Below are 55,543 nucleotides of genomic sequence, written 5' to 3'. Positions count from 1 at the left end.
CCTTGTTGTCTTTCTCGGCCAGAACCTCGCTTTGCAAGGCGGCTCCTCGGGGCAGACTGCATGCCGCCAACGCGGCAAACATCATGATTCCGAGGATAACCCTGATTTTGCGCGTCACTCTCCGACTCCCCGGTCCCTCTGGCATTGCATCGGTTCCTACCCCGGTCCGACCGTGCTAGACAATCGGAATCTGCCCTCGAACGTCAGGCACCACCCTATGTTGGCCGAAATATGCCACGATGAATCCATGCTGATCACCGGTTCTACCGGCCGCATCGGCACGCTGCTGCGCAAGGCTTGGCAGGGCCCGGCAGGCCCGCGCCCGCTATGGTTGGCGCGTCGCGGCCCAGCGGATATCCTGTGGTCGCCGGGGGAGGCGCTGCCATCCGTGCTGCCCCGCTGCGACACTGTGATTGCCCTTTGGGGCCAAATTTCAGGCACATCCGAGGATCTTGCCGCCAATGTGACCCTCGTGCATCACGGCGCGAGCTTGGCCCGGGCCTGCGGTGCCCGGCGGATGCTGCATCTCTCCTCCGCTGCGGTCTACGGCCCAGGCACAGCCCTGACCGAGGATACGCCCCCCCGCCCCGCCAACGCCTATGGCTATGCCAAGCTGGCGATGGAAGAGGCGGTGCGCGCGCTGCCCTCGGACGAGACGCGCCATTGCTGCTTGCGACTGGCCAATGTCGTGGGGGCCGACAGCCTCGCCCCGGCCCTGCGCGCGGGCAAGGGCCCTGTGCGGCTTGACCGCTTCGCCGATGGCACCGGCCCCCTGCGCAGCTATATCGCGCCCGGTGACCTTGCACAGGTGCTCTACGCCTTGGCTCAGCTGCCGCCAGACCGTTTGCCCACGCGGCTTAATGTGACCGCGCCAGTGCCCGTGACCATGGAAAGCCTTGTGCGCGCTGCCGACCGGCCCCTCATCTGGCAAGAGGCCCCGGAAAACGCCGTGCAGGCCGTTACCCTTGATGGCAGCTCTCTTGCCGGTTTGCTTCCCTTTCTGTATCTGAAAGACACAGCACGCGCGATGCTCGACGATTGGCACAGCTTGGAGATGGCAGCATGAATCCGGCTAAACGGGCCTTTGACGTGGGATTAGCCCTGCTGTTGATCGTGCTGCTGTCACCGGTCATGCTTGTGATCGCTTTGCTGATTGCGGTCTGCGACGGACGGCCCGTGTTCTATCTCTCGGAACGGATGAAGACGCCCGACACCGCGTTTTGCCTCTGGAAATTCCGCACGATGCGCGTGGTGGAAAACGATGCAGGCGTCTCCAGCGGCTATAAACAGCACCGCGTAACCCCTCTTGGACGCCGCCTGCGCGCCACCCGTCTCGATGAACTGCCGCAATTGCTCAACGTCTTGCGCGGCGACATGAGCTTTGTCGGCCCCCGCCCGCCGCTGCGCTGCTATGTCGAAAGCTGCCCTGAAATCTACGCCCGCGTGCTGGAAAAACGCCCCGGCGTTACGGGGCTCGCCACTCTTGTTTATCACCGCACCGAAGAAAAGCTGCTCTTGGCCTGCAGCTGCCACGAAAGCGGCGAGAGCACCTATGTCACCCGCTGCATCCCGCGCAAGGCCCGCCTCGACCTGATCTGGGCCCGCCACCAAAGCCTTTGTTACGATATCCGACTGATTTACCAAACTGTGATTCGTGTGTTCTCACGACGGCGAAGCTACCGCGTTAAGCGGGGCTGACCCCAAGAGCCACCCAACATCTTTTGCACATTTTTTGATCCAATCGGCTAAAACTTGCTCAGAAGTAGCGCATCTCTTTTCAAATCGCGATGAATCGGCATTCCTTAAGCCGCCGTGAATGCCTACAAACAGTTTGATTTCAATGTGCTTGATATCAGGGGATCGTGCCGTGCTTTACAAAACCGTCACCTCACTGAAACAGGGCCAGAAACAGGCGTTTTTCCTGACGCTAGACATGCTGATTGTCGTGCTGTCTTACGGCTTCTCTATGGTTCTGTTTCTGGGGCCCTCTGCCCTGTCGAGCAATCTCAGCGCCGCCTCCAACGATCTCTTTGCGATGATGTGCATCGCAGCCGCGCTCGCCACCTATTTCGGCCTGCACAAGGTCAAGCTGAAATCCTACGAAATGCAGGGCATGCTCAGCTCTGGCTGGGTGGCGCTGGCCATCACCGCCAGCGGGCTTGCGTTTTCCGCCTTAGACCCAGACGTCACACCCCCCGCCACGGTCTATATCGTCTGTGGCATGATGTTTCTTATCCTGTCCGTCACCTCTCGACTGGCGCTGCGCATCGCGCTTCTTCGAATCTACCGCAACGGCAACCGGCGCCTGCGCGTGCTGATCTATGGCGCTGGCCAGACTGGCCAACAGCTGGCCACGGCCCTTGCCACCGATGATGCCGTGTTGCCCATGGCCTTTGTGGATGACGAACCGCGCCTGCAATCCCTGACCATCGCCGGGCTCAAAGTGCATAAATCCGAGGATTTGCCCGAACTGGTCAAACGCTATGACATTCAGCGCGTGATCCTCGCCATGCCCAGCGCCCCGCCCGCCAAACGCACCCTGCTGACGCGGCGCATTGCCGAACATGGGGTCGAGGTGCACGCCCTGCCCTCCTTTGCCGACCTGATCTCGAACGACGCCCATAGCCTCTATCAAAGCCGCCCGGTCGATCTGAACGAGCTTCTTGGTCGTGACGGCCTGGCAGACAAACTGCCGGGGTCGCGCGACAGCTACAAAGGGCGCTGCATCCTTGTCACGGGCGCAGGCGGCTCTATCGGCTCAGAACTGTGCCGCCAACTTATCGCCTATGAGCCTGCGCATCTCATCCTTCTTGACCACGCCGAACACGCCCTGTTCGAAATCGAGCGCGAATTGCGCAGCCTTGCACCTTTGATGCGGATTTCCCCCGTTCTGGGCTCGGTCTGCGAAAAATCCCTCGTCAACGTGCTCATGCAATCGCGCAAGGTGGAAATCGTGCTGCACGCCGCCGCCTATAAACATGTGCCCATGGTCGAATCAAACGCCATCGAGGGGATGCGCAACAACGTCATCGGCACGCGCACCGTGGCACAGGCAGCGCGGGACGCAGGCGTTGAACGCTTCATCCTCGTCTCCACCGACAAGGCTGTGCGCCCGGTCAGTGTGATGGGCGCATCCAAGCGCTTTGCCGAAATGATCGTGCAGGATCTCGCCACCCGCACCAGCACCACACGCTTTTCCATGGTTCGGTTTGGCAATGTGCTGGGCTCGTCCGGCTCTGTCATCCCGCTTTTTGCCGAACAGATCGCGCGCGGTGGGCCGGTCACGCTGACCCATGCCGATGTCACCCGCTATTTCATGACCATCCCCGAGGCCGCGCGCCTCGTGCTCTTGGCCGGCTCTTTTGCCCGAGGCGGCGATGTCTTCGTGCTCGATATGGGCAAACCCATCGCCGTGCGCGATGTGGCCCGCAAGATGATCGAAGGCTCCGGCCTGACGGTGTGTGATGCTGACAACCCCGATGGCGACATCGAGATCGAGATCACCGGTCTGCGCCCCGGCGAAAAGCTCTACGAGGAACTGCTGATCGGCTCTGACATGCTGACCACACCCCACCCCAAGATCTTGCGCGCCCAAGAGGGGCATCTGTCGGAAATCGAACTTGCCAAGGCGCTGAAATCCCTGTCCGAAGCGATCGAGACCCGCGATGTCGCCCTCTTGCGCAGCGTGTTGGCGCAATGGATCGAACAGATCGAAGACCGCCCCGACGCCACGGTCAATCAATAAGCCTCAGCCCGCCAAATCGCCAAACTTCCGGTCGAGATAATCCAGAAGCGGCCCCGCCGTCGGGGCCGCGCCACAGGCCCGCGCAATCACCTCTGCTGGCTCGAATAGCCCGCCATGCCGCTGCACCGCGCCGCGCAACCATGTCGTCGCTTCGGCCAACTCCCCCCGCGCCAATTGCGCGCCAAGCCCCGGCACCGCGGCTTGCAACGCCTCAAAAAGACACCCGGCATAAAGATTGCCAAGGCTATAGGTCGGGAAATAGCCAAACAGCCCCACCGACCAATGCACATCCTGCAATACGCCATGCGACGCGCAATCCACCGCATATCCGAAATCGGCGGCAAAGCGGTCATTCCACGCCGCCTCAAGATCGGCCACGCTCAGATCCCCCGCGATCAAGGCCCGCTCCAGATCATAGCGCAACATGACATGCAGATTGTATTGCACCTCATCTGCCTCGGTCCGGATATAGCCACGATGCACCCGGTTCACGGCGCGATAGAATGTCTCTTCATCGGCAATGCCAAAATCGCCGAACCCATCGCGCATCCGCCCATAAAGCCAGCCACAGAATGCCCGGCTGCGCCCCAATTGGTTCTCATAAATCCGGCTCTGGCTTTCATGCACCCCCATCGACACACCCTGCCCAAGAGGTGTCAGGCGATAGGCCGGATCAATGCCCTGCTCATAGCAGGCATGCCCCACCTCGTGGATGGTGGAATAAAAACAGTTGAACGGGTCCGCCTCGCTTACCCGCGTGGTGATGCGCACATCGTCGCCACTGCCCGAACTGAACGGATGCACCGCCAGATCCAGCCGCCCCCGGCTTAGATCATAGCCAAACACCTGCGCCAGATCCTGCGACAGCGCCAATTGCACGTCGCGGTCAAACCGCCCTTCCAGCTTAGGCCATTCCACCGCCAGCGCCGCGCCGCGCAGCGCCACCAACCGGGGCCGCATCTCGGCAAACATCGCATCAAGCTTGGCCGCGCTCATCCCCGGCTCGTAATCCTCAAGCAGCGCATCATAAAGCGTGCCGCCCGCCGACAACGCCGCCGCTTCCTCGCGCTTGAGCCGCACCACCTCGGCCAGCACAGGCGCAAAGGCGGCATAGTCATCCGCCGCCCGCGCCTCGGCCCATTGCCCCTGTGCCCGGCTTGTCAGCCGCGCCAGCGCCACGGCCAGATCCCCCGGCACCTTGACCGCCCGCTCATAATCGCGCCGGATATGGCGCAACTGCGCCCGCGCCACAGGCTCGGTCGCCTGCCCCTCTGCCTCTGCCAGCACATCGCCCCGCGCCGGGTCCACCCGCCGCGCATGCAATACCGCCTGCATCGCACCTGATTCCTCGGCCCGCTGATCGGCGGCCCCGCGCGGCATCATGGTTTCCTGATCCCAGCCCAGCCGCCCGGCCACCTGCGCCAGCGCCTGCGTTTCGCGCTCGCGCGCCATCAGATCGTCATAGGCGCTCATGCTCAGGTTCCCCGAATGGATGTGGCGCGCGGATACTGGCTCAGGAACCGCGCCCGCAGGATCAACACCCAAAGGATGACCGCCACGAATTGATGCGCAATCGCCAAGTGCCACGGCGCGATATAAAGCACCGTCATGATGCCCAAAGCGATCTGGAACAAAAGCACGGCAAAGACAGCGTTGAACGCGCCCCGCGTGCGCTCATGCGCGCTCTTGCGCCCGCGCAACCAAACCACCACGGCAAAGGCGAGCAACAGATAGCCGCTCATCCGGTGAATGAACTGCACCGTCCCGGCGTTCTCAAAGAGGTTCCGCCACCAGGGCTGCAATTCCATCATATCAGGCGGCAAAAAGCCCCCCGCCATCAGTGGCCAATCGGTATAGCTGCGCCCGGCATCAATCCCCGCCACCAGCGCCCCCAGCAGGATTTGCAGGAATGCGAAATGCATCAGCCCCGTCGACAGGCTATAGAGCTTCGCCTCACGCCCCCGCCGCGCCTGCATCAACTCGCGCTCCTCGCGCCCAAGCAGAAAGACGAACCACGCGATGACGCCAAGGATGACAAAGGCCAGCCCCAGATGCGTTGCCAACCGGTAAGAGGCCACCGCCACCATCTCGCCCGTCAGACCAGAGGATACCATCCACCAGCCGATGGCCCCCTGCGTGCCGCCCAGCGCACCCAATAGCAGCAAACGCCCGCTCCACCCATTCGGGATCTGCCGCGCGATGAGAAAGCCGAAAAAGCCCAAGGCCCAGACCAGCCCGATCAAACGGCCCAATTGCCGGTGCCCCCATTCCCACCAATAGATGAATTGAAACTCCGCTAGGGTCATGCCCTTGTTGACCAACTCATATTGCGGAATGGCGCGGTATTTGTCGAATTCCTCCATCCAATGCGCCTCGGACATCGGCGGCAGCGCGCCCGTCACCGGCTTCCATTCGGTGATGCTAAGGCCGCTGTCAGTCAGCCGCGTCAACCCCCCCACCGCGATCATCACAACAACCAGCGCAAAAAGCACCATCAGCCAGACCCGGATCGCCCCCCGCGCGCCCCGACGGCCCGCGTCGATCATGCCGCCCTGCGGCACGGGCTTTACCGCCTCGGCCTGACCCACCTCTTCGAAAATGCTGCGTTTTCCGCTCATCCCTCAGCCTCTTTTCCCTTGGCACCAGGCAACACTAGGGCTCAGCCCACCGTGCTTCAACCGCGCGCCTTCCAGCGGACCATCTGCCGCATCACACCGTGCAGGGTCTGCACATCGGCGCGCGTCATCGGCATCCGGCTCCACATATTGCGCAGGTTGGTTTTCATACTCTCGACCTTGTGCTCGGGAAAGAAAAAACCGGCCTCCTCCAGCCGCTCCTCATAATGCGCGGCCAGCGCCTCAACCTCGACCTGCGCGGCCCAGTCGGTCTTGGCCAGATCAACCCGCTCAGGCACCACCTGCCCCGCCGCGCGCTGCCATTCATAGGCCATCAAAAGCACGCATTGCCCCAGATTAAGGCTGGCAAACTCCGGGTTCACCGGCACATTGATGATCGCATTGGCGCGGGCGATATCGTCGTTTTCCAACCCGGCGCGCTCGGGGCCAAAAAGCACCGCCACTTTTTCCCCAGCCGCAATTTTTTCCGCCGCCACCACCATGGCGCGCTCGGGGCTCAATACCGGCTTGGTCAGCCCCCGCGCCCGCGCCGTCGTGGCCAGCACATAGGTGCAATCCCCCACCGCTGCGGCCGTATCCGCAACCAACAGCGCCTCATCCAAAAGCCGCCCCGCCCCGCTTGCCATGGCATCGGCCTTGGGGTTGGGCCACCCATCGCGCGGCGCAACAAGCCGCATCCGGTCCAGACCGAAATTCCACATCGCCCGCGCCGCCGCCCCGATATTCTCGCCCATCTGCGGACGCACGAGCACAAAGGCGGGTTGGGGTCGGTCGCTCGGCATAGGCACTCTCACTCCGGTGTCATGCAAGGGGGCCCGCCACCGGCAAGCCCCCTCTTTCATCGTTCTTCAAATACTCATCTCGCACCGCGCCCCAAGGGGGCACCGGATCGGATCACTCGGCCGCCTTGGTCGCAACCTCGCCGCCCGCATCGCCATTGGTCCCATTGCCTTCGGCTTTGGGGGCACGCTTGGCGCGTGGCTTGCGCGGGCGCTTGGCGGCAGCTTCCGGGGCCGGAGCCTCGGGCGCCGGGGCATCTGTCCCGCTTGCCTCTGGCACCGGGGCCTCCGCGCGCGGCTCTGGGGCAACAGCCCCAGCACCTGCATCGCCTGCGCGATCCTGTCCACGCCGCGGACCGCGGTCCGCCGAATGCGCCCGGCGGCGCGACGGTTCGGGCTGCGGCTTGCTTTCGGGCGTCTCGACCAGACCGATGTCGCGCTCGTCATAGCTGCCGATCACATCAGGCTGCGCTTGGGCTGCGGGATCCTGCGACACGGGCTGTTCGCCCTCGTCGCTCTCACGCCCACCTGACCGCTCGGGGCGGTCGCGGTCGCGATCCTGTTGACGATCACGGTTGAAGCGCTCTTGCTCCTCGCGCCGCGCGTCCTGTTCCTTCTGCGCCTCGCTCAGCAGGCGCAGGTAATGTTCTGCATGCTGCTGGAAATTCTCGGTCGCAACCCGGTCACCCGCCAATTGCGCATCGCGCGCCAACTGGTTGTATTTCTCAATGATCTGCTGCGGTGTGCCGCGCACCTTGCCCTCTGGGCCGGAGCTGTCAAACACGCGATTGACAACGTTCCCGACGGTTCGATTGCGGTTCGGCTTGTTCCGCTGACGTGACTTCGATGATCTCATATGGTGCTGTCCAGCCCTGATGCTCAAAATGTTCGCTTGACCCGATGGGCGCCCCTTGCGCCGAATGAAACCGGATCGGACATGTTCTGGCTTGGTGTCAAGCGGGACCGCCCGATTGGGCATCCTCCGTCGTGACTGCTCCCCAATAAGCACGCGCCGCCCGACCATACAAGAGCAAAGCGGAAAATTTCCGCAAATCTCGCCAATTATGGCTCATTTCTGCGTGAGGTCCCCGGCCAAACCCCGCAGACCACCCGGTCGCGCCCTTCCAGATCGGGCCGGATCGTCACCGCGTCGAATCCCGCCGCACACAGCAGATCGGCCACCGCCGGCCCCTGTTTCCACCCGATTTCAACCATCAGACGCCCACCGGGGCTCAGATGCGCCCCCGCCCCCGCCGCAATCGCCCGATAGGCGGTCAGCCCATCCGCCTCATCGGTCAGCGCCCCGCGCGGATCGTGCTCGCGTACTTCGGGCATCAACCCCGCCATTTCCGCCGCCGCGATATAGGGCGGGTTCGACACGATCAGATCAAACACCCCGGCCACCCGCGCAAACCAATCCGAACGGCTCAGCGTCAAGCGACCCGCCACCCCATGCCGCGCCGCGTTGCGCGTGGCCACGTCAAGGGCGGCATCGGACACATCCGTGGCCACGCCCCGCGCGTCCGGCCATTCCGCCAAAAGCGTCACCGCCAGAATGCCACTGCCCGTGCCAAGATCAAGCAAAGTCAATGGCTTGGGTCCAGCAAGCGCCTCGGCGATCAGGCATTCCGTTTCCGGGCGTGGATCAAGAACATCCGCTGTAACCTCGAACTCCCGCCCCCAGAACACCCGCCGCCCAAGGATCTTGGCCACAGGTTCGCGCGCCGCCCTCCGGGCAATCATGGCCTCGAACCGCGCCAAGGCCGCCGCGTCCAGATCCTCCCCCAGATGCAGCGTCAGACGGTCACGGGCCAGGCCCACCGCGCCCGCCAAAAGCGCCCGCGCATCGCCCGCAGCCCCCTCGATCCCCTCGGCCTCCAGCCGTCGCACGGCGCTTACCAGGGCGTCGCGCAGGATCACGACATCTCAGCCAGCAGGCTGGCCTGTGCATCCGCTGTCAGCGCGTCGATCACCTCGTCCAGATCACCGCCAAGAACCTGCTCCAGCTTGTAAAGCGTCAGGTTGATGCGGTGATCGGTCATCCGCCCTTGGGGGAAATTATAGGTGCGAATCCGCTCTGACCGATCGCCGCTGCCCACCTGCGCCGCCCGATTGGCAGAGCGTTCGCTGTCCACGCGATTGCGCTCCAGATCGTAAAGCCGGGTCTTCAACACCTGCATCGCGATCTCGCGGTTGCGATGCTGCGATTTCTCGGAACTCGTGACCACGATGCCGGTGGGCAAATGCGTGATCCGCACCGCCGAATCGGTCGTGTTCACATGCTGCCCACCCGCGCCAGACGACCGCATCGTGTCGATCCGCAGGTCGTTGGCGTTGATCTGAATATCCACATCTTCCGCCTCGGGCAGCACCGCCACTGTCGCGGCAGAGGTATGAATACGCCCGCCGCTCTCGGTCTCGGGCACGCGCTGCACGCGGTGCACCCCCGATTCGAACTTGAGCCGGGCAAAAACGCCCTCACCGCCAATCCGCACCACCAATTCGCGGATACCGCCCAATTCGCTCTGCTGTTCCTCGATCACCTCAAAGGACCAGCCGCGCGCCTCGGCATAGCGCTGATACATCCGCATCAGGTCCGCCCCAAAGAGCGCCGCCTCCTCGCCCCCCGTGCCGGGCCGGATTTCGAGGATGGCAGGCCGCGCATCCGCCTCGTCGCGGGGCAAGAGCGCCAGTTGCAACCGCTGCTCCATCTCGGGCAACCGCGCCTCCAGCACCGCCACCTCTTCGCGCGCCAGATCGCGCATCTCGGGATCGGCCAGCATCGCCCGCGCACCGTCCAGATCGTTCACGGCCAGACGATAGGCCCGGATCTCTTCAACCACGGGCCGCAATTCGGAATATTCGCGGCCAAGGCGGGCAATATCGCCACCGCCCTGCATCATCTGCGCCTCGACATAGTCAAAGCGCTCCACGATCTGTTGCAATCTGTCCAAGGGTATCATGGGAATGATCCTCTGTCCCATCCTTGTGACTTGGTCAAGAGGTCTCACCTGTGCTAGAATTACGCCATGAAAGCGCTCCTGCCTCTTCTTCTGATCTGCGCCACCCCGGCGCTCGCCGATGCCACCATCGGGCGCAAAACGGTTGAATGCTACTGCACCGACAAAAGCGGCGCGCGCGTCGAGATGGGCGAGACGATCTGCCTTCATGTGGATGGCAATATGTTCATGGCGCAGTGCCAGATGTCGCTCAACGTGCCGATGTGGCGCAAGATCACGGATGGATGCCTATCCTCCCGCCTGCCCCAATCGCTGCAACCAGCCGTCGATTCGGGCGGCGTTGACGCCCAGATCTGACTTGCCAAAGCGCAGACGCCCGTAAATCTCCAACTGCGCGCCGCTCTGCCGCACCGTCGTATAATCCGGAAAGCCAAAGACCCGCGAGCGCGTGACATAGGTGATCATGCCCTGCGCCACATCCCCCGCCAACACTTGGGTGCGCGGCGTGGCGCGGATGATTGCATCAAGCGCCGCCAAATCGCCGCTGACCACCCGCACGGCCCCGCCGTCCAGATCACCGGGGGAAACGCTCTGCGGCATCCCGTGCCAGTGCTTTGGATCGGTCGGCGCAAGCCGCACATAGGCCGCGCCCGCGACCAGCGCCAAAAGCACCAGACCAAAGACGAGCTTCATCGCACCCCCTCAGCCAGCCTCACCCGGCCCGCGCCCCGTCCACGGTCTCGGCCAGTGCCTCGGCCCGCGCGGCGATCTCGGCCAAGGTCTCGACCACCTCATTGGGCACCACCGGCACCTCGATCCGCTGCGCCTCGGGCGCGGGTGCCGTGCGCATCTGGTCCAGCTCCGCCTCTTTCTCCGCCAACCGGTCCTCGGCCTCGCGCAGCTTGTCCTGCAAACCTGCGGTCTTGTCCGCCAGCATCAGACCCGCCATGAGCAACATGCGCGGCTCAGGAATGCGCCCGATCTGCGCCGCCAACACGGCGGCCTCCTCATCCAGCATCTTAGCTGCGGCATAGAGGTAATGCTCTTCGCCCGCCTGACAGGCCACCTCGAAATTGCGGCCCCCGATCTCGATTTGCACCTCAGGCATCCGATGTCTCCGTTTTCTCGTTCTGCGCCGCCGCCGGTTCCGCCTCGGCAATCACCTGCCCCAAGGCCGCCAGCACCGCCTCGACCTCGCCCCGATCCGCACCCCGCGCGGCGCGCAGCCCCTCCAACTCGGCCATCATCGCCTTGTTGATCAGATGCGGCTCAGACACGCCCGCCACCTGCGCCTCGCGCAGCGTCTGATTGTTGTCGCGCAGCTGTTGATTGGCCTTGCGCAGCGCTTGCAGATCCGCATCAAGCTTGCGCAGGCTCTCAGACCGCGCGCCTTCCGCCGCCTCTAGCTTGGCATGCAGCACCTTGATCCGCTCTTGCAACTGCGCATTGGCCAGTTGCTCCTCGCCAAGCTGCTCGCGCAACCGGGCCAGCTCTTCGGGATCTGCTCCCGCGTCCGGCGCGGCACCTGTCGCAGCCACGGGCCGCCCCTCCAGCCCCTGCGCGATGCGGTCCAGCGCCGCCGTAATCCGTGCCTGTAACTCGTTTATCTGGCTCATCCTCGAGGGTCCTCGCTTGCTTGCCCGCGTGCCCCACGAATCGCACACCGGGCGGGTTTTGATCAAGTCTAATGAAAGGATCGGCGAAATGCGCCCCCAAACCCGCTCAATGCACCGCTTGCGCCGCCTCGTGCTTGAACTTCTGGACCGGGCTGGTATTCAACGCCCAGATAGACCCGTCAGACACCGCCCCATTCAAAGGATGCACGCCCCGTGGACATCGCCGCCCTCCGCTCCGCCAACCCCGATCATTGGAAAAAGGCCACCGCCATCCGCGCGCTGACCCTCGACGCCGTCGCCGCTGCCAATTCCGGCCATTCCGGCATGCCGATGGGCATGGCCGATGTCGCAACCGTGCTCTATGAAAAGCACCTGAAATTCGACCCCACCAATCCCAATTGGCCCGACCGTGACCGCTTTATCCTCTCGGCGGGGCATGGCTCGATGTTGCTCTATTCCCTGCTGCATCTGACCGGCTATGCCGATATGACGCTCGATGAAATCCGCAATTTCCGCCAATGGGGGGCCAAAACCGCAGGCCATCCCGAATATGGCCACGCCACCGGCATCGAGACCACGACCGGCCCGCTCGGTCAGGGCATTTCCAACGCCGTGGGCTTTGCCATGGCCGAAGAAATGCTGCGCGCCCGCTTTGGCGCGAAGCTGATGGATCACTTTACCTATGTCATCGCCGGTGACGGCTGCCTCATGGAGGGTGTCAGCCAAGAGGCCATCGGCCTTGCCGGTCGGCACCAGCTGTCGCGCCTCATCGTGCTGTGGGACAACAACAACATCACCATCGACGGCACCGTCGATCTTGCCGACCGCACCGATCAGGTCGCGCGCTTCCGCGCCTCCGGCTGGCATGTGCTGGAAATCGACGGGCATGACCCGGCGGCGATTGACGCAGCCTTGACCGAGGCCAAGACCACCGCAGAGCCTACGATGATCGCCTGCAAAACCCATATCGCCCTTGGTCACGCCGCGCAGGACACCTCCAAGGGGCATGGCGCGCTGACCAACCCAGACCAGCTTGCCGCCGCCAAAGAGGCCTATGGCTGGCCCTATGGCCCGTTTGAGATCCCCGCTGATGTCAAATCCGCATGGGAGGCCATCGGCCACCGTGGGGCCACCACCTATGCCGCATGGGCCAAGCGTCTGGCAGACACCTCGCCCGCGCGTCAGGCCGAGATTGCGCGCATCTTCAACCGCGACATGCCGGTGAAACTGGGCGCGCGCATCCGCGCCCTGAAAAAGCAGATCAGCGCCGAGGCCCCCAAAGTGGCCACCCGTCAAAGCTCTGAAATGGTGCTCGAGGTCGTGAACCCGATCCTTCAGGAAACCGTCGGCGGCTCTGCCGATCTCTCTGGCTCCAACAACACCCGCTCGGGCGATATGTCCGTGTTCGACGTGGACAACCGCAAGGGCCGCTACATTCATTGGGGCATCCGCGAACATGGCATGGCCGCCGCGATGAACGGCATGGCGCTGCATGGCGGCATCCGCCCCTATGGCGGCACCTTCATGTGCTTTACCGATTACGCCCGCCCCGCCATGCGTCTGGCCGCGCTGATGAAAATCCCCACCGTGTTCGTCATGACCCATGACAGCATCGGTCTGGGCGAGGATGGCCCGACCCACCAGCCCGTTGAGCATCTGGCGATCAGCCGCGCCACCCCCAACACCTGGGTCTTCCGCCCCTGCGATACGGTCGAGACCGCCGAAGCGTGGGAACTGGCGCTCACCTCCAAGGAAACGCCGTCGGTCCTGTCGCTTACCCGCCAAGGCCTGCCGACCCTGCGCCGCGAGCATAAGGCCAAGAACCTGACCGCCCAAGGCGCCTATGTGCTGGCCGATGCAACGGGCAAGCGTCAGGCGATCCTGATGGCCACCGGATCAGAGGTCGAGATTGCCATGAAGGCGCGCGACCTCTTGGAAGCCGAGGGTATCGGCACGCGCGTGGTCTCCATGCCCTGCTGGGAACTCTTCGAGGAACAAGACGACAGCTATCGCCGCCGCGTCCTGCCCGCAGGCCCGGTGCGCGTCGCCATCGAGGCCGCGATCCGCTTTGGCTGGGACCGCTGGCTCTACGGCGAGCGCGGCCGCCGCGAAAAGGGCGGCTTTGTCGGCATGCATGATTTCGGGGCATCCGCCCCTGCCCCCACACTCTACAAGGAATTCGGCATCACCGCCGAGGCCGTGGCGGACAAGGTCAAATCCCTGCTCTGAGCCGAGGGGATCGAACCCAACGACGAAGCCCGGATGCCCAGCATCCGGGCTTTCTCTTTTGGCAACGAGATACAGCGCTGTCCCTGAGCCCCGCGCGGAACAAGGCGCGGCACGCGCCGCCGCGCGGATCGCTGGGCCGTCCCGCGGCCTAGCGATTTTGAGAGGGGGCGCTATGCTGTGGGAGCACACGGACTTGGCGAGATAAAGTGGCGACCATGCCGTTGCTTCGCTAGTCCCCGGCCCAGCGCCCCGCGCACCTCTTCCACCACATCCCCCAACTTGCGCGCCCCCGCGCACAGCCCCTACACTCCCGCATCATGCCCAGCCTCTGCCGCGATTGCCTGACCCGATTCGACACCGCCCGCCGCTGCCCCGCTTGCGGCAGCCCCCGCATCGTGGCCCATCCCGAGCTTTTCGACCTCTCCATCGCCCATATGGATTGCGATGCCTTCTACGCCTCCGTCGAAAAACGCGACAACCCGGATCTTGCCGACAAGCCGCTCATCATCGGCGGCGGGCGGCGCGGCGTGGTCTCGACCGCCTGCTATATCGCCCGCATCAAGGGCGTGCGCTCTGCCATGCCGATGTTTCAGGCGCTCAAACTCTGCCCCGAGGCGGTGGTGATCAAACCCCGCATGCAGGTCTATGCCGAGGTCTCGCGCGCCATCCGCGCCATGATGCTCGATCTCACCCCCGCCGTGGAACCGCTCTCGCTTGACGAGGCGTTTCTCGATCTCACCGGCACCGCGCAATTGCATGGCGCACCGCCCGCCGTCGTGCTGGCCCAACTTATCAAACGGATGCGCGACGAGTTGGGCCTGACCGGTTCCATCGGCCTCAGCCATAACAAGTTTCTGGCCAAAATCGCCTCGGACCTCGACAAACCGCATGGCTTTGCGGTGATCGGCGCAGGCGAGACCGCCGATTTCCTGCGTGACCGCCCCGTCAGCCTGATCTGGGGCGTGGGCCAATCAACCCTCAAGGCGCTGAATGACGCAGGCATCCGCAGCTTTGCCGATCTCCTGCGATGGGACCGCCGCGATCTGCACGCACGCTTTGGCTCGATGGGCGACCGGCTCTGGCATCTGGCGCGCGGCCAGGACCGCCGCCGCGTCTCGGCCAATGCGCCGGTCAAATCCATCTCGAACGAGACAACCTTTTACGAGGACACGCGCGACCGCGACCTGCTTGATGGCCATATCTGGCGGCTGGCGGAAAAGGTGGCCGACCGCGCCAAGGCCCGCGCCCTCGCAGGCCGCGTCGTCACGCTCAAACTCAAGCGGGCCGATCACACGCTTCTCACCCGCCGCCATGCCCTGCGCGACGCAACCCAGCTTGCCGATACACTCTACCGCACCGCACGCGCGCTGATGGATCAGGTGCCCGACGGGGCCGCTTATCGGCTCATCGGCGTCGGGCTGTCAGACCTCGTGGAAGAGACCGCCGCCGACCGCTCCGGCGACTTACTCGATCCCCAAGCCACCCGCCGCGCCGGGGCCGAACGCGCCACCGATGCCATCCGCGCCAAATTCGGCCCAGATGCAATCGTCAAAGGGCGGGCGTTGCGATAGGCGGCGGGTGCCGATGCTTGCGATACGCGCATTAGCCGCGCGGCACCACAGGTGCCTGCCCTCTACTCCGCCGCCAAGGGCCGCGCCTCCGCGCGCCCGATCTCGGCGATCTCGCGGATCACGCCCGACAGCAGCGTCCGGAACGCTTCGAAATTGCCATTGGGCCGAATAAGCCGCTCATTCATATAAAGCGCGCGGTCAATCTCTACCTGCACCGCATGCCGCCCGCGCGCAGGGCGACCATAGGCCTGCGTGATATAGGCCCCGGCAAAAGGCGTGTTGCGCGTCACCACCAGACCCGCGCGGGCAAAGGCCGCCTCGATCCGCTCGACCACCGCGCCATCCGCCGCCGCCCCGAACCGATCCCCCAAAACGATCTCGGGCCGCCGCACGCCCCGCCGCGCCACCGCGTCCATCGCCTCATGCGGCATCGAATGACAATCAATCAGGATCGACTGCCCGAACATCAGATGCGCTTGATCCAACTGCCCTTGCAGCGCCGTGTGATAGGGCCGCCAATAGCTCTCGATCCGGTGCTCGGCCTCGGCCATGCTCAGCTTGCCCGCATAGATCGCCTGCCCATTCGCCACCACACGTGGAATGACCCCAAGACCAGAGGCCACACGCGGATTATGCCCCTGCCGCGCCACGCCCTCGATCAACGCCGGGTCCAATTCATCAGCGCTGCGGTTCAGATCGACATAGGCACGCGGTGCCCCCGCCTTGATCAAAGGTGCCCCATAGAGCGGGGCGCTGTCGAACAACTGATCGACAAAAGCATCCTCGGACGAGCGCACCGAATGCTCATTCAGCGTGGTGCGCCGCAGGAAGGTCCAGGGGTAATCCCGCCCACTATGGGGCGAGGCGAACACCACCGCCGTGGTGCGCCGTTCGGGATGCGTGAGGTGATAAGCGACCTTGGGCATTGATGTTCCTCTCTCAGGCGATAATAGACTGAAATTGAGCTTCTAAAAGCCCTTGATCCCCTCTCCGACTCCTTTTATAGACCACCGAACCGGCGCGGATTTCCGCGCCCCTCTTTTTGGGGCAGGCGATCGGCTGGCATTCATGGGCGATTAGCTCAGTGGTAGAGCACTTCGTTGACATCGAAGGGGTCACAAGTTCGAACCTTGTATCGCCCACCATGAATTCACTGTCCCGCCCACCGGGACGCCCGCAACCCCAGGCGCTGGCCCGCGCCGCGACAACCGAGGAGACGACCATGAAGGTTCGTAATTCGCTCCGCTCGCTCAAGAACCGGCATCGGGATTGCCGCGTCGTGCGCCGCAAAGGCCGCGTCTACGTGATCAACAAGACCCAGCCGCGTTTCAAAGCCCGTCAGGGCTGAGCCGCGATCAGCCTTTCGGCTGAAGGATCAAAACCCCGCCCAACCGGCGGGGTTTTTCTTTGGAGGATGGCTCTTTGCCTAGCTTGCCTCGCGAAACAAGCCGCGCTGTGCCCGTCCGCCGGGTGGGCGCAGCAACAGACGTGATTGGCACTTTATGCCTGAGAAGTCTTTCGCGTTTTCAATGAGATGGGCCGTTGCAAAAGCGCCCGCCCGTCACGCCAGAGGCGTGCCGAGAGAAAGCGGCGCACCTACGGTGCGACGGGGCGGACGGGCGCTGCGCGGCGGTGCCTGCGGCACTTTGATTCCGCGCAAAGAATATTTGGCGCAGAGGACACGCCCCTTGCGCCTGCCCTCTCAATCCCTCAGCAACTCGTTGATCCCGGTCTTGGAACGCGTCTGCGCGTCCACCCGCTTGACGATCACAGCACAGTATAGGTTGATGCCGTTCTTCGACGGCATGCTTCCTGCGACCACCACCGAATAGGGCGGCACTTCGCCATACATGACCTCGCCGGTCTCGCGGTCGACGATCTTGGTGGATTTCCCGATGAAAACCCCCATCCCCAGAACCGAACCCTCGCGCACGATACAGCCCTCGACCACCTCGGACCGCGCACCGATAAAGCAATTGTCCTCGATGATCGTCGGCCCCGCCTGCATCGGCTCCAATACGCCGCCAATGCCAACACCGCCGGAAAGATGCACGTTCTTACCAATCTGCGCGCAAGATCCCACCGTGGCCCAGGTATCCACCATCGTGCCACTGTCCACATAGGCCCCAAGATTGACAAAGGACGGCATCAAAACGACGCCCGGCGCGATATAGGCCGATTTGCGCACAACACAGTTGGGCACGGCCCGAAACCCAGCCTCACGCCACTCGGCATCGCCCCAGCCCTTGAACTTGCTGTCCACCTTGTCCCACCAGCCCGCGCCCTGCGGCCCGCCAGCGTGGATTTCCATATCCTTGATGCGGAACCCCAATAGCACCGCCTTCTTGGCCCATTGGTTCACATGCCATTGGCCATCCGCCTGCCGCTCCGCCACCCGCAAGCTACCGCTATCAAGCGCTGCCAGCGTGGCCTCGATCGCCTCGCGGGTCTCTCCGCCTGTTGCAGAGGTGATCGTGTCGCGCGCCTCCCAGGCGGCTTCGATTGCGGATTCTAGGGCTGCGTTTGACATGGGGCCTCCGGTTGCAATTGTCCCTCGCGGCTATAGCCAAATGCGCGCGCGCATACAATGCAAGAGACCCGCCCCGTCGTGCCATGGTTGGGGCGGCCCCAAGGCCACCCCTAGCGCCGCCTCAGGCGGCAAGATCCAGCTTGACCAGCGTCTGGTTCAACAGAACATAAGCAATCTCGCCAAAGGTCACCGGCCCGGTAAAGCCCGCCGTCAGCTTGCCCTCCATATCACCGTAAACGTAGTTGAGAATGCAGTTGCACGAATAGCTGCCCTCGCCTGCGGACCCGACCTGCGTGGCAAAGGTCTTGGCATAATCCTCTTGCGCGGCCGCCAGACGATATTCCACACCCGGAAAGACCGGCGCGTAAAAGGCCACTTCGCCCGCATCCGGATCAACCGACTGGAACGACACATTGATCAGCGCGCCCGCATAATTGGCCACCAGCGGCAATTTGGTGTCGATACCCTTGTCCGTGACATAGCGGGCAAACCCAATCTCTTGGCCGTTCACGATGGCTTTATGCGCCGAAAATCCCGCCTCAGGAAACGAGAACACAAGCTCGGCATCGTCGCCCTGCTTAAAGATATTCACGATATCAAGGCTCGGTCGCATCCCCTCAGGCACGGAAACATGCAAAAGAACGGCCCCGTCCTCGTGCTTGGCACCCTGCGCGCCGTCAAAAACAGAGGGCGTCACTTTACCAATCTCGTCCAGATGCACACCACTGATCCAGCCCAACAGCGGCTGATCAAACAGATCGGCATAGCCTGCACCATCCTCGGCGAACCGGGCATGCGCCTCGGAAAACGCCGGAATGATCACCAGAGTAACGCCACCGGCCTCATAGCCTTGCGCCAAGCTGGCAAGGTCCGCCGTGGCCAGATACCGTGCAGTGGCGTGGCTTCCCTCTGGAAAGGTGGTGCAGAACAGGTGCTCTCGATCCACCTTGCCCCCGGTTTCCGTCATGAAATAGACGGTGCTGCCGCCGATCCAATTGCCCTTGGGCAAAGTGCTCAACAACTCTGGCGCACCGGCAATCGACATGACCGCTCCGGCCTCGATCCGTTCTGCCGCCTCTTGGGGGGTTAGAAATTCGTTCTTCATGGGGTTTCCTTCGCAATAGGTCAGAGTTTTGCCAGCTCAGCGGCGGCATCAGAATTTTTGGCGACAAACGCACGCAATTCTGCAACGAGACCGCTTAGCTTTGCGGGCTCTGTGCGCGCCTGCACACGAAGACGATTCAAAACAATGCGGGTGGCCAGCGATGCGGCAGCCAGGTCCGTGGTCCCTTTTATGGCCCGGGTCAGGTCAGTTTCCGAAAGTATCACTTAGTGCCCTCCTTATCCGATGATCGACACAGGAGAGCGCTGCAAAAACTGCGCCAAATTGCACGGCGCACAGGTCGTCAGGGCCGCAATTCACCCCCAACAAAGGACAGCGTGGCAGGTCTTACACCACCACGCGCAAGGGCAGGATCACTCAACCGCCCCGGATCAATTCATCCTCATCATCCGATGCCGACAGGCCCAGCGCATCCAGCCCGTTTTCCAGATGATCCGACAAATGCGGCGTCCCAAGCAGGTAATCGGCACAGGGCGTGGTTGCCTCTTCATAGGCGGTGCGCTTGGCCTCAGCCAATTCCTCGGCCTCGAAACTGCCGCGCCCGATCCACATGACCGCCACCAGACTTGCCTGTTCTTCTTCGCTCAGCCGGTCGATAAACGCACGCAACTCGCCCTCGGCGCGCTCCAATTCGCGCGCCATCAGCACCACCTGCGCAATCTTGTGTACCGTGATGTCCAGCATTCTCCCGCCCTCCTGTCGCACCTATCCTAGCACAGGAATGACGGTCACACAGCCACCCGTCCTTGATCTTACGCAAACAGACGGTAATAGGCCCAATCCGGCAAAAACCGTGACAAACGAAAGAGATAGCTGAACAACCGTGGAAAATGCCGCTGAAATGCCGCCTCATCACACATCAATTCGAACATCTCTTGCGCCGCCGCCTCGGGCGTCATGATAAAGGGCATGCGAAAGGCGTTCTTATCCGTCAACCGCGTCTTGATGAAACCGGGATTGGCCAGTTGCACCCGCACCCCCGTCCGCCACAGATCAGCGCGCATCGATTCCGCCAGGGACATGATCCCCGCCTTGGACGCGGCATAGCCAATCGCCCCCGGCAAGCCACGAAACCCGGAAAGAGAGCCGGTCAGCACCACATGGCCCGCGTCCCGCGCCACCATATCGGGCAAGACCGCGCCAATCACCCGCACCGCACCGGTGAAATTCACATCCGCCATGGCAACCGCTTCCTCGGGCTTCCACTCGGTCGCGGGCATCGGCCAATAGACCCCGGCCAGCCACACCAACCCGTCAACCGGCCCCACCGCGCGCGCCGCCTCTGCCACGCTGGCACTGTCGCTCACATCGACCGGCACCGCACTGGCCCGCCCCGGCAGGCTGGCAACAACCTCCTGCAACCGCTCGGCACTCCGGGCCGACACGATCACCTCTGCCCCGGCAGCGCTGATCTTCTGCGCCAATGCCGCACCCAGACCCTCGCTCGCGCCCACAAGCCAATAGCGTTTGCCGCGCCAATCCATCATGCCTCGACCCGCCGCATGACCGCCACCAATTCCGCCACCTTGATCCCGAACTTGCGGAATTGGCTGCGATTGACCACCACGCCGTTAGGGGCCAGATACATCCAGTCGGTCACGCTCAACACATGGCCGCCCGCTTCTTTCGGCAGGCGGATGCGATAGCAAAGCCGCGCCGCAGCCCCCATCTGCTGCCCCGTTCCGGTGCCCACCAAATCGTCGGCTTCGGCCCGGATTGATCCGTCATTGCCCAACTCAAGCTGCCATTCGCGGTCCTGCGCATTGCCGCTGTCATACTCGAAATGCTCCCGCATCACGCCGCGATTGCCCTGCCAACTGGCCTCGAAATCGCCAGTAAACCGCGACGCAACCCGCCCCAGAGGTCCGTAAATCACCCCCTCGCATTTGATTGCACCGTTCAGATGCTCGCGCAGATCGAATTGCGGCCCTTGGCCTGCGTAATCCTGCGGCACCTGCGCGCCAAAGCCCGCAAACCGCTCCTTAAGCAGCACAAGCACCAGCATCGCGACCGCCCCCAACAGGGTCCATCCCAAAGCGTCCATCAGATCAGCTCCTTTCCTCAATCGGTGTTCGGGCCAAGAGCGCAATGGCCAAAAGTTTCAAGACACAGGGCACAGCCCCGTAAAGTAGGCTCAGCAAAGTCAGCGCCGCCGCATCATTATTCTGCCCGGCAGCAAAGCCGCCCGCCTCAAGCAGCGGCAACAGCGCCACTGCCGCCAGCGCCAGCGTGAATTTCGACACGAACGACCAGAGGCCAAACCCCTCCGCCGCCCCCGGCGACACCTGCGCCATCCGCCGTGCGAACAGCGCCGGCAAAAGCGTCATATCCGCCCCCATCGCCGCGCCAGAGGCAACGCAGATCAGCCCAAAGGCCCAAAGATCGCCCGCCCCCAGCAAAATCGCCCCGGCAAAGGCAGCAATCGACAGCATCATTCCCGCCAAAAGCATCCGCTTGGCCCCAAAACGCTCGGCCAAGGCGCCCCAAACCGGGGCCGCCGCCGCCGCCGACAGGAAAAAGAGCAACAGAAATGCCCCCTCCCATCCTGGTGCCTGCAACCGGCTCTCTACGAAAAATAAAAACAGCGTAGAACTCACAGCCACAGGGGCTGCGTTGACCATCGCCACCATCAGCAACCGCCGCGCCACAGCATCGCGCAGCACCGGGCCAAAGCCGGTTCCCGGCACCCCTCCGCGATCCTGCCATTGCCCGACCATCGCCAACGCCGCCAGCCCCGACAAAATCGCAAAGCTGAGAGCAAAGCCGCCAAACCCGCCCAACACCACCGGTGCCACCGCCGCCGCGCATATCCCCAACAAAGCGCCGGTTTCCCGCCACCGCGCCAGCCGCAAATGCCCCTGCCCCGGCAAGGCCGCTGCCGTCGCCACACCCTGCGCGTAAAAGCAGATGGTCAGATAGCTGAAGGCCGAAAACACCAGCACCAGCATCGCCGCAAACCACCAAAGCGGCGCAATCGGCGGCACAACGGCAAATAGCCCCAGCATCGCCGCCGCCATCACCGCCACCGCAATCCAAATGCTCACCGCACGATGCGCGCGCAAGCGCTCGGCCAAACGCCCCAGCGCCGGGTCCTGCACCACATCAATCAGCCGCAGCGCAAACAGCACCGCCCCCAAAGCCCCGAGCGATACGCCGTATTCATCCACATAGAATTTCGGCGCATGGATATAGAGCGGCAATCCCGCCGCCGCCAAAAGCGCCCCAAAGAGCGCATAGCCCGGCAGGCGCGGCGCTGCCTGCGCCACGCTCCCCGCCAGAACCGCGCTCATCGGCTCACCTCATCGGCGGGCGGCACCGGACGGCTCTGAAACCGCGCCCCCTTCCACCAAAGCTTGAGCGCCTGCCAATGGATCAGGCCCAGCACCCGCCGCGATCCAAAAGGACGCCGCAGCATGGCACGCACCAGCCCGCCCGTGGTCAGCGGCTTGCGCCCCCCCACCAGCGTGGCAATCACACCGCCATGGCCGCCGCTGAAATCAATCCAGATCCCAACCCGATCCTCCCGCAGATCAAAGCGGAATTCATAACCGCCCTCGATCTTCAGAAAGGGCGAAACATAGAAAATCTTGCGCGCACGGATACGGTCCTCTGCGGTGATCGGCCCCATATCGTCGCGATGACACAGATAGGAATGGCGATCGCCATAGGTATTCGTCACCTCGGCAATGATCACCAGCACCTGACCCGCCGCATCACGGCAAATCCAGAAACTCACCGGGTTGAACACATGCCCCAACATACGCGGCTGCGCCAAAAGCTCGATCCGCGCGGGCGGGGCAATCTGCCGCTCGGCCAGCACCGCGCGCACCCACGCCGCCCCGCGCCCCTGTCCCGGCACGCCGCCATGATCCTTGTCCCAGACCGAGGCCAACCCGCCCCGATTGCGCCCAAAAAGACGCGGCGCGCTTACCTCTGACTCGGCATCCAACAGCACATAGTCAATCCCATAGCGAAAGGCGTTTTCAATCCCGCCCTTGCGCCCATGCCAGGTATGGCCCGCGATATGATCGACCCGGCTCACGCCGCCGCCACGGCCTGCGGCAGCGACGCACAGAGCGCCTCAGCCACTTCCAACCCGCTCGACAGCCCATCTTCATGAAACCCGTGTCGCATCCACGCACCGCAAAACCATGTATTCCGCCGCCCGTTGCCCGCCCGAACCCGGGATTGCGCCGCGACCGCCTCCAGATCATAGACCGGATGGCGCAGCGTCACCTGATCATAGATCAAGTCGTCCCGAATGGGCCGTGTAGTGTTCAGCGTCACGAAATGCGGATCATTCTCGGGGATCGGTTGCAGGCTGTTCATCCAGTAGGTCAGATCAATCTGCCCCACCCGCTTCACTTTTGCCTCGGTGTAATTCCACGACGACCAGACCGCCCGCCGACGCGGCATCACGCTGGTGTCGGCATGCAGCACGATGTCATTGGGCTGATAGGCAATCGCCCCCAGATCACCGCGCTCGATCTCATCCGCATCCGACAAGAGCCGCAACGCGTCATCGCTGTGCGCGGCAATGACCACCTCGTCGAACCGCTCCCACGCGCCGCCCTCGGCCCGCACCTCAACGCCCTCGGCCAGACGCCGAATACCCGCCACCGGCGCACCCAACCGGATCTCGGCCCCTTTTGCGCGCAGCGATTGTTCCAACCGGCGCACATAGGCCACCGATCCGCCAACAACCGTATACCATTGATGTTGCTCACTATATCCAAGCAACCCATGCTGCTTGAAGAATGTCACCAGCGCCTGCGCCGGAAATTGCAACACCTGCTCTACCGGCATCGACCAGATCGCCCCGGAAAATGGCGTCAGGTAATAGTCGCGAAACGCCCGGCCCAGCTTCATCTTGTCAATCAGACCGGCCATCGTCAAACCCGGCTCGCTGCACGCCTCCAGCGCCCCGGCATTGAACCGGAAAATATCACGCAACATCATCCAATGCGCCGGGTTCGCCAGATTGCGCCGCTGCGCAAAATACGCCCCCGATCCTTGCAGACCATATTCCAACGCGCCCCCCCGGAAGGACGCGCCAAAGCTCATCGTGCTCGGGGTCACGGCCACATCCAACCGCTCAAAAAGCGCGCTTAGATGCGGATAGGTCGCATAGTTGAACACGATAAAGCCGGTATCAACTGGCTGATCTCCGCGCTGTCCCGCCAGGATCGTTCGCGCATGCCCCCCCAAACGGGGCTCTGCCTCAAACAGCACCACCCGGTGCCTGTCCGCCAGACGCTCTGCCGCCCCCATTCCCGATATGCCTGCGCCGATCACGGCAATTGTCTTGCGCGCGGTTGCGCTGGTCTCGAAGGGCATTGGGCGTGTCACCTGTCATTTTCTTATTACAATCCTGTTTACGGACCGGCACCGCAAACGGATTAGATTGTTTTTGTCTGCCCTTCGCGTTTTTTTCGCGCGCCCGGTGATCCACCATGACCTGCGTCGCGTAACTCGTCTATGTTGAATGATGCAACCCTCCTCTGTGACCCAGCCCCCTCGCCGGTGCCTGTCGCCCGTGCTATGAGGCGCGTGACAACGGGCAAACGGGCGGGACCGGCACAGGTGACTACGGCACGAGAGACTGAGAATACCGATTGGGTGGCCTGTATCGCGGCCATTCGCGATCACGGGGACGAGGCGGCCTTTGCCCGGCTTTTTGCCCATTTCGCCCCAAGGGTGAAGGCGTTTCTGATGCGCTCCGGCGCAGATGCGACGCTGGCCGAGGAATGCACCCAAGAGGTCATGTCGACCCTTTGGCAAAAGGCGCATCTCTTTGATCCGACCCGCGCCTCTGCCGCAACTTGGATTTTCACCATCGCGCGGAACCGCAAAATTGATGCGCTGCGCAAGCAAAGACGACCCGAACCCGAGGATTTGCCTTGGGGCCAAGACCCAGAACCCGATCAGGCCGACGTGCTCGCCCTGCAACAGGAAAGCGACCAACTGGGGCGCGCGATTGCTGCCCTGCCCGCGAAACAAAGGGAATTGATCGAAAAGGCTTATTTCGGCGATCTCAGCCATTCCGAGATTGCCGCCGATACCGGCCTGCCGCTTGGAACGATCAAATCTCGCATCAGACTGGCGCTCGACCGACTGCGCCACGCAATGAAGTAAAGTGTATGCCATGACCAGAAATCAGATCACCCACCACCTGACCGACGCCCTCCTGATGGCCTATTCGGCAGGCAGCCTGCCCGAGGCGTTCAATCTCACGGTGGCCACCCATCTGTCGATGTGCGACGAGTGTCGTGCGCGCGCGGCGGCCTTTGATGCCGTGGGCGGCGCGATGATTGAAGAGACGCAAACAGCCGAGATGGCACAGGATAGTCTTGCCGCGACAATGGCACTCATCCGCGCCGGCAAACCGCAGCGCGAGGCACCGGCCCAGCGCACAGGGATTTTTCCCGCGCCGCTGCGCGATTACGTCGGCGGCGATCTGGCTGCGGTCCGCTGGCGGCCTGTCGGCATGGGTGTGAAACAGGCGATCCTGCCCACCTCTCGCGCGGCAACCGCCCGATTGCTCTATATCCCCGCAGGTGCGGCCGTGCCCGACCACGGGCATCGCGGCACCGAACTGACACTTGTGCTGCAAGGGGCGTTCTGCGATCAGGTCGCGCGCTTCGGCCCCGGTGACATCGAGGTCGCCAATGAGGATCTCGATCACACCCCCGTCGCCGAAATCGGCGCTGACTGCATCTGCTTGGCCGCCACCGACGCGCCCCTGCGCTTCCGCGCCCTGATGCCGCGCATCGCACAACCCTTCCTGCGGATTTGACCCTGCGCCTGTCGCCCCTCCCCGTTCCAATCGGGCGCGGGGCCACAGGTGACAGGTCAGACCATCTCGCCCACACCGACGGGCGCGCGTCTCAGCCGATCTCAACCACCCGCGTCTCAACGCGCGATGACTTTTCAAGTGTGCGATGCACCGGGCATTTATCCGCGATCTCGCGCAGCTTCTCGCGTTGCGCCGCGCTCAGATCCCCTTCCAGCCGGATCACCCGCGTAAAGACATCCACCTTGGCCTCGCCCCGCGCATCCGCATCCTGCGCATGCACCTTGTCATGGCAAACATCGACACTCACATGATCCAGCAGCCAGCCCTTGCGCCGCGCATACATCCGGATCGTCATCGAGGTACAAGACCCAAGCCCCGCCGCCAGAAACCCGTAAGGCGACATGCCCCGATCCGTGCCGCCATAGGCCACCGGCTCATCGGCCAGCACATGATGCGCGGGGCCTGCGTTGACATCCTGCAAGAACCCGTCTGCATCTGCCTCACTCACCCGCACCACGCCTTCGGGGGCTCCGGGCGGCGGCGCGGGCACGCGCATGTCCAGATAGCGCGGCACCCAGGCAGCAATCACATCCGCCGCATATTCGGCATCCCCCGCACGGGAAATCAGATGATCCGCCCCATCCAGCGTGACAAAACTCTTGGGATGCTTCGCCGCCCGGAAAATCTCTGAGGCATTCTCGATCCCCACGACCGCATCCCGTGGCGCGTGCAACACCAACAGTGCCTTGCGTAGTCCCGTGATCTTTGGGCCAAGCACCTCTGCCCGCACATCCTCGACAAAGCCGCGCCCAATGCGAATACCGCGCCCGCCCAGCCGCACCTCAGCCACACCCTCAGCCTCGATCCGCTCCAAGGCATCCCCGAAATTCTGCGTCACATGGCCCGGATCATAGGGCGCGCCAATCGTCACAACCGCCCGCGCGCTCTTGATCCGCCCCGCAGCGGCCAGAACCGCCGCACCGCCCAGACTGTGCCCGATCAGCACATTCACCGCCATGCCGCGCTCTGCCAAGGCCTCTGCCGCCCGCTCCAGATCCACAACATTCGACGTAAAAGACGTGTTCTCGAACTCGCCCCCCGAATGCCCCAGACCCGTGAAATCAAACCGCAACACCGCGATTCCCGACCCCGCCAGCCGTGCCGCAATCCGCCGCGCGGCCGGGATATCCTTGGAACAGGTGAAACAATGCGCAAAAAGCGCCGTCGCCAGATGTGGCCCTTCCGGCAGGTCAAGCCGCGCCACAAGATCATGGCCTGCATGGCCGGGAAACGTCAGGCGTTCGGTGGGCATGTCACATCCTCTGCGTGCTACCTCGCCAGACTATGTACCCGAACTACGGATCGCCACCCCGCCACGCCCAATTTCACGCGAAGGTGAGACATTGTGGTATTTGCCTAAAACCCGGCCTATTCTGCCGCCCGCCCCCAACCCTTCCTTAACCGGCGCGCGCGATCCTCCGATGCACAGAGGAGGGTGGGACCATGCGTAGGCAGATCGAATCGGCGGGCGATGTGCGGCGCTTCGCAGCGCTGATCTGCCTTGGCGTGCTGATTGTCGACACTCTGCTGCGGGATCTTGCCCTGCTTCCCGGCGCGCTCACGGCCGTGATGATCGCGGCCCCCCTCGCCTATGCCATGGGCCAGCGTCTCCGGGCAAATCAGCGGCACGCGCAGGCTCTCGAACATGCGCTGCACCACGATTCTCTCACCGGCGTACGAAGCCGCGCCAGCCTGCGTGCCGGCGTGCCGGGCGACACCGCGCGCCCCTGCGCCGTGATCGTGGCCGATATCGACCATTTCAAACGCTTCAATGATTGCCATGGTCATGCGGCGGGCGATCTCGCCCTGCGCCACTTTGCGCAGCTTCTGCGGGAAAATTGCCGCGCGGGCGATCTAGTGGCACGCTTGGGCGGCGAAGAATTCGTGATCCTGATGCCGATGACCAGCCCGGCCAATGCCCTGCGCGCCGCCAATCGCATGGTCCGCCGCATTCGGCAGGGCCCGGTCTTTCTCGACACCGGCCCGCAGACCCTGACCGCCAGCTTCGGCGTCGCGGCGCTCCTACCGGGCGACACGCTCGACGCGGGCCTGCAACGGGCCGACCGCGCCCTCTACCGCGCCAAAGGCGCCGGGCGCGATCGCGCCTGCCTCCACGACCCGACACTTGACGCAGGCCCCGGACAGACCAAGGCCAAACAAGAAACATCACAATCCGTGATTTAATATCACTCATAAATTCGTTTTAAGAATTCATGCGACGCAATTACCTTCGGGCCATCCAACCAAAAGGATCGGACCATGCCCCAAGATCTCTGCCACAGCGCCAAAGCTCCAGCCCGCTCCCCGCAAGCCCCCGCGCTTGCCCCCATCGTGACCCTGCTGCTTGCCGCCTTGGTCGTCGCCGCTCTGGCCCCCGCGCCACCAGCCGAAAACACCACGGCCCAGCCCCCCATACCCGAGGACTGGCACGGCAATGTCATGCGCTCGCATTGGACAGGCGCGGGACAGCCGCGTTAAGCGGCCCCCATCAATGCCGCATCGAACGGATAGCGCGTCAGGTTCTCATAACCAGTCTCGGTGATGAGAACCTGATCCTCCAGCTTGATCGAGAAATCATTGCCCGCCTCGCTCACCAACGCCTCGACACAAAGCACCATACCCGGCTCCAGCGCGTAATCGAACGCACCCGCCACGGCCTTATCGGCATAGGCAACCAGCGGCCACTCATCGCACAGACCCACGCCATGCATCATGCAGCCGTATTTCTGCGCCTGATACTTCTCCTCCAGCCGGTGACAGCCCGCGATCAACTCTGGGATCGTCACACCGGGGCGCAGCAGCGCCATATTCGCCTGAATATGCTCATGCGCGTGCTGCATGGCCGCCACCATATCGGGGCGCGGGCGCGCATCGCCGATCCACCAGGTCCGGCTGATATCGACACAAATACCGTAACTGCCAATCAGATCAGTATCAAAAGCCACGATCTCGTTATTCTGCACAATGCGCGGCCCACATTCCTGAAACCACGGATTCGTGCGCGGCCCACTCGCCAACAGGCGCGTCTCGATCCACTCACCGCCGCGCCGGATATTCTCGGCATGCAGCACCGCCCAGATGTCATCCTCGCTGACCCCGCCCCCCGGCACCGCACGGCGGGCAAACCGCTCCATCTCCGCTACCGCCGCCTCGCAGGCATGGCTCGCACAGCGCATGGCCTTGATCTCGTCGGGTCCTTTGATGGCACGGGTCTTTTCCGTAACCTCCTCCCCCTCCATGATCGTCAGTCCCTGCGCCTCCAAGGCGCGCAGCCCGTGCAGCATCACCTTATCCACCGCCAGCCGCCGGTTGCCGGGGCAATGTTCCGCCAACAGCGCCGCCACATCGCGGGCAAAGACATCAGCGGCCACATCCACCTTGTCGCCCCGGTCGAAATAGAACAGATCCGCCCCCGACCGCGCCTCGCGCACCAGCGGATTGAACCGCGACAAGAACGGCGAATTCTTATAATCCCAGATCACCATATAGCCATCGGCACAGAGCAGCACGGCACGAAACGGGTTATGCGTGTTCCACAGCTGCATATTGGTGCTGTCGGTCGCATAGCGGATATTGAGCGGATCGAACATCAAAAGGCCCGCATAATCCCGCGCTCCAATCGCCGCCGTCAGACGCTCCCATCGAAACTGCCGCATTGCCGGCAGGTCCGGCAGCTCCAGCCCCGCCGCCGCCCATTCGCCGTAAGCCAGCTGTGTGGGGCCAATCTCCACCCGGTCGGCGTCATTGGGCGTGCCATCGCCCAGCGTCAGGCCACGGCTTGGATCGATCTTGCGGGTATCGCGGTAATGTCTGTTCATCGGCAGGTCCTCCGATCCTCAGACTGTGACCGGTCCCCCGCCTTGGCGCGCTCAGCGGCGACATCGCCGATGGTCGCATTTGGTGCGGGAACCGGGCGGTCGGTGGGTTATCGGCATGGCGTGCTCCTCTGCGGCCTCATGCACCCACCCTGCCGGGCAAAGCTTAACATAAGGTTCACGCGCCGGAAAAAACCGGCGCGCCGCCCGCGAGCTTACAAAATCGCCGTGCAAACCTTAGGTTTTGTAAGGTCAGCCGCCCCGCACCGTGTCGATCATCAGCTGCACATTGTCGGGGTTCGCATCGGGCGTGATGCCATGACCAAGATTGAAAATATGCGGCCCCTTGGCAAAAGCATCGACAATGGCACGGGTCTCACGCACCAGCGCCTCACCCCCCGTAACCATATGGGAAGACTTGAGATTCCCCTGAACGCAGCCGTCTTTTTGCACATTCTCCGCCGCCCATTGGGCGCTCACCGAATCATCCACCGCAACACAATCGGCCCCGGTTTTCGCGTGGAATCCCCGATAGTTATCGCCCGCTTCCCGTGGGAAGGCGATGATCGGAATCCCCGGATGCCGCGCTTTCAACTCGGAAATGATCCGTTTGGCCGGTGCGACCGCATAATTTTCGAAATCGTCACCTTTCAGCGACCCGGCCCAACTGTCAAAGAGCTTGATCACCTCCGCCCCAGCCTCGATCTGGGCCGAGAGATATTCAATCGTGCCTTCGGTCAACCGCTCGATGATCCCCTCAAAAACCTCTTTGTTTTCAGCCTTCAGCGCATGGGCAGGCCCCTGATCCGGGGTGCCGCGCCCGGCGATCATATAGGTCGCCACCGTCCAGGGCGCGCCCGCGAATCCGATCAGCGTCGTTTCCTTCGGCAAGGCCCCGGCAAGGTTGCGCACAGTCTGATACACAGGATTTAATGTTTCGTGAATGTCCGCCACGGGCTTCAGTTTTTCCAATCCCGTCCGATCCGTGATCGTCGAGAGCCGGGGCCCTTCCCCCGTCACAAACCACAAATCCGCCCCAAGCGCCTGTGGCAAAAGCAGAATATCGGCAAACAGAATCGCTGCATCAAACCCGTATCTGCGGATCGGCTGCAAGGTAACTTCGGTCGCCAAGTCACTGTTATAGCACAAGGAAAGGAAATCGCCCGCCTCTTCCCGTGTCGCCCGATACTCTGGCAAATAGCGTCCCGCCTGCCGCATCATCCAAATCGGTGGTGTGGGCAGGGTTTCCCCTGCGAGGGCTCTCAGAATGGTCTTTTGCGCGGGCATCTTATCCTCCGTTTTGCCTGTGGTCGCCTTGACACTTCCAGATGTCAAGCGTCAGGCGCTTGCCACGTCGCTTTGTCACGTCTAAACCTGCGCCATGACACGTGATTTGCCCACCCCGTCCCACCCGCTCAAGATCGGCACCCGCGGATCGCCCTTGGCGCTTGCGCAGGCCTTCGAGACGCGCGCGCGTCTTGGCGCAGCCTTTGACCTGCCGGAAGAAGCCTTTGAAATCGTTGTTATAAAAACAACGGGCGATCAGATCATCGACCGCCCCTTGAAGGAGATCGGCGGCAAAGGGCTGTTCACCCGAGAGATTGAACAGGCGATGCTGACCGGCGAAATCGACATCGCCGTGCACTCGATGAAGGACATGCCCGTCCTGCAACCCGAAGGCCTCTTGCTCGACACCTACCTGCCCCGAGAGGACGTGCGCGATGCATTTGTGTCGCCCACCGTGGCCTCTTTGGCCGATTTGCCTGCAGGCTCCCTCGTCGGCACCTCGTCCTTGCGGCGCAAAGCCCAAGTTTTGGTCGCCTACCCGCATCTCGAGGTCGTCGAATTTCGCGGTAACGTGCAGACAAGATTGAAGAAATTAGAGGATGGTGTGGCTGCCTGCACGTTCCTTGCCATGGCGGGGCTCAACCGTCTTGGCCGCTCCGAGGTCGCCACCTGCGCCATCGACGCCGACGTGATGTTGCCCGCTGTGGCCCAGGGTGCCATCGGCATCGAACGCCGCGCCGATGATACCCGCGCCGCCGAAATGCTGGCCGCCATTCACCACAAGGAAACCGGCCAACGCCTTGTTTCAGAACGGGCTTTTCTCGCTGCCCTTGATGGTTCTTGCGAGACGCCGATTGCCGGTCTGGCAGAACTCAACGGCACCACCCTGCGCCTGCGCGGCGAAATCCTGCGCCCCGATGGCAGCGAGAGCCTGACAGACGATCAATCCGCCCCGATCGAGGATGGGGCCGAACTTGGCCGCGCCATGGCCGCCAAACTGCTTGCACAGGCGGGTCCGGGGTTTTTTGATTGGCGCAGCTAACCTATTGATCTGGAATTAGCTTTCCGGGATTCATGATCCCGTTCGGATCCACCGCCGCCTTGATTGCGCGCATCATTGCAAGGGCGGCGGGGTCTTTGTGCTCCGCCATTGCGGGCAGTTTCGACAAGCCAATGCCATGTTCCGCCGAGAAACTGCCGCCAAGGGCGATCACTTCGCGCTCCACCGCCTCTTGCACCGCCCGGCAGAGCACAGGATCATCCCGCGAGGGCCAGCCGACATAGTGCAGATTGCCATCCCCCAGATGCGCCACGCCAGTGTTTTCTATATTGGGATCAAGGGCTTTGCTCACACTCTCAATGCGCGCGATCAGCTCTTCCATCCGGTCTGTTGCAACAGCGATGTCATTCTCGACCACCGGTTTGCGCACCCGCAAGATCTGCGCCGAGGCCTCGCGCCGGGCCCAGATTTCGGCGCGCTGCGCCTCGCTCTGCGCCACGACCGCGTCGAGAATCAGCCCTTCGTCGTAAAACCCCGCCAGAACCGCCTCGAGATGCGCACAAATTGGCACAGCCCCTGCGGCATCCGGTGTCACATCCCGCGGTGCCCGCGCACCTAACTCGACCAAGACATTGACATCATGGGCTTTTTCAAACGGCGGTCGCATCTGTGGAAACCGCTGCAACAGCGCCGCCAAAAACGACCGCGGCATATACTCAAACGCCTCCACCGCACCGCCTGTCTCATCTTGCAACCGATTAAGCAGCCGCAACGCCACCCCAACCGATGGCACCGCCACCATTGCCGTCGCATAGGCCTTTGGGCGCGGAAAAAGTTTCAGCACTGCCGCCGTGATAATTCCAAGCGTGCCTTCGGCCCCGATCATCAGATGACGCAGGTCATAGCCCGAATTGTTCTTGTGGAGCGCACTCATCAAATTCATCACATCGCCAGTGGGCGTAACCACTTCCAGTCCCAAACACAAATCGCGTGTAGTGCCATAGCGCAGCACATTCGAGCCGCCCGCATTGGTCGAGAGCACGCCACCCACCATCGCCGATCCGCGCGCCCCGAAACTCAGCGGAAAAATCAGATCTTGCTCTGCCGCCGCCGCGTGCAACGTCGCAAGGATCACCCCGGCCTCCACCACCGCCACGCGCGCCTCTGCACGGATCTCGCGGATGGCCGACATCCGGTCCAACGACAGCATCAGCGCGCTGTCTGCCACCGTTCCTTTGACAAGGTTGGTATTGCCAGACACCGGTACAATCGGCACGCACCGCGCATTGGCCAGCCGTACCACTGCCGCAACCTCGCCCGTCGTGGCAGGCCGCACCACCGCCAGAGGGCTCCACTGGGTCAGCCCCGGCCAATCCTGCGACCACCGCGCGGCCTCTGCGCCGGTTGCCACATACGCCGGGCCAACGATCGCGGTGATCTCGTTCAGAATTGCGGGGTTACTACCTATCATGGCAAGGATCATGAAACAAAGACCGCCCCTCTACAAGTGCGCCAATCCTGGCATTTTCGCCCTTGACGCTTGGCGCGGGCTGTCTTACCTAGCCGCACGGTTTGGCGGAGTAGCTCAGTTGGTTAGAGCAGCGGAATCATAATCCGCGTGTCGGGGGTTCGAGTCCCTCCTCCGCTACCATTATCCCCCACAAGCGCTATGCACGATCGCAAAAACGCCGCGCGATTTGGTCTTGGCATCGAACCGCAAGCTGCTAGCCTGCGCCATGTTCAAACGAAAGGCGCAGGCATGCCCCCACCCCTCAACACCATTCCCGCCCGCCGCGGCAAGGCCACGCGCCTGAACGCCGGAGAGGCCATTCGCATCATCAACACCCATGGCGCGCAAGTGGTGGATACCTGGGCCTTCAGCGCCGATGACATGGGCGAATTCATGTCGATGGAGCATATTCGCCCCACCCTTGGCCGCATCTTTCCGACAGCGGGCGATGCGCTTGTGACCAACCGTCGCCGTCCGATCCTGATGTTCGAAGAAGACAGTTCTCCGGGCCGCCACGATACATTGATTGCCGCCTGCGATGATTACCGCTACGGCCTATTGGGCTGCACCGACTATCACGACAATTGCACCGACAACCTGCACGCCGCCCTGCGCCAACTGGGCCTCAGCAGCCCCGAAACCCCCAGTCCTCTGAATCTCTGGATGAACATCCCCGTCGATGCAGAGGGGCACACCTCTTGGGGCACACCGCTCAGCAAGCCGGGCGATCACGTGGTGCTGCGCGCGGTGATGGATTGCGTCGTGGCCATGTCAGCCTGCCCGCAGGACATCCTGCCGATCAACGGGGCCGCCTGCGTGCCGACCGAGGCGCATTTCGAGATCGTAGGACGATAACGGAATAGGGGCTTCGAGCTAAGCAGTTACGCCTGCCTCGGCCCCCGATGCCTTACCGCAGCAACACAACCGGCACCTTGCACGACCGAACCATCTCGGTCGTGGTCGAGCCGATGATCAGGCTGCGGATGCGGCTGTGCCCATAGGCACCCATCACCACCATATCGAAACCGGCCTCGTCCACCAGCTTGCCAAGCGCGCTCTCCGGCTGACCGGTCACAACATCGGTCTCCGCCTGAATGCCCGCCGCCGCCAACAGCGCGCGGGCATCCTCCAGCCCCTTCTTGACCTCAAGCGTGGCCGTGCCCACCGTCACCACATGCACCCTAAGCCCGACAAAAAGCGGGCTGCGCGCGATGTGATCCACCGCTTTCATCGCAGAGGTGCCACCATCATAGGCCAGCAACACCTTCTCGATGGGTCGAAACGCACGCGCCGCGACAAACACCGGCTTGTGACAGGCGCGCACGATCCGCTCTAGGTTCGATCCCAGATGCCCCTTGGCGAAATCCGCCGCCTCGCCCCGCTTGCCGATCAGGATGACGCGCGCCTCATGTTCGACCTCGGCGACAGTCTCGACAATATCGCCATGACGCAGCCGCGTGGTGATCTCCGTCACGCCCGCCGCCTCCAGCAGGGCGCGCGCATCCTCCAGAATGGCCCGCCCCCGGTGGGCCACCAACTTGGCCCGCTGCGAATCCAGCGCCGCCAACTCCTCTAACAAGGTCGTGCGCGCACCCAGACGGATAGACCCCGAGAGGTCAGAGGTCTCGGCCCCTTCGCGTCGCCCAAGCACATGCAACACCTCCACCGGCGCCCCCGTGCGCTGTGCAATCCAGGCCGCATGGTCACAGACCGAGGCTGAATACATCGAGCCATCCACCAAGGCGATGATCTTGTCTGCCATGTCTCTATCCTTCCTCAATGTGCCATCAGCTTGTCGATGGCCCCCGGCTTGTCATGCTCGGCCAGCCGGTCCACGAGGGTCTCAGAGGCCGTATTCATACCCCGGATTTCCACCTCGGCCCCATCCCGGCGGAATTTCAGCACCGCCATATCAAGCGCCTGAACCGACGAAATATCCCAAATATGCGCCGCGCTTACATCAATCACGACCCTCTCCAACGCCTCACGGAAATCAAAGGCATTCATAAAATCTTCGACCGAGCCATAGAAAAGCTGCCCCTCAACCCGGTAAATGCGCTCGCGCCCATCCTTGGAAATCTCAGAGGTCACACGGAACAGTTGCGCAATCTTGGCCGCAAAGAAGATGCCCGACAAGAGCACCCCTACCAGCACGCCAATCGCGAGGTTATGGGTATAGACCACCGTCACAACGGTGGCGATCATCACCACCGAGGACGAGCGCGGATGCTCGCGCAAGTTCTTGATCGACGACCACGAAAACGTGCCCACCGATACCATGATCATGATTGCGACCAAGGCCGGCATCGGAATGAGACTGACAAGATCACCCAAGCCCACCACAAGGATCAGCAAAAACAGCCCCGCGACAAAGCTCGACAGCCGCCCACGCCCACCAGATTTGACGTTGATGATCGATTGGCCAATCATCGCGCATCCCGCCATCCCGCCGATAAAGCCAGTGGCGGTATTGGCAATGCCCTGCCCCACCATCTCTTGGCTGCGGTTGGATTTCGTATCGGTCAGATCATCGACGATGTTTTGTGTCATCAGGCTTTCCAGCAGGCCCACAACCGCCACCGCCACCGAATAAGGCAGGATGATCATCAGGGTCTCAAGGCTGAGCGGGATGTCCGGGATCAAGAACACCGGCAGCGTATCGGGCAGCGCGCCCATATCCCCCACCGTGCGCACATCAAGGCCAAGGGTCAGGGTCAGCGCCGTCAACACGATGATCGTCACCAGCGGCGACGGCACCGCCTTGGTTACAAGCGGGAAAAGATAGATAATCCCCAGCCCCGCCGCCACCAGAACATAGGTGATCCACGTCACCGACCTTGGGTCAAGTTCCGGCAATTGCGCCATAAAGATCAGAATGGCCAGCGCATTGACGAAGCCGGTCATCACCGATTTCGACACATAGCGCATCACGAACCCCAGCCGCAGCACCCCCATTCCGATCTGGATAAGCCCCGCCAGAACCGTTGCCGCCAGCAGATATTCCAGCCCGTGATCGCGCACCAACGTCACCATCAGCACCGCCGTCGCCGCCGTGGCCGCCGAAATCATGCCGGGCCGCCCACCCGTGATCGCCGTGATCACCGCAATCGAGAAACTCGCATAAAGCCCCACTTTGGGGTCCACGCCTGCGATGATCGAAAAGGCAATCGCTTCGGGGATCAGCGCCAGCGCCACCACCAGACCAGACAGCAAATCGCCCCGGATATTGCCAAACCATTGTGCCCGATAGGCATCTATTGAAATCATGTAAATCCGTCCCTGATCCGGCCAGCCATAACCGGCCCGATGACGCGCTTGAGAGCTTTAGATGATCCGGCGGATAGGCGGCCGGAAGAGCCATCCGGGGATTGCACCCGAAATCCATGCGATTAGGTCGCGGATTTATCCGACGCAGGCTCGAATGCCAAGCCATTTCCGCCGCAATGCAGCACGTCGCACCGGCGCGTGCCGCAGCCCTATGCGTCGATCAGCGCGGGAATGGTGAACGCATCTGTCTTGACCCCGCGCGCCTTGGCGCTTTGACGCACCGCCTCTTGCAACCCCGCGCTGCGTTTCAGCAACCGCCGAAACCGCACCTCATCCAGCACCAACAGGGTTGAGGACGAAATCGCCGTTACAGCGGTGCGGCGCGGTTTCTGCATCAGGATGGCCATCTGTCCAAACATCTCGCCCCGGCCCAACCGCCATGTTTGCCCCGCAACCGCCAGTTCCACCGCACCCGAAGCGATAAAGAACACGCGCCGTGCAGGCGAATCTTTGCGCAGGATCACATCGCCCTCGTTGACATACCGCGTCCGCAACGCGCGCGTCAGCTGCCGCAAACTGCGTTCATCAAGATCGGCAAACAGCGGAAATTGCCGGACCAACTCGGCCTTTTGCACCGCCACATCAAGCTTGGGACGCTGCTCCTCACGCAACCGGCGCATGGCGATGTCCTGCATCAGCGACACATGCAATTCCGCCCCGATCAGCCCATCCTCGCGCAACATCCCGTATTCGCGCTCTTCCAGCCGCAGCGCGGTGCGCCGGATGAACCGCCGCTCCAATTCCTCGGCATAGCCGGGATATTGCAGCCGCAATCCCTCAAGCGCGGTTTCCACCGCCTCCTGCCGCCGTGTCAGCAACTCGTGCAACAGGTCTGCCACCCGCTTGCCATGAATGCGCCGAATGCGCCCATCAATAAACCCGTTCAGGTCGCGCAGGATCAGACGCTGCGACAACAGCACCTCGAACCGGTCCGCCGTCATCAAGGCAAGGGGCCGCGAAATCCGCAGCCGGTTATTCAGCAGCACCGCAAAGCGAAACGCGCGCCCATACCGCAAACTGCGCCGCGCCGCGCGCTGATAGCCGGTCCGCCCACCCGAGCGCGCAGCCTCGATCAGCCGGTCGGCTTCGGTCAGGATCTGCTCCGACAGCCGCGCCGAAATCGCCTGTTCGCGAAACCGCGCCAGAATGGTATCCCGCTCCGCCCCCGCCAAGGCGATCAGCCCCAGCGTGATGCGGTCGCGGTCCTGTATCTCGGCCCCCTCCTCTGCGGTCTCCACCGCCCGGTCCAGCCGTTCGGCAAAGCGCTTGGCCTCCGAACGCACGGTTTCGCGCGTCAGCTCATAATTCTCGGCGGTGCGCGCCACATCCGCGCGCACGGTCTGAAGCGCCACGGCAATGACCTGATTGCTCAGCGCCTGATCCAGCGGCGTAAGCCGGTCCAGCCCCAGCCGCCCGATCACCCATCTCAAGGTCGTGCCCTGCACCAACAGCGTGAAAAGGGTAAAGCCGGTGGCCAAAATACCCACCAACCGTTTGACCTCGACCGGCACCCGAAAACTCTCGGTCACCGCCAGTGCCAGCGCCAGCGTCACCGCCCCGCGCAATCCCCCCCAGAGAATCGCGACGCGATAGGGCCGTTCCACCACCGGCGACAGTTTGAGCAGGCTCAACACTGGCATAAGGCCAAAGAGGATCACCGCCCGCGCCGCCACCGCCGCGGCAATGACCACGATGATCAAAACAAAATCCCCCGCCCGCACCTCTTCCAGAAGACGCGGTATCAAGAGCGCCGCGAGAATAAAGATAAGCGCCCCCGCCCAATGCGCCAGCAAATCCCAGACCTCGCGCAGGTTGGTCCAGATAAGCGGCGGCAATCGCGCCGGACCCGTAAGATTAAGCGTGAGACCCGCCGCCACAACGGCGATCACACCTGACGCCCCTATGCTCTGTTCCGCGCCGATATAGGCCAGATACGGCAACGCCACCGAGACCGAGATCACCGCAAGCTCATAGCGCGCCATCAGCGCCATAAGCCAGACAGCAATGCGCGCCGTGAGCCAGCCCACCACAGCACCCCCCGCAATCAGCACCGGAAACTGCGCCAAGGCGTCTTGAAAGCTTGGGTCGGGCACCCCCAACATCACAAACGCCATGAAAAGACCGAAAAGCGCAATGGCCGCCGCGTCATTCAAGAGGCTTTCGCCCTCGATGATCCGTGACAATCGGCGCGGCGCGGAAATCGAGCGGAAAATGCCCACCACCGCCGACGGGTCGGTCGTGCTGACAATCGCGCCAATCAGCAGGCACGCCACCAGCGGCAGCGCACTCGCATAGGCCAACGCATAGCCCACCGCCAGCGTCGCCACCACCACCGCCACCACCGCCAGCACCAGAATGGGCACCCAATCATCCATCATCCGTCGCGGGTTGACCCCGAGCGTGACTTGAAAAAGCAGCGTGGGTAGAAACACGTAAAGAAACACATTCGACCGGATCGGCAGGCCCAGAATGGCCTCTGCCACCGGGTTGAGCGCATCGGTCAACTCGGTGCGCAGGAAAAAGATCGCCCCGACCCCGATCAGCATCCCCAGACAGGCGAGGATCACGCTATAGGGCAGCCGCAGGCGCGCGGCCAAAGGGTCAGCCGCAGCAATTACCAGAAAGAGCGACGCAATGATCGTCGTGACAAGAACAATATCCATATCCCTGAAATAGCTGGAATTTCAGGAATTGGGAATCGAAGCTTGTCGGGGCTAGGGCAGGTTTTTGCCGGATCGCGCCGCCCCTGTGCCGATCACGCCACCATGCCACCCGTGAAAAGCATAACCATATAGGCCGCATAAAGCCCCAGCATCACCAAACCCCAACCCCGGCCAATCCTGCGCGTGGCAAAAAGCAGCGCAAGCAGCAAGAGCGCCACGCCAAGCATTACCGGCGTGTCGACATCACGAAACCGCGCACTGACCTCAATAGGCTGGATCACCACGGTCACGCCGAGAATGGCCAGAATGTTAAAGATGTTCGAGCCGATCACATTGCCCAGCACCACATCGGATTGCCGCCGGATTGCGGCGACAATGGCAGTGGCCAGTTCCGGCAAAGACGTGCCAATCGCCACCAGCGACAGGCCGATCACCGCATCCGGCACGCCATAGACCCGCGCGATGTTCACGGCCCCCTCAACCAGCAGGTCCGCACCGAACACCAGCGCCACGATACCGCCCAATGCCAAAAGCGGCGGCACCCAGCGACGCGTGGTACCTCCCCCAGCGAACGCCTCCGCCTCATGCTGAAAGGTCTGCGCGCTGCGGTCGCGCCGCTCCAACCAATAGCTGGCGACCAGATAGCCCACCAAAACCAGCAGCATGGCAATGCCTTCCATCCGGCTGATCACCGCACCCTGCACCAGCGCAAAGGCGACAAGGCTGACCAATGTCGCCACCAACGCCTCGCGCACCGCTGTCCGCGCCCAGCCCATGACCGGCGCGATCACCGCCGCCAAACCAAAGATGAGCAGAATATTGGCGATGTTCGATCCCACCACATTGCCCAAGGCAATTTCCGACGCCCCATCCAGAGCAGCTTTGACCGATACCAGCAATTCGGGCGTCGAGGTGCCAAAGCCCACGATCACCAATCCGATCAACAGCTTGGAAACGCCCATCCGCTCAGCGATTGCCACCGCGCCCCGTACCAGAGCCTCACCGCCCACAAACAAAAGAACGAGGCCCGCGGCCACGAGAACGAGATCGTGCAACATCTGGAATCCTGACTTGCCTTGTTCATCCCGGCGCCTGCCCGGACACAACGTGGGGGCACCTAAGGGTCCACAGACCAAAAGAGAAGGGGTGGCGCAAAATTTCGATGTTTATTCGTCATCATTCGCGACTAGACAGAGAGCAGCGATTGAATTCGGCCGCGCGGCATCCGATATGTCGCCCGGAACTGTGAGAGGCGCAGAATGACAGGCAAAAAAGCCAAGCGGAAACGACCCTCGCTGTCGCTTCCGATCCTGCGAACCTCGCGCGCCCAGCATCGCGCCGGAACCCTGACCTTGGGCACGCTCCTTACCGCCTTGGGCGAAACCTCTTTTGGTTGGGCTATTGTAGTGTTTTCGCTGGTGACACTCCTGCCCCTGCCCCCCGGCACAACGCTTTTGACGGCTTTGCCTTTGCTGGTTACATCCGGCCAGATGGCTTTGGGGTATCCGCATGTCCGCCTGCCCGCGCGGCTTGCGGGGTTGCGCATCGACCAAGACCGCTTGCGTCGCGGCGTGCTGCGCCTACGCCCTGTAACGCGGCGGCTAGAGCGTATCCTGAGGCCGCGCTACATCACGCTTTTTGCGCGCCGCAACGAGCGTCCGCTCGGTCTTGTGCTCTTCGTGATCGCCTTCGCGCTCTTCTTGCCAGTGCCGCTCAGCGGCTGGTTCCCGGCGGTCTCGCTCTTCACCGTGGGCGTGGGCATTGTCGAACGTGACGGGCTCGTGACCTTCGTCGGCCTCATACTTGGGGCTCTCTCGGTCCTGCTGACTGTCGCCATCATTCTGTCTCTCGCAGCAGGGGCTGACGCGCTCCTGCACTAAGCGCGCAAACGCCCCCTATCTCAGCAGATCCGCGGCAATTGCTCGCCCACCAGCATGTCAACAATCCGCGCTCCGCCAAAAAGCGTGCGCATCGTGACCTGACCGGCGCGCCCCGACAACACCCGCCCAATCGCCACCGCGCCGGCACCTTCGGGGCGCGCGCGCATCGCAGTCAGCGCCGCCTCAGCTTCCGCCTCAGGCACCACCAAAACCATCCGCCCCTCATTCGCCAGGTAGAGCGGTTCAAGCCCTAGGATCTCGCAAATCCCCCGGACTTCTGGTCGCAACGGCAATACCGCCTCGTCAATCTCAATCGCCAGCCCCGCCGCCGCCGCCATCTCATTGAGCACCGAGGCCACACCGCCCCGCGTCGCATCGCGCGCCGCACGTGTGCCCGGTGCCGCCGCCAGCACCGCCTCCATCAGATGCCCCAATCCCTGACAATCCGAAACCAGATCCGCCGACAGCGCCATATCCCCCCGCGCCGCCAAAATCGCCGCGCCGTGATCGCCCAGCACGCCATTAACCAGCACCACATCGCCCGCCCGGATATGCCCGGCCTGCAAATTCCGCCCCGGCGGGATCACCCCAACACCCGCAGTGGTCACAAAAAGCTTGTCCGCCATGCCGCGCCCTACCACCTTGGTGTCCCCGGTCACAATCCGCACCCCCGCCGCCTCTGCCTCCGCCTGCATCGAACCCACGATCCGCCGCAAGAGCGCCACTTCGGTTCCCTCTTCGATGATGAATGCCGCCGACAGCCAGAGTGGCCGCGCCCCCCCCACCACCAGATCATTGACCGTGCCACAGACCGCAATCGTGCCGATATCGCCCCCCGGAAACTCGACCGGATCAACGACGAAACTGTCGGTGGTGAACGCCAGCCGCGCCCCCGGCTCTTGCAAGGCAGCATCCATCAGCCGCGCCTGATCCTCCATCATCTCGGGCGCAAAAACCGATGTGAACACCTCTTCGATCAGATCCCGCATCGCCGTGCCGCCGCCGCCATGGGCCAGCGTGACCCGCGTATCCCTCAAACTCATGCTGTCATCTTTCCAAAAATACTCAGGAAGAGCGCCAAAGGCGCAGGGGCAGCGCCCCCTATCCCGCCCGCTCCACAGCCCGCGCACCGCCATACTGATAATAGGCGGCACAGGCCCCTTCCGAGCTGACCATCAGCGCGCCAAGCGGCATCTCTGGCGTGCAGCCGCGCCCAAACTGTGGGCACTCCACCGGCTTGATCCGCCCCGTCATCACCGCCCCACAGGCGCAGCCCTCGGGCTCTGGCACAGTGCGGCGCTCGGCCCCATAGCCCACGCCAAATTTCACCTCTGCGTCATAGGCAGCATAGGCCGGGCGGATGCGCAGCCCGCTTGCGTCAATCTCGCCCAAGCCCCGCCACTCGAACGAGGGGCGCGGCTCGTAGACATCGGCAATCGCCGCAAGGCTTACCGGATTGCCATGTTCCGGCACCACGCGGGCATATTGGTTTTCCACCTCCGCCCGCCCGTCGCGGATCTGTTCCAGCACCATCAGCACCGATTGCAGCAGGTCCAGTGGCTCGAACCCCGCCACCACGATGGGCTTGCCATAGTCACGGGCGATGAAATCATAAGGATGGATGCCGATCACCATCGACACATGCCCCGGTCCGACAAACCCATCCAGCCGCATAAACGGGTCATCGAGCAGCGCCTTGATGGGGGGTGGCACGGTGATGTGATTGCAAAACACACTGAAATTCGCCAACCCCTCACGCGCCGCCGCTTGGATCGACAGCGCCGTTGACGGCGTCGTGGTCTCAAACCCCAGACCAAAGAAAACAACCTCGCGCTCGGGGTTGCGCCGCGCAATTTCCAACGCATCCAGCGGCGAATAGACCATGCGGATATCCGCCCCCTCGGCCTTGGCCTGAAGCAGGCTCTTGGCGCTGCCCGGCACGCGCATCGCATCGCCAAAGGTGGTAAAGATCACGCGCGGATCTTCGGCCAGTTCCACACATTCATCCACCCGCGCCATCGGCAGCACACAGACCGGACAGCCGGGGCCATGGATGAAATCCAAACCCTCCGGCACCAGCTTGTCGAGGCCGTAGCGAAAGATCGCATGGGTATGTCCGCCACAAACCTCCATGATGCGCGTGGGGTTTTCCGCGGTCGCACCAATCTCATCCGTCACAGCGGCAATCCGCGCCAAAAGCGCCTGCGCCGCCTTGGGGTCGCGGAATTCATCTGCGTATTTCATACCTGCCCCTCCAGTGCCGCGTCGCCCGCCGCCATGGCCTCCAGCGTTTCCTGCGCTTCGCCCAAGCCTCGCAACGCCTCCAGCGTCTTGGCCGCCTCGTCGGCGTCAATCACCGCCATGGCAAAGCCGACATGGATCAGCGCCCATTGCCCTACAAGATCGTCAAGCGGCCCCTGCGCAATACAGGCCACATTGACCGCGCGCCGCACACCCGAGACCTCGGCCATGGCCATCATGCGGGCGGCATCGGTGACGGCAATGATCTGACCCGGTATTCCCAGACACATGGCTCACTCCTCCTCTGATTGGGGCACTTTGCCCGGTTCCTCGATGCCATAACGCTCGATCTTGGCGCGCAGGCCCACCCGGCTCAGATCCAGTTCCTGCGCCGCGCGGCTCTTGTTCCATTTCAGCCGCGTCAAGGTCTCGCGCAGAATGCGCGCCTCGACCTCGTCCACCCGGTCTTTCAGCGTGCCGCGCCCTGTCAACACCGCCCCCAAGGCCAGATCAGGCTGCGTGCCGGGCGCCGCCTGCAGGATATGCCGCGAGATCAGTTCTGGCCCCAGCACGCTATCTTGCGAAAAGATCAACATGCGCGTGACCTCGTTTTCCAACTCGCGCAGGTTTCCGGGCCAGTCATAGCCCGCCAGAAACCGGGTCGCATCCTCTGACAGACCATGCACCGGCTTGCCATGCGCCGCCGCCGCGTCAAACAACAGCGTTTGCGCCAAAAGCCCGATATCGCCGCGCCGCTCGCGCAGCGGCGGCATCTCCAGCACCGCCCGCGCCAGGGCATAATACAGATCCGCGCGAAATCGCCCCTCAGCCACCGCGATACGCAAATCGCAGTCTGCGCCCCCCAGCAGGCGCAGATCAACGCGGCTCACCTCATGGCTGCCCGCCGGGCGAAACGCCCCGTCCCGCGCCACCCGCAACAGCGCCAGTTGCATCCTCGGGCTCAGCCCCGCCAGACCATTAAGGAACAGCGTGCCCCGATCCGCCTTTTGCACCAGCCCCACCTTGCCGGTCTGAAGCCCCGCAATCGCACCCCGCCGTGCGCCGAACAGCTCCAACTCCAGAATATCGTCCTCAACCCCGGTGCAGTCGATTTCCTGAAACGGTCGGTCCGCGCGCAACGACCCATAGTGCATCGCCCGCGCCAGCGCCGCCTTGCCGGTGCCCGCCTCGCCGGTGATCAACACCGGCACATCGAAACTCGCGTATTGCCGGGCCTGCGCGATCACGGCGTTGAGCGGCGAATTGGGTGCGCGCAGCACCTTTTCAAATCCCAGCCCTTCACGCAGCGCCCGACGCTGCTGTCCAAGCTTGCTTTCGACAGTGCGCGCTAGATACCGCATTTCCAGCGACATCCGCTCATGCTCGCGGCTCAGACGAAAAAGGTCGGCGGCATTCTTGGCGGTCATCAACAGGTGATCGGGATGCCAAGGCTTGGTGACAAACTGATAAATCCCCGCCTCATTGATCGCCGCGATCATGTCATTCGTTTCGGTGAACCCGGTGATGATGATACGCACCGTTTCAGGCCAGCGGTCGCGCATGTCGGTCAGAAACGTCACACCCGAGCGTCCGGGCATGCGCTGATCGCAGAAAATCACCTGCACGTCATGCTCGGCCATCAACCGCGCCGCCTCGTCCGCGTCCGAGGCCGTCAGACAATCGAACTCATCCTCCAACGCCATCCGCATGGCATTCAGGGAATGCGCCTCGTCATCGACCAGCAGAAGGGTGGGCAGGGTCGTCATCCCTCACTCCGCCGCCGCGCGGGCCGCTTTGCGCGCCAGCGCGCCTTGCAGCCAGCCCAGCCAGCTTTGCATCCCCTCGCCCGTGCGCGCCGAGATGCGGATCACCTCCAGCCCCGGATTGACGCGGCGCAGATTGGCCTCATAGAGATCGAGATCGACATCGCAATAGGGCGCAAGATCAACCTTGTTCAGCAAGGCCAGCCGTGAGGCGGTGAACATATCGGGATATTTCAACGGCTTGTCCTCGCCCTCGGTCACACTCAGGATTGCCACCTTGCAATCCTCGCCCAGATCGAACGCGGCGGGGCAAACCAGATTGCCAACATTCTCGATAAAAAGCAGAGAGGCGGGCGCAAGATCCAGATGCTCCATCGCATGCCCCACCATATGCCCATCCAGATGACAGCCCTTGCCCGTATTGATCTGCACGGCCTGCGCCCCGGTGGCACGAATGCGGTCGGCATCATTGGCGGTCTGCTGATCGCCCTCGATCACCGCCAAGGGCTGCGCGCCCAAGGCCTCGATCGTCTTGCACAAAACGGTGGTCTTGCCCGATCCCGGTGACGACACAAGATTGATCGCAAAGGCCCCAAGCGCCGCCAGCCGCGCCCGGTTGGCGGCGGCATAACGGTCATTCTTGGCCAGAATATCGGTCTCGATTTCGATCAGCCGCGCCTGAGACATCCCCGCCACCTCAACCCCCGCCGGACCATGGCCGAAATGCAAATCGCCGTGGCCATGATGATGGGGGGCATGGTGGTGATGATCATGCCCCTGCCCTTCGACCGTTCCCGTCCCACATCCGCAAACCGTGCACATCAGATCACCTCCATATCCTTGATCCGCATTTCTTCCCCCGCCACCGGCATCAGCCGCCCGCCGCCACAGTCCGGACAGGGCGACAGCCGCTCGGCAATCTCGACCTCGGTCATGCAGTCGTAGCACAGCGCCCGACCGACCAAGTCGATCATCTCGAGCCGCGCCCCCTCGGCCACGCTGCCGCGCATCACGACGTCAAAGGCGAATTCCAGCGCCGGTTTCTCGACACAGGCAAAGCGCCCGATTTCGACCCGCAGCACCTTGACCTGTGCGAAGGCATGCACCCGCGCCTGATCCTCGATCACCCGGCGCATGCCCTCAACCAACGACATCTCATGCATCTGCGCCCCCCTCCAGCGTGACCGGCGAGCACGGATCAAGCAGATCGACCAATAGCCCCGCCTCAGCATGCTTGGCCCGCGGCAGGCTGGCAAGCGCCTGCGCCATGGGTCCGCCACACGCCATCAGGTGATCGGTGGGCGTCACCCGTTCAAGATGCCAAACCCGGCCCGCCCGAACCTCGGCCCGCACCGCATAAAGCCCACGCGCGGCAGGCACCACCGCCACCCCGTCCGGGGTAAGCTGCGGCATGGGCAAATCGCCCCGCAACGCCGCTTGCAGATCCAGCGCCCGCGCCACAACGCGCCAGAGCGGCCCCCGCCCATAGTACGCCTCGACATGGCGCATCACCGGATGCACCAGATGCCGCGCGGCGATAGAGTTTTCTTGCGCGCTCAGGGTGAAAATGCTCTCGGGGGTTACCACGGGCATAACGCCACAAACCCCCTCGCCCGGCCCGAACCGCCCCGCCACCGCCCGCAACAGCGGCCCAGTCCCGACATCTCCCCGCATATACCGCGCAAACCCGTCCGCATCGCCCGGAAAGTCACCGCCCAGCACCTCCCGGCCCACCTGCGCAGGCAGGCCCAGCCGCACCGGCCAGACCACGCTCAGCTTCAGGGCATGTTCGCGCGCAATCTCAGCCGCAAGCGCGCCGCTCTCACCCCTCTCCAACCCCAAGGCCATCCGCAGCCCGAGTGTCTGCGCCACGCGGCAGAGGTTGAAAAGCCGCGGCAGCAACTCGGCCACCGCCTCCACCTCGCGCCCCTCGACCAGACGCGCCAACGGCAGGGGCGGTGCAGGCACCGCGCGCAAGCCACTCACGTTCCGGTCAAGGTCCAGCATCGCCTCAGCCCTCGCCTGCCAAACCGCCGGAAATCACCTGCCGCCGGGTCGGGGCCTCCAATAGAACCTCTGGCAACGCCGGCACGTCTAACAGCGCCAATTCCGCCTCCCGCGCAGCGCGGATATCGGCGGCGCGGTCGGTCTCGGCACGGTGCTCGTCCTGAAAGAGCGCCACCATCACCGCCCGTGCCACATCAACCGCCTGCGCTTGGCTGCGAAACTCGCCCATCGGGGAAAACAGCGAACAGGCCTTATAGCCCCCCACCATCTCGCGCACATTGTGGATGAATTCATACTCGCCCGAGGCAAATCCGATCACCTCTTTGGTCCCCGGCACAAGGGTCGACCAATCCTCACCCTCGCCCGCAAGCACCACAAGGTTCATGAACCACGGGCTGATCAAAACCCCGATTGGCCGCCCCTCATGCACGTGAAACCCCACCGCTTGCACATGCAAAAGCTTGTTCACAATCGGCACATCGCGCATTTTGCCATGCCAGACTTCGGTGAAATCCGTGACCAGCGCATGGGTCTTGGCCCCGATCATCGCCGCCTCTGCAATGGCCCCGCTGCCAGGGTCCTCGCCCACCAGAAATTGTTCTTTGGGCGCATCGCAATTGGGGCATTTCCAATCCTCGGGCAGCGCCATGAACGGCGTGCCCGGGTCAATCTGCCGGGTGTCGTCGCCCTCAGCCGGATCATAGGGCGTCCAGCAAATCTTGCATTCCATGATCGCCTGCGGGCTGATCTTGTCATTGGCCCCGAGATACGACCCCTCAAAGCCGCTCATCGGATCGCCTCCAACACTTCACCAATGCGCCCGCCGCTGTCGTCCAAATCCTCAGGCGCTGCCAAGGCCACCTCGGGCATGGCCGTCACCTCGAACGTATCGAGAATAAGCACATCCATCGAGTTGTAGAACCGCACCCGCCAGACATGCGGCAAGGCGGTCGCGGTGATCCGGCAATTGCCATAGCCCCGCGACAGAATATCGACGGACCCTTGGCCAAGCTGCGCCTCCAACCACTCCAGATCCGCCTCGGTATGCGGCAAAAGCGTGAGGTTGATCACATGCGCCTCTGCCCCCGGCACGAAATGCGCCGATTTATCCTGCAACTCAATCAACAGCGGCGGCGCGTTCACCACCTGTGCGCTGCGCGGCACCTCTCGCATGGCCCGGCGCGGGGCAAAGGCGCGGCTCAGCGCCTGTGCCGGCACCGGCCCAACCTCGATGGCATCCACTCCCGCGCCTTTCAGCCCCCAAACCCCGGCAAAAACGCTTTCCTGCACCGCAATCGCCGGAATGTCGTGGATCTTGATCGCCACCTCGCCCGCGCCCATCGTCTCGGCGACAAGCGCACGATTGGCCGCGTCCAACCCCGACAGATCAAACCGCCGGTTCACCCCATCCCGCCCGCAGGCCGTCGCCGCATGGGCAATCTCGCCCAAAAGGTCCAGCGCAGTCATCAGGCGGTCGTCCACCTCGACCTCAGGCAGATGCGGGGAATAGGCGCGCATGTCCTGCGGCATCGGCAGATATTCCAGCGCCGCGCCCTCCTCGCCCAAGGGCTGCGATCCGGGGCCAAAACCGGTGGGGGGCAGGTGAAAATTGCTGACCATATCGTGCCCTCCTCAGGCGGCGTTGCTACGGGTCAGGATCTGCGTGATCCGGGCCATGTATTCATCCCAATCGCGCACCTTGGGCAGCGCGCCGATCACCGCGCCCGCGCGGTAGAAAATCAGGCTGGGCGTTTTCAGCACGCGAGTCGCCTCGCGCAGTTCCGTCTCAATCGCATCACCCACCACAGCGCAATCAAACCGTCCCTGAAAGGCCATCCGCAATTCGGGCAGGATCACCGCCACATCGGCGCTTTCCAGATTGCGCGCGGGATCACCGGGGATGAACAAGGCATGCACCCCCTCACCCATGGTAAAGGCGGTCAGATCGTCCGCCGTATTCAAATAGGGCCAGCCCAGTTCGGCGCTCAGCCGGTCAATCAACGGATGTGTCATGGCCTTCCCTCTCTCATGCGGTTGTCTTGCCCGCGACACGGGCGGTTTCCAGATGCGGCGGCAAGGCAGGCGCGCGCGCCTCAAGATCGGCAAAGGCATCGCCTATCCCGCCCCCCGCCATGATGGATTTGAGCGCGCGCACGGCGGCGGCGATCTTGACCGCCTCGCCCGCCTCCAATACCTCGCGCGCGGCACCCAGATGGGTCAGAACCCATGTGCCGGGGGCCAAAGGCCCTGTCAGCGTCAGATCAATCAACGTCTCGTCCTCGCCATCCGTGGCACGCGCGGCGATCCCATTGACCGACAGAACCTGCATGGGAATCCCCACACACATGGCTCAGCCCTCACCGGGAAAGAACCGCGCATCGCCAACGCGACAGGCGACATCGGCACTCGGGCGGCCCGTCTCATAGGCGTCCTGCCGGATCGACGGATCCGCAAGATAGGTGGCATCGCTCACGCCGGGGCGCATCTCAACGCCCCAGTCGCGCAACCGCGCCAGCGCCACCTCAATCGCCGGATCAATCTGCGCCGCCACAACGGCCCGCAGCCCGCCGCCGTAATCCTCCAGCTCTTCAGGCTGACAGCCGATCAGCAACAGGTGGTCCGGGCAATAGCCCATCAATTGCGCCGTCGCGATCACATCCTGAAATCCGGTCTGATGCAGGCTCATCTTTTTCGCGCCCATAAAGGCGGGCACGGCCTCGTCCTCGACAATCTTCATCGTGCCGGGCACCAGCCCATAATCGACCGCATCAAACACGATCAGCCGGTCAGCGGCCTCCATGAACGGCAAAAGGTATAGCCCCTGCGTGCCACCATCCAGCACCGTCACCCCCGGCCCAAACGACCAGCGCGCCGCCAGCCGCTCGACACAGCGCACACCAAACCCCTCATCCGCCCAGAGCACGTTTCCGATGCCCAGTATCAGCACGCTCGGTTGCATGTCCCCTCCTCCATGCCGCAGCCTTATCTCTGGCCCTAGAATGGCCACCTTGGCATGCCGGTGAACACCAAAAACCGATTTACACACCCTGCTAAAAAGTGAATTAAAAACAGATGATTAGCGCTCTGGATCGCAACAATATGCAAAGCTACTTTTCACATTCACATCAATTCGGAAAGCAATCAACCAAATAAAAAAGCGGGCCGAACGCCCGCTTTTCTGCACTCTCGTCCCAGAAAACCCCCTCAATCCGGCATATCATCCTTAAAGGTCCGCGTGCCCGAGATCATCGTCGAGACGATGGATTGACGGCTCATGATATCCTCTCGGATCGCCACATAGATATGCACGATCATGAAGATCACGATCCACCACATGCCAAGATGATGATAGGTATGCACGATATGCGGGTTGTTGCCAAAAAGCGTGAACACCCAACCAAAGAGCGCATAAAGCCCGCTTTCTTTGCCCAACCCTTCGGAATAAAGCGCAAGGCCCGTGACGATCATGAAACTCACCCCCAGCGTGATGAAACAGAACATCGCCAATTGCGCCAGAGGGTTGTGGCCCACGTACTTCTTGGGGGCCCGTTCCAGAAACAGATACCAACGCACCTCGAAAAACACCTCGCGCCACCAGGACCCTCGCCAGATCGGCACATAGAATAGCTGCCGCGCATGGTGATTGCCAAAGATCGCCCAATACATCCGCCCCAGAAATCCTACCGTCAGAATCCACCCGGCTGCGAAATGCGCGAACCGGATGTAGCCAAAGACAAACTGATGCGTGGCCTCGGCAATCTGCATCGACGGCGGCGGCGAGCCGATGAAATAGCCCGTCACGCACAGGATCAGGATCGCGGCCGCATTGATCCAATGCCACAGGCGCACCGGCACCTCATAGACATAGACGCTTGTCTGTCGGCTGACCGTGGCAAGATCGCTCTCATCCACGTCTTGCAGCCCGCTTTCGGTCGTGCTCATGGCATGGCCCCCTCAATCCCGGTTGCGCGCAGCGCGCCAGACCGCCAGCCCGCCCAGAACCGCCGCCAACAGGATCAGCCCCGGCGCATGCACAGGTGCTGCCACCCAATGAGACAGCCCCTCCTGCGGCAGGTTCAGATCATGCCCCGGATGCGCCAGTGCCGCGCCAGCCCCAGCCAGATACATCGTGATCGCGTATTTCATTGCCCTCTCCTCCCTTGGCTTAACGGACCTTGACGGTGGTCAACTCGGCACCCTCTTCCGACATCACATGCGTCGAACAGGCCAGACACGGATCGAAACTGTGCAGGGTGCGCAGGATTTCGACCGGCTCGTCGGGGCGCTCCATCGGCGTGTTCATCAGGCTTGCCTCGAACGCCCCGATATTGCCCGCCGTATCACGGGGCGAACCGTTCCAGGTGGTCGGGACCACGCATTGATAATTCTCGATGCGGCCATCCTTGATCTTGATCCAATGGCCCAGCGCGCCGCGCGGTGCCTCGGTCATGCCCACGCCCTTGGCCTCTTTGGGCCATGTGCTTGGGTCCCATTTCGCAATATTTGCAGTGCTTTCATCGCCGTTCTTGATGTTCTGCACCAGCTTGTCGAAGAAATGCTTTTGCAGCCGCCCGCAATATTCGCTTTCCAGCGCCCGCGCCGCCGTCCGCCCAAGGGTCGAGAAGATCGCATCAAACGGCACATCGAGCGCCCGCAACAGGCCATCCACCTGATTGCGGATATCCTCATGCCCCTGCGCATAGCCCACGACATAGCGCGCCAGCGGCCCCACCTCCATCGCGTGCCCCTTCCAGCGCGGGGCCTTGATCCAGCTATATTTCGCCGCCTCGTCAATCTCTAGGATATTGGTGCGCGTGCCCTTGGCATTGGGGCCAAGCTCGTAATTGGCCTCGGTTTCGCCATCCCACGGATGCAGCCCCTTGCCCGCCTCCCCATAGCGATACCAGCTATGATCGACGAATTCCTGAATCTGCTCAGGATCGCGCACATCAACCTCATGCACCTCGTTGAGATTGCCATTGATAATGGCCCCGCGCGGCAAATGCAGGTTGGCGGGCGTGAAATCATTGGGGTTCTCGGGGAAATCCCCATAGGCCATGACCGATTTTCCCGACAGCCCACCGCCATGCAGCCAGCCTTTGTAAAAGCCACCAATGGCAATGACATCCGGCAAATACACGTTGCGATTGAACTCGTTGCACAGATCAATGATCGAGCTGACCAAATTCAGCCGCTCCATATTGATCGCCCCCACCGCCCCGGTGGAATGCACGTTGATCGGACAGGGCACGCCGCCCACCAGCCAGTTGGGATGCGGGTTCTTGCCGCCAAAGATGGTGTGAACCTTGACGATCTCCTTTTGCAGATCGAGCGCCTCAAGGTAATGCGTCGTCGCCATCAAATCCGCCTCAGGCGGCAAGAGATAGGCAGGATTGTCCCAATAACCGTTCTTGAACAGGCCCAGTTGCCCGCTCTCGACAAATTTCTTGAGCCGGTTCTGCACATCGCGAAAATATCCCGGCGAAGACAGCGGATGCGACGGGCTTACCGCCTGCTGCAATTCGCTCGTCGCCTTGGGATCGGCGCGCAACGCATTGATCGGGTTCACCCAATCCAGCGCATGCAGGTGATAGAAATGCACGACATGGTCATGAATTTCCAGGTTCAACTGCATGATATTACGGATCGAATTGGCATTGTCGGGGATCGTGATTCCCAGCGCATCCTCAACCGCGCGCACCGATGTCAGCGCATGCGTGCCGGTGCACACCCCACAAATCCGCTCGGTAAAGGCCCAGGCGTCGCGCGGATCGCGGCCCTTCAAAATCACCTCCAAGCCCCGCCACATGGTGCCGGTCGAGACCGCGTTGCGGATCACACCCTGCTCGTCCACATTCACTTCGCAGCGCATATGCCCTTCGATCCGCGTCACCGGGTCCACCACGATGCGGCGGCCTGTCGTGTCGAGGTCAAAGCCGTTTGGGGTCACAGTCATGGCTCATGCCTCCTCTTTGCTGGATTGCTTGCTGGGTTCGGTCTGGGTCTTTTTCTGCGCGGCCTTCAGCGCGGAAACGGCGGCATGAACCGCCACAGCGCCGCCCACCACACCGGCGGCGGCTATCCCCACCTTGTCGGCATTGGCCTCAACCCCGAACTGCGTCAGGTCTGTCACCCGGTCATAGAAACTGCCCTGATCCCAGAACCCATCCTCGGAACAGCCGATACAGCCATGGCCCGATTGAATGGGAAAACTCACGCCCTCATTCCAGCGTACGGTGGAACAGGCGTTATAGGTGGTCGGCCCCTTGCACCCCATCTTATAAAGGCAATAGCCCTTGCGCGCGTTCTCGTCGTCCCACGCCTCAACGAATTGGCCCGCATCAAAATGCGGCCGACGATAGCACTTGTCATGGATACGCTGACCGTAAAACATCGCCGGCCGCCCCTGCCGATCCAATTCCGGCAGACGGTCAAAGGTCAGCATATAGGTGATGACCCCGGTCATCACTTCGGCAATCGGCGGGCATCCCGGCACCTTGATGATCGGCTTGTCCGTGATCACCTTATGCACGGGCGTGGCCTGCGTCGGATTGGGCTTGGCCGCCTGCACGCAGCCATAAGACGCACAAGCGCCCCAGCTTATGATCGCCTTGGCATCCTTGGCCGCATGGCGCAGCTTTTCCACAAAGGGCTTGCCCCCGGTGATGCAGAACATCCCATCCTCGTTCAGCGGCGGATTGCCCTCGACCGCCAGAATATACTGGCCCTTGTATTTCTGGATCGTCTCTTCAAATGCCGCCTCAGCCGCATGCCCCGCCGCCGCCATCAGCGTGTCGTCGTAATCAAGGCTGATCATCGACAGCACCACATCCTTGGCCAGCGGATGCGCCGAGCGGATGAAACTCTCTGAACAACAGGTGCATTCCAACCCATGCACCCAGATCACCGGCGTCCGCGGCTTGGTCTCCATCGCATGGGCAATGCGCGGCACCATGGCCGGGCTCAACCCCAAAGCGGCAGCGGTCAAAGAGCAGTATTTCATGAAACTGCGCCGGGTGATCCCCTGCCTGCGCATCACATCATAGAAGGTTTCGATCTGGCTCACGGCTGGTCCTCCCTCAGTCTTCCCCTCGGGATGCACGCGTATACATCCCCTCAAGGACCATCAGACCAAGGCGCGCGCCCCCTGTCCAAGAAAAGACATCTCTACCGCCACGATAATAAACTGAAATGAAATCATGGGCTTGTCAGCGTTTTGCGCACAGGCACCGCGTCTCCACCGGCCAGTCGCTAACCGCCCTGCCGCCCCCGCCGGTCAGCCGCTTACCGCCCGCGCCGCCGCAACCACCGCCTGCCCCAGCGCCAGACCGCCATCATTGGCAGGCGTGCGGCGATGGATCAGCACCGGCACATCCCCCAGCGCCGCAAGGGTTAAGTCCAACAAGAGCGCATTCTGAAAACACCCGCCCGAAAGCGCCACAGCGTCCGCCTCCCCCGCCTCGACCAGCGCCCGCGCGCGGGCTGCAAATCCCCGCGCCAGCCCAGCATGAAACCGCCCCGCCATCACCTCTGCCGATAGCCCCGCGTCACGGTCCCGTGCCCATTCCCGCCAGAGCGGCGCGGTCTCGATATTCCCCTGCGTGCCGCCCAATGGATAGGCCACCCCATCGGGGCGCGCCCGCGCCTCCAACCCCATCGCGGCCTCGCCCTCATAGGTTTGCGCGCCTTCAAATCCCAAAACAGCCGCAAACGCATCAAAAAGCCGACCCGCCGAAGAGGTCAGCGGCGCATTGACCCCAGCGCGTATCGCCTGCCGCAGCACCGCCAAGGGCCGCGTGCCAAACAGCTCATCGGCCAGATGCCCCAACCCCGCCGCATCCAGCTGCGCCAGCGCAACGCGCCATGGCTCGCGGCTTGCCCGGTCGCCGCCAGGCATCGCGACCGGGGTCAACCAGCCGCGCCGCTCAAACCCCAGATAATCGCCCAGCAATACCTCACCGCCCCAGATCGTGCCATCGGGCCCCAATCCCACCCCGTCCAGCAC

At 62.9% G+C, this 55,543-nt stretch carries 58 protein-coding genes, 2 tRNA genes, 1 pseudogene and 1 other annotated feature (1 of these 62 cut by a window edge); of the genes and pseudogenes, 16 read left to right on the top strand and 45 right to left on the bottom strand.

Annotated elements, in window-relative coordinates; translation table 11 throughout:
* Positions 1 to 37 carry the beginning of a polysaccharide biosynthesis/export family protein gene (locus tag GC127_RS16200; RefSeq protein ID WP_232279239.1) on the bottom strand. The gene continues 1,001 nt to the left of window position 1, outside the view, so only the first 37 of its 1,038 coding nucleotides appear in the window; it begins with the start codon at positions 35 to 37; its stop codon lies beyond the left edge, outside the window.
* 180 nt (positions 38 to 217) lie between these two features.
* Between GC127_RS16200 and GC127_RS16195 the strand changes: the two genes are divergently transcribed.
* From GC127_RS16195 to GC127_RS16185, 3 genes are all read left to right on the top strand, one after another.
* Entirely contained in the window at positions 218 to 1,066 is an 849-nt protein-coding gene (locus GC127_RS16195) for an NAD(P)-dependent oxidoreductase (protein WP_151979012.1), read from the top strand.
* The gene (locus GC127_RS16190; protein ID WP_008282404.1) at positions 1,063 to 1,698 is read left to right on the top strand and encodes a sugar transferase; all 636 of its coding nucleotides are present in this window, start codon (positions 1,063 to 1,065) and stop codon (positions 1,696 to 1,698) included. The genes GC127_RS16195 and GC127_RS16190 overlap by 4 nt, the downstream gene beginning before the upstream one ends.
* A gap of 169 nt (positions 1,699 to 1,867) precedes the next feature.
* A complete protein-coding gene (locus GC127_RS16185; protein WP_151979011.1) occupies positions 1,868 to 3,745 on the top strand; it encodes a nucleoside-diphosphate sugar epimerase/dehydratase in 1,878 nt (625 codons plus the stop codon).
* Positions 3,746 to 3,748: 3 nt separating this feature from the next.
* On the opposite strand, the gene GC127_RS16180 is transcribed toward GC127_RS16185, so the two are convergent.
* The 6 genes from GC127_RS16180 to prfA all read right to left on the bottom strand — a co-directional run bounded on the left by GC127_RS16180 (position 3,749) and on the right by prfA (position 10,123).
* Complete coding sequence (locus tag GC127_RS16180; RefSeq protein ID WP_151979010.1) at positions 3,749 to 5,218, bottom strand: carboxypeptidase M32; 1,470 nt, start codon at positions 5,216 to 5,218, stop codon at positions 3,749 to 3,751.
* A 2-nt stretch (positions 5,219 to 5,220) separates the two neighbouring features.
* Positions 5,221 to 6,363 (bottom strand): heme A synthase, encoded by a 1,143-nt coding sequence (ctaA, locus tag GC127_RS16175; protein ID WP_151979009.1) that lies wholly within the window; start codon positions 6,361 to 6,363, stop codon positions 5,221 to 5,223.
* A 56-nt stretch (positions 6,364 to 6,419) separates the two neighbouring features.
* Entirely contained in the window at positions 6,420 to 7,163 is a 744-nt protein-coding gene (locus GC127_RS16170; RefSeq protein WP_008282408.1) for an RNA methyltransferase, read from the bottom strand.
* Positions 7,164 to 7,275: 112 nt separating this feature from the next.
* On the bottom strand, positions 7,276 to 8,016 hold the full coding sequence (locus tag GC127_RS16165; protein WP_151979008.1) for a DUF4167 domain-containing protein: 741 nt from the start codon (positions 8,014 to 8,016) through the stop codon (positions 7,276 to 7,278).
* Between the two features lie 206 nt (positions 8,017 to 8,222).
* Entirely contained in the window at positions 8,223 to 9,080 is an 858-nt protein-coding gene (prmC, locus tag GC127_RS16160) for a peptide chain release factor N(5)-glutamine methyltransferase (RefSeq protein WP_151979007.1), read from the bottom strand.
* Complete coding sequence (gene prfA / locus GC127_RS16155) at positions 9,077 to 10,123, bottom strand: peptide chain release factor 1 (RefSeq protein ID WP_151979006.1); 1,047 nt, start codon at positions 10,121 to 10,123, stop codon at positions 9,077 to 9,079. Before prfA ends, prmC begins: the two co-directional genes overlap by 4 nt.
* Before the next feature lie 66 nt (positions 10,124 to 10,189).
* Here prfA and GC127_RS16150 point away from each other — a divergent pair, with 66 nt between their 5' ends.
* Positions 10,190 to 10,477: a hypothetical protein gene (locus GC127_RS16150; RefSeq protein ID WP_151979005.1), complete on the top strand. Its 288-nt coding sequence runs from the start codon at positions 10,190 to 10,192 to the stop codon at positions 10,475 to 10,477.
* On the opposite strand, the gene GC127_RS16145 is transcribed toward GC127_RS16150, so the two are convergent.
* From GC127_RS16145 to GC127_RS16135, 3 genes are read right to left on the bottom strand one after another with little or no spacing between them, the layout of a single operon-like run.
* Positions 10,409 to 10,813: a DUF1499 domain-containing protein gene (locus tag GC127_RS16145; protein ID WP_081506479.1), complete on the bottom strand. Its 405-nt coding sequence runs from the start codon at positions 10,811 to 10,813 to the stop codon at positions 10,409 to 10,411. The genes GC127_RS16150 and GC127_RS16145 overlap by 69 nt on opposite strands.
* Positions 10,814 to 10,832: 19 nt before the next feature.
* Positions 10,833 to 11,228, bottom strand: a complete 396-nt coding sequence (locus GC127_RS16140) for a cell division protein ZapA (RefSeq protein ID WP_008282414.1) — start codon at positions 11,226 to 11,228, stop codon at positions 10,833 to 10,835.
* Positions 11,221 to 11,736, bottom strand: coding sequence for a hypothetical protein (locus tag GC127_RS16135; RefSeq protein ID WP_008282415.1), 516 nt, complete (start codon positions 11,734 to 11,736; stop codon positions 11,221 to 11,223). Before GC127_RS16135 ends, GC127_RS16140 begins: the two co-directional genes overlap by 8 nt.
* A gap of 213 nt (positions 11,737 to 11,949) precedes the next feature.
* Here GC127_RS16135 and tkt point away from each other — a divergent pair, with 213 nt between their 5' ends.
* Positions 11,950 to 13,965: a transketolase gene (gene tkt / locus GC127_RS16130; protein ID WP_151979004.1), complete on the top strand. Its 2,016-nt coding sequence runs from the start codon at positions 11,950 to 11,952 to the stop codon at positions 13,963 to 13,965.
* 317 nt (positions 13,966 to 14,282) lie between these two features.
* On the top strand, positions 14,283 to 15,536 hold the full coding sequence (locus GC127_RS16125) for a DNA polymerase IV (protein WP_081506482.1): 1,254 nt from the start codon (positions 14,283 to 14,285) through the stop codon (positions 15,534 to 15,536).
* A gap of 62 nt (positions 15,537 to 15,598) precedes the next feature.
* Here the strand turns inward: GC127_RS16125 and GC127_RS16120 are convergent, their stop codons facing one another.
* Entirely contained in the window at positions 15,599 to 16,462 is an 864-nt protein-coding gene (locus tag GC127_RS16120) for an N-formylglutamate amidohydrolase (protein ID WP_008282419.1), read from the bottom strand.
* A 144-nt stretch (positions 16,463 to 16,606) separates the two neighbouring features.
* On the opposite strand from GC127_RS16120, the gene GC127_RS16115 reads away from it, so the two are divergent.
* Positions 16,607 to 16,681, top strand: a tRNA-Val gene (locus tag GC127_RS16115).
* A gap of 77 nt (positions 16,682 to 16,758) precedes the next feature.
* Positions 16,759 to 16,884 (top strand): type B 50S ribosomal protein L36, encoded by a 126-nt coding sequence (ykgO, locus tag GC127_RS16110; RefSeq protein ID WP_008282420.1) that lies wholly within the window; start codon positions 16,759 to 16,761, stop codon positions 16,882 to 16,884.
* Between the two features lie 354 nt (positions 16,885 to 17,238).
* Here ykgO and dapD read toward each other — a convergent pair whose 3' ends face one another.
* The 9 genes from dapD to GC127_RS16065 form a co-directional block, all read right to left on the bottom strand.
* Positions 17,239 to 18,066, bottom strand: a complete 828-nt coding sequence (dapD, locus tag GC127_RS16105; RefSeq protein WP_008282421.1) for a 2,3,4,5-tetrahydropyridine-2,6-dicarboxylate N-succinyltransferase — start codon at positions 18,064 to 18,066, stop codon at positions 17,239 to 17,241.
* A 121-nt stretch (positions 18,067 to 18,187) separates the two neighbouring features.
* A complete protein-coding gene (locus GC127_RS16100) occupies positions 18,188 to 19,171 on the bottom strand; it encodes a hypothetical protein (RefSeq protein ID WP_151979003.1) in 984 nt (327 codons plus the stop codon).
* 20 nt (positions 19,172 to 19,191) lie between these two features.
* The gene (locus tag GC127_RS16095; protein ID WP_008282423.1) at positions 19,192 to 19,395 is read right to left on the bottom strand and encodes a hypothetical protein; all 204 of its coding nucleotides are present in this window, start codon (positions 19,393 to 19,395) and stop codon (positions 19,192 to 19,194) included.
* Between the two features lie 151 nt (positions 19,396 to 19,546).
* Positions 19,547 to 19,873 carry a DUF3775 domain-containing protein gene (locus tag GC127_RS16090; protein WP_008282424.1) on the bottom strand — a complete coding sequence of 109 codons (327 nt, stop codon included), beginning with the start codon at positions 19,871 to 19,873 and terminating at the stop codon, positions 19,547 to 19,549.
* 68 nt (positions 19,874 to 19,941) lie between these two features.
* Positions 19,942 to 20,676 (bottom strand): SDR family oxidoreductase, encoded by a 735-nt coding sequence (locus GC127_RS16085; RefSeq protein WP_081506485.1) that lies wholly within the window; start codon positions 20,674 to 20,676, stop codon positions 19,942 to 19,944.
* Positions 20,673 to 21,233 (bottom strand): DUF3833 family protein, encoded by a 561-nt coding sequence (locus tag GC127_RS16080; RefSeq protein ID WP_081506486.1) that lies wholly within the window; start codon positions 21,231 to 21,233, stop codon positions 20,673 to 20,675. Before GC127_RS16080 ends, GC127_RS16085 begins: the two co-directional genes overlap by 4 nt.
* A gap of 4 nt (positions 21,234 to 21,237) precedes the next feature.
* Positions 21,238 to 22,479, bottom strand: a complete 1,242-nt coding sequence (locus tag GC127_RS16075) for an MFS transporter (RefSeq protein ID WP_008282429.1) — start codon at positions 22,477 to 22,479, stop codon at positions 21,238 to 21,240.
* Positions 22,476 to 23,231, bottom strand: coding sequence for a DUF1365 domain-containing protein (locus tag GC127_RS16070; RefSeq protein ID WP_151979002.1), 756 nt, complete (start codon positions 23,229 to 23,231; stop codon positions 22,476 to 22,478). The genes GC127_RS16075 and GC127_RS16070 overlap by 4 nt, the downstream gene beginning before the upstream one ends.
* The gene (locus GC127_RS16065; protein WP_008282432.1) at positions 23,228 to 24,526 is read right to left on the bottom strand and encodes an NAD(P)/FAD-dependent oxidoreductase; all 1,299 of its coding nucleotides are present in this window, start codon (positions 24,524 to 24,526) and stop codon (positions 23,228 to 23,230) included. The genes GC127_RS16070 and GC127_RS16065 overlap by 4 nt, the downstream gene beginning before the upstream one ends.
* Positions 24,527 to 24,730: 204 nt before the next feature.
* Between GC127_RS16065 and GC127_RS16060 the strand changes: the two genes are divergently transcribed.
* Together GC127_RS16060 and GC127_RS16055 are read left to right on the top strand one after the other, a co-directional pair.
* The gene (locus tag GC127_RS16060; protein ID WP_198133606.1) at positions 24,731 to 25,324 is read left to right on the top strand and encodes a sigma-70 family RNA polymerase sigma factor; all 594 of its coding nucleotides are present in this window, start codon (positions 24,731 to 24,733) and stop codon (positions 25,322 to 25,324) included.
* 10 nt (positions 25,325 to 25,334) lie between these two features.
* Positions 25,335 to 25,985: a ChrR family anti-sigma-E factor gene (locus tag GC127_RS16055; RefSeq protein WP_151979001.1), complete on the top strand. Its 651-nt coding sequence runs from the start codon at positions 25,335 to 25,337 to the stop codon at positions 25,983 to 25,985.
* A gap of 91 nt (positions 25,986 to 26,076) precedes the next feature.
* On the opposite strand, the gene GC127_RS16050 is transcribed toward GC127_RS16055, so the two are convergent.
* A complete protein-coding gene (locus GC127_RS16050) occupies positions 26,077 to 27,297 on the bottom strand; it encodes a bifunctional alpha/beta hydrolase/OsmC family protein (protein WP_151979000.1) in 1,221 nt (406 codons plus the stop codon).
* A gap of 191 nt (positions 27,298 to 27,488) precedes the next feature.
* Between GC127_RS16050 and GC127_RS16045 the strand changes: the two genes are divergently transcribed.
* Complete coding sequence (locus GC127_RS16045; RefSeq protein ID WP_151978999.1) at positions 27,489 to 28,229, top strand: GGDEF domain-containing protein; 741 nt, start codon at positions 27,489 to 27,491, stop codon at positions 28,227 to 28,229.
* A 75-nt stretch (positions 28,230 to 28,304) separates the two neighbouring features.
* Entirely contained in the window at positions 28,305 to 28,523 is a 219-nt protein-coding gene (locus GC127_RS16040) for a hypothetical protein (RefSeq protein WP_151978998.1), read from the top strand.
* Here the strand turns inward: GC127_RS16040 and dddP are convergent.
* Positions 28,520 to 29,863, bottom strand: coding sequence for a dimethylsulfonioproprionate lyase DddP (gene dddP / locus GC127_RS16035; RefSeq protein ID WP_008282438.1), 1,344 nt, complete (start codon positions 29,861 to 29,863; stop codon positions 28,520 to 28,522). The genes GC127_RS16040 and dddP overlap by 4 nt on opposite strands.
* 249 nt (positions 29,864 to 30,112) lie before the next feature.
* Positions 30,113 to 31,147 (bottom strand): uroporphyrinogen decarboxylase, encoded by a 1,035-nt coding sequence (gene hemE, locus GC127_RS16030; RefSeq protein WP_151978997.1) that lies wholly within the window; start codon positions 31,145 to 31,147, stop codon positions 30,113 to 30,115.
* Between the two features lie 94 nt (positions 31,148 to 31,241).
* On the opposite strand from hemE, the gene hemC reads away from it, so the two are divergent.
* The gene (gene hemC, locus GC127_RS16025; RefSeq protein WP_151978996.1) at positions 31,242 to 32,189 is read left to right on the top strand and encodes a hydroxymethylbilane synthase; all 948 of its coding nucleotides are present in this window, start codon (positions 31,242 to 31,244) and stop codon (positions 32,187 to 32,189) included.
* A 1-nt stretch (position 32,190) separates the two neighbouring features.
* Here hemC and GC127_RS16020 read toward each other — a convergent pair whose 3' ends face one another.
* Entirely contained in the window at positions 32,191 to 33,618 is a 1,428-nt protein-coding gene (locus tag GC127_RS16020) for an FAD-binding oxidoreductase (RefSeq protein WP_151978995.1), read from the bottom strand.
* Positions 33,619 to 33,721: 103 nt separating this feature from the next.
* Here GC127_RS16020 and GC127_RS16015 point away from each other — a divergent pair.
* Both GC127_RS16015 and GC127_RS16010 read left to right on the top strand, forming a co-directional pair.
* Positions 33,722 to 33,798 (top strand) — tRNA-Met (locus tag GC127_RS16015).
* A gap of 108 nt (positions 33,799 to 33,906) precedes the next feature.
* The gene (locus GC127_RS16010; RefSeq protein ID WP_151978994.1) at positions 33,907 to 34,512 is read left to right on the top strand and encodes a DUF1989 domain-containing protein; all 606 of its coding nucleotides are present in this window, start codon (positions 33,907 to 33,909) and stop codon (positions 34,510 to 34,512) included.
* A 52-nt stretch (positions 34,513 to 34,564) separates the two neighbouring features.
* Here the strand turns inward: GC127_RS16010 and GC127_RS16005 are convergent, their stop codons facing one another.
* The 4 genes from GC127_RS16005 to GC127_RS15990 form a co-directional block, all read right to left on the bottom strand.
* On the bottom strand, positions 34,565 to 35,419 hold the full coding sequence (locus tag GC127_RS16005) for a universal stress protein (protein WP_151978993.1): 855 nt from the start codon (positions 35,417 to 35,419) through the stop codon (positions 34,565 to 34,567).
* A gap of 14 nt (positions 35,420 to 35,433) precedes the next feature.
* Positions 35,434 to 36,924, bottom strand: a complete 1,491-nt coding sequence (locus tag GC127_RS16000) for a SulP family inorganic anion transporter (RefSeq protein ID WP_151978992.1) — start codon at positions 36,922 to 36,924, stop codon at positions 35,434 to 35,436.
* Positions 36,925 to 36,984: 60 nt separating this feature from the next.
* Positions 36,985 to 37,043: a sequence feature (sul1 is cis-regulatory element that is thought to sense ions involved in sulfur or methionine metabolism; They are found in Alphaproteobacteria), on the bottom strand.
* Positions 37,044 to 37,133: 90 nt separating this feature from the next.
* Positions 37,134 to 39,647: a cation:proton antiporter gene (locus GC127_RS15995; protein WP_151978991.1), complete on the bottom strand. Its 2,514-nt coding sequence runs from the start codon at positions 39,645 to 39,647 to the stop codon at positions 37,134 to 37,136.
* A 92-nt stretch (positions 39,648 to 39,739) separates the two neighbouring features.
* The gene (locus tag GC127_RS15990) at positions 39,740 to 40,705 is read right to left on the bottom strand and encodes a calcium/sodium antiporter (RefSeq protein ID WP_151978990.1); all 966 of its coding nucleotides are present in this window, start codon (positions 40,703 to 40,705) and stop codon (positions 39,740 to 39,742) included.
* Positions 40,706 to 40,906: 201 nt separating this feature from the next.
* Here GC127_RS15990 and GC127_RS15985 point away from each other — a divergent pair, with 201 nt between their 5' ends.
* Positions 40,907 to 41,527, top strand: a complete 621-nt coding sequence (locus GC127_RS15985; protein ID WP_008282492.1) for an exopolysaccharide biosynthesis protein — start codon at positions 40,907 to 40,909, stop codon at positions 41,525 to 41,527.
* A gap of 20 nt (positions 41,528 to 41,547) precedes the next feature.
* Here the strand turns inward: GC127_RS15985 and hypE are convergent, their stop codons facing one another.
* From hypE to GC127_RS15900, 17 genes and pseudogenes are all read right to left on the bottom strand, one after another.
* Positions 41,548 to 42,570 carry a hydrogenase expression/formation protein HypE gene (hypE, locus tag GC127_RS15980; protein WP_151978989.1) on the bottom strand — a complete coding sequence of 341 codons (1,023 nt, stop codon included), beginning with the start codon at positions 42,568 to 42,570 and terminating at the stop codon, positions 41,548 to 41,550.
* A gap of 58 nt (positions 42,571 to 42,628) precedes the next feature.
* Positions 42,629 to 43,771 carry a hydrogenase formation protein HypD gene (gene hypD / locus GC127_RS15975; RefSeq protein WP_151978988.1) on the bottom strand — a complete coding sequence of 381 codons (1,143 nt, stop codon included), beginning with the start codon at positions 43,769 to 43,771 and terminating at the stop codon, positions 42,629 to 42,631.
* Entirely contained in the window at positions 43,768 to 44,058 is a 291-nt protein-coding gene (hypC, locus tag GC127_RS15970; protein WP_008282495.1) for a HypC/HybG/HupF family hydrogenase formation chaperone, read from the bottom strand. Before hypC ends, hypD begins: the two co-directional genes overlap by 4 nt.
* Before the next feature lie 3 nt (positions 44,059 to 44,061).
* Positions 44,062 to 45,534 carry a sigma-54 dependent transcriptional regulator gene (locus GC127_RS15965; protein WP_151978987.1) on the bottom strand — a complete coding sequence of 491 codons (1,473 nt, stop codon included), beginning with the start codon at positions 45,532 to 45,534 and terminating at the stop codon, positions 44,062 to 44,064.
* A gap of 3 nt (positions 45,535 to 45,537) precedes the next feature.
* Positions 45,538 to 46,353, bottom strand: coding sequence for a hydrogenase nickel incorporation protein HypB (gene hypB / locus GC127_RS15960; protein WP_151978986.1), 816 nt, complete (start codon positions 46,351 to 46,353; stop codon positions 45,538 to 45,540).
* Entirely contained in the window at positions 46,353 to 46,694 is a 342-nt protein-coding gene (hypA, locus tag GC127_RS15955) for a hydrogenase maturation nickel metallochaperone HypA (RefSeq protein WP_008282498.1), read from the bottom strand. The genes hypB and hypA overlap by 1 nt, the downstream gene beginning before the upstream one ends.
* On the bottom strand, positions 46,687 to 47,538 hold the full coding sequence (locus tag GC127_RS15950; protein ID WP_151978985.1) for a hypothetical protein: 852 nt from the start codon (positions 47,536 to 47,538) through the stop codon (positions 46,687 to 46,689). Before GC127_RS15950 ends, hypA begins: the two co-directional genes overlap by 8 nt.
* A 4-nt stretch (positions 47,539 to 47,542) precedes the next feature.
* Positions 47,543 to 48,328: a [NiFe]-hydrogenase assembly chaperone HybE gene (gene hybE, locus GC127_RS15945; protein WP_151978984.1), complete on the bottom strand. Its 786-nt coding sequence runs from the start codon at positions 48,326 to 48,328 to the stop codon at positions 47,543 to 47,545.
* Complete coding sequence (locus GC127_RS15940; RefSeq protein ID WP_151978983.1) at positions 48,325 to 49,158, bottom strand: hydrogenase expression/formation protein; 834 nt, start codon at positions 49,156 to 49,158, stop codon at positions 48,325 to 48,327. Before GC127_RS15940 ends, hybE begins: the two co-directional genes overlap by 4 nt.
* Positions 49,159 to 49,170: 12 nt before the next feature.
* A complete protein-coding gene (locus GC127_RS15935; RefSeq protein WP_081506506.1) occupies positions 49,171 to 49,551 on the bottom strand; it encodes a hydrogenase accessory protein in 381 nt (126 codons plus the stop codon).
* A gap of 13 nt (positions 49,552 to 49,564) precedes the next feature.
* Positions 49,565 to 49,885 carry a HypC/HybG/HupF family hydrogenase formation chaperone gene (locus GC127_RS15930; RefSeq protein WP_151978982.1) on the bottom strand — a complete coding sequence of 107 codons (321 nt, stop codon included), beginning with the start codon at positions 49,883 to 49,885 and terminating at the stop codon, positions 49,565 to 49,567.
* Between the two features lie 3 nt (positions 49,886 to 49,888).
* Positions 49,889 to 50,497, bottom strand: coding sequence for a HyaD/HybD family hydrogenase maturation endopeptidase (locus GC127_RS15925; protein WP_151978981.1), 609 nt, complete (start codon positions 50,495 to 50,497; stop codon positions 49,889 to 49,891).
* Between the two features lie 245 nt (positions 50,498 to 50,742).
* On the bottom strand, positions 50,743 to 51,480 hold the full coding sequence (cybH, locus tag GC127_RS15920; RefSeq protein ID WP_151978980.1) for a Ni/Fe-hydrogenase, b-type cytochrome subunit: 738 nt from the start codon (positions 51,478 to 51,480) through the stop codon (positions 50,743 to 50,745).
* A gap of 12 nt (positions 51,481 to 51,492) precedes the next feature.
* Complete coding sequence (locus GC127_RS15915) at positions 51,493 to 51,684, bottom strand: hypothetical protein (RefSeq protein WP_151978979.1); 192 nt, start codon at positions 51,682 to 51,684, stop codon at positions 51,493 to 51,495.
* A 19-nt stretch (positions 51,685 to 51,703) separates the two neighbouring features.
* A complete protein-coding gene (locus GC127_RS15910; protein ID WP_081506509.1) occupies positions 51,704 to 53,494 on the bottom strand; it encodes a nickel-dependent hydrogenase large subunit in 1,791 nt (596 codons plus the stop codon).
* 3 nt (positions 53,495 to 53,497) lie between these two features.
* Entirely contained in the window at positions 53,498 to 54,604 is a 1,107-nt protein-coding gene (locus tag GC127_RS15905) for a hydrogenase small subunit (RefSeq protein WP_008282510.1), read from the bottom strand.
* Positions 54,605 to 54,814: 210 nt separating this feature from the next.
* Positions 54,815 to 55,543 (bottom strand): annotated as a pseudogene (locus GC127_RS15900) (carbamoyltransferase HypF); the annotation flags it as partial.

Source organism: Roseovarius sp. EC-HK134 (genome assembly GCF_902498815.1).
GTDB lineage: Bacteria > Pseudomonadota > Alphaproteobacteria > Rhodobacterales > Rhodobacteraceae > Roseovarius > Roseovarius mucosus_A.
This window is presented reverse-complemented; position numbering and strand designations above follow the sequence as displayed.

What these genes read in the sequence shown, in the direction of transcription:
- GC127_RS16195 (WP_151979012.1), top strand. Translation starts at nt 218, where the DNA reads ATGTTGGCCGAAATATGCCACGATGAATCCATGCTGATCACCGGTTCT.
- GC127_RS16010 (WP_151978994.1), top strand. Translation starts at nt 33,907, where the DNA reads ATGCCCCCACCCCTCAACACCATTCCCGCCCGCCGCGGCAAGGCCACG.
- hypD (WP_151978988.1), bottom strand. Translation starts at nt 43,771, where the DNA reads ATGAAATACGCAGATGAATTCCGCGACCCCAAGGCGGCGCAGGCGCTT.
- ctaA (WP_151979009.1), bottom strand. Translation starts at nt 6,363, where the DNA reads ATGAGCGGAAAACGCAGCATTTTCGAAGAGGTGGGTCAGGCCGAGGCG.
- ykgO (WP_008282420.1), top strand. Translation starts at nt 16,759, where the DNA reads ATGAAGGTTCGTAATTCGCTCCGCTCGCTCAAGAACCGGCATCGGGAT.
- dapD (WP_008282421.1), bottom strand. Translation starts at nt 18,066, where the DNA reads ATGTCAAACGCAGCCCTAGAATCCGCAATCGAAGCCGCCTGGGAGGCG.
- GC127_RS16180 (WP_151979010.1), bottom strand. Translation starts at nt 5,218, where the DNA reads ATGAGCGCCTATGACGATCTGATGGCGCGCGAGCGCGAAACGCAGGCG.
- hypE (WP_151978989.1), bottom strand. Translation starts at nt 42,570, where the DNA reads ATGAGTTTGAGGGATACGCGGGTCACGCTGGCCCATGGCGGCGGCGGC.
- GC127_RS16090 (WP_008282424.1), bottom strand. Translation starts at nt 19,873, where the DNA reads ATGCTGGACATCACGGTACACAAGATTGCGCAGGTGGTGCTGATGGCG.
- hypB (WP_151978986.1), bottom strand. Translation starts at nt 46,353, where the DNA reads ATGTGCACGGTTTGCGGATGTGGGACGGGAACGGTCGAAGGGCAGGGG.
- cybH (WP_151978980.1), bottom strand. Translation starts at nt 51,480, where the DNA reads ATGAGCACGACCGAAAGCGGGCTGCAAGACGTGGATGAGAGCGATCTT.
- GC127_RS16170 (WP_008282408.1), bottom strand. Translation starts at nt 7,163, where the DNA reads ATGCCGAGCGACCGACCCCAACCCGCCTTTGTGCTCGTGCGTCCGCAG.
- GC127_RS15985 (WP_008282492.1), top strand. Translation starts at nt 40,907, where the DNA reads ATGACAGGCAAAAAAGCCAAGCGGAAACGACCCTCGCTGTCGCTTCCG.
- GC127_RS16060 (WP_198133606.1), top strand. Translation starts at nt 24,731, where the DNA reads ATGAGGCGCGTGACAACGGGCAAACGGGCGGGACCGGCACAGGTGACT.
- GC127_RS16045 (WP_151978999.1), top strand. Translation starts at nt 27,489, where the DNA reads ATGCGTAGGCAGATCGAATCGGCGGGCGATGTGCGGCGCTTCGCAGCG.
- GC127_RS15950 (WP_151978985.1), bottom strand. Translation starts at nt 47,538, where the DNA reads ATGCTGGACCTTGACCGGAACGTGAGTGGCTTGCGCGCGGTGCCTGCA.
- hybE (WP_151978984.1), bottom strand. Translation starts at nt 48,328, where the DNA reads ATGAGCGGCTTTGAGGGGTCGTATCTCGGGGCCAATGACAAGATCAGC.
- GC127_RS16040 (WP_151978998.1), top strand. Translation starts at nt 28,305, where the DNA reads ATGCCCCAAGATCTCTGCCACAGCGCCAAAGCTCCAGCCCGCTCCCCG.
- GC127_RS15915 (WP_151978979.1), bottom strand. Translation starts at nt 51,684, where the DNA reads ATGAAATACGCGATCACGATGTATCTGGCTGGGGCTGGCGCGGCACTG.
- GC127_RS16000 (WP_151978992.1), bottom strand. Translation starts at nt 36,924, where the DNA reads ATGATTTCAATAGATGCCTATCGGGCACAATGGTTTGGCAATATCCGG.
- GC127_RS16020 (WP_151978995.1), bottom strand. Translation starts at nt 33,618, where the DNA reads ATGATAGGTAGTAACCCCGCAATTCTGAACGAGATCACCGCGATCGTT.
- hypC (WP_008282495.1), bottom strand. Translation starts at nt 44,058, where the DNA reads ATGTGTCTGGGAATACCGGGTCAGATCATTGCCGTCACCGATGCCGCC.
- GC127_RS15940 (WP_151978983.1), bottom strand. Translation starts at nt 49,158, where the DNA reads ATGGTCAGCAATTTTCACCTGCCCCCCACCGGTTTTGGCCCCGGATCG.
- GC127_RS15965 (WP_151978987.1), bottom strand. Translation starts at nt 45,534, where the DNA reads ATGACGACCCTGCCCACCCTTCTGCTGGTCGATGACGAGGCGCATTCC.
- hypA (WP_008282498.1), bottom strand. Translation starts at nt 46,694, where the DNA reads ATGCATGAGATGTCGTTGGTTGAGGGCATGCGCCGGGTGATCGAGGAT.
- dddP (WP_008282438.1), bottom strand. Translation starts at nt 29,863, where the DNA reads ATGAACAGACATTACCGCGATACCCGCAAGATCGATCCAAGCCGTGGC.
- prfA (WP_151979006.1), bottom strand. Translation starts at nt 10,123, where the DNA reads ATGATACCCTTGGACAGATTGCAACAGATCGTGGAGCGCTTTGACTAT.
- GC127_RS16190 (WP_008282404.1), top strand. Translation starts at nt 1,063, where the DNA reads ATGAATCCGGCTAAACGGGCCTTTGACGTGGGATTAGCCCTGCTGTTG.
- hemC (WP_151978996.1), top strand. Translation starts at nt 31,242, where the DNA reads ATGACACGTGATTTGCCCACCCCGTCCCACCCGCTCAAGATCGGCACC.
- GC127_RS16125 (WP_081506482.1), top strand. Translation starts at nt 14,283, where the DNA reads ATGCCCAGCCTCTGCCGCGATTGCCTGACCCGATTCGACACCGCCCGC.
- GC127_RS16100 (WP_151979003.1), bottom strand. Translation starts at nt 19,171, where the DNA reads ATGAAGAACGAATTTCTAACCCCCCAAGAGGCGGCAGAACGGATCGAG.
- GC127_RS16085 (WP_081506485.1), bottom strand. Translation starts at nt 20,676, where the DNA reads ATGATGGATTGGCGCGGCAAACGCTATTGGCTTGTGGGCGCGAGCGAG.
- GC127_RS16150 (WP_151979005.1), top strand. Translation starts at nt 10,190, where the DNA reads ATGAAAGCGCTCCTGCCTCTTCTTCTGATCTGCGCCACCCCGGCGCTC.
- GC127_RS16075 (WP_008282429.1), bottom strand. Translation starts at nt 22,479, where the DNA reads ATGAGCGCGGTTCTGGCGGGGAGCGTGGCGCAGGCAGCGCCGCGCCTG.
- GC127_RS16055 (WP_151979001.1), top strand. Translation starts at nt 25,335, where the DNA reads ATGACCAGAAATCAGATCACCCACCACCTGACCGACGCCCTCCTGATG.
- GC127_RS16135 (WP_008282415.1), bottom strand. Translation starts at nt 11,736, where the DNA reads ATGAGCCAGATAAACGAGTTACAGGCACGGATTACGGCGGCGCTGGAC.
- GC127_RS16140 (WP_008282414.1), bottom strand. Translation starts at nt 11,228, where the DNA reads ATGCCTGAGGTGCAAATCGAGATCGGGGGCCGCAATTTCGAGGTGGCC.
- GC127_RS16050 (WP_151979000.1), bottom strand. Translation starts at nt 27,297, where the DNA reads ATGCCCACCGAACGCCTGACGTTTCCCGGCCATGCAGGCCATGATCTT.
- GC127_RS15995 (WP_151978991.1), bottom strand. Translation starts at nt 39,647, where the DNA reads ATGGATATTGTTCTTGTCACGACGATCATTGCGTCGCTCTTTCTGGTA.
- GC127_RS16120 (WP_008282419.1), bottom strand. Translation starts at nt 16,462, where the DNA reads ATGCCCAAGGTCGCTTATCACCTCACGCATCCCGAACGGCGCACCACG.
- hemE (WP_151978997.1), bottom strand. Translation starts at nt 31,147, where the DNA reads ATGCCCGCGCAAAAGACCATTCTGAGAGCCCTCGCAGGGGAAACCCTG.
- GC127_RS15935 (WP_081506506.1), bottom strand. Translation starts at nt 49,551, where the DNA reads ATGACACATCCGTTGATTGACCGGCTGAGCGCCGAACTGGGCTGGCCC.
- GC127_RS16065 (WP_008282432.1), bottom strand. Translation starts at nt 24,526, where the DNA reads ATGCCCTTCGAGACCAGCGCAACCGCGCGCAAGACAATTGCCGTGATC.
- GC127_RS16005 (WP_151978993.1), bottom strand. Translation starts at nt 35,419, where the DNA reads ATGGCAGACAAGATCATCGCCTTGGTGGATGGCTCGATGTATTCAGCC.
- GC127_RS16080 (WP_081506486.1), bottom strand. Translation starts at nt 21,233, where the DNA reads ATGGACGCTTTGGGATGGACCCTGTTGGGGGCGGTCGCGATGCTGGTG.
- GC127_RS15910 (WP_081506509.1), bottom strand. Translation starts at nt 53,494, where the DNA reads ATGACTGTGACCCCAAACGGCTTTGACCTCGACACGACAGGCCGCCGC.
- GC127_RS16145 (WP_081506479.1), bottom strand. Translation starts at nt 10,813, where the DNA reads ATGAAGCTCGTCTTTGGTCTGGTGCTTTTGGCGCTGGTCGCGGGCGCG.
- GC127_RS15990 (WP_151978990.1), bottom strand. Translation starts at nt 40,705, where the DNA reads ATGTTGCACGATCTCGTTCTCGTGGCCGCGGGCCTCGTTCTTTTGTTT.
- GC127_RS15930 (WP_151978982.1), bottom strand. Translation starts at nt 49,885, where the DNA reads ATGTGTGTGGGGATTCCCATGCAGGTTCTGTCGGTCAATGGGATCGCC.
- GC127_RS16165 (WP_151979008.1), bottom strand. Translation starts at nt 8,016, where the DNA reads ATGAGATCATCGAAGTCACGTCAGCGGAACAAGCCGAACCGCAATCGA.
- GC127_RS15925 (WP_151978981.1), bottom strand. Translation starts at nt 50,497, where the DNA reads ATGCAACCGAGCGTGCTGATACTGGGCATCGGAAACGTGCTCTGGGCG.